Origin of the sequence: Flavobacterium sp. NLM (assembly GCF_002210235.1) — a bacterium.
In the GTDB taxonomy this organism is placed as follows: Bacteria; Bacteroidota; Bacteroidia; order Flavobacteriales; family Flavobacteriaceae; genus Flavobacterium; species Flavobacterium panici.
The window spans coordinates 1-57,671 of record NZ_LIAC01000022.1 but is presented as its reverse complement, the minus strand read 5'-3'; the positions used below and the strand labels follow the sequence as shown (position 1 = coordinate 57,671).

57 protein-coding genes and 1 tRNA gene (1 of these 58 running past the window's edge) are annotated in these 57,671 nt (G+C 33.4%); 30 read left to right on the top strand and 28 right to left on the bottom strand.

Features of this window, described 5'->3' with window-relative positions; translation table 11 throughout:
* A protein-coding gene (locus tag APR43_RS22235; protein ID WP_053474072.1) for a glyceraldehyde-3-phosphate dehydrogenase crosses the window boundary here: on the bottom strand, positions 1–164 show its 5' end (the start). It extends 1,285 nt beyond the left edge of the window; only the first 164 of its 1,449 coding nucleotides appear in the window; the start codon lies at positions 162–164; its stop codon lies beyond the left edge, outside the window.
* Positions 165–374: 210 nt separating this feature from the next.
* Positions 375–1,775, bottom strand: a complete 1,401-nt coding sequence (locus APR43_RS22230) for a trypsin-like peptidase domain-containing protein (RefSeq protein ID WP_053474071.1) — start codon at positions 1,773–1,775, stop codon at positions 375–377.
* A gap of 172 nt (positions 1,776–1,947) precedes the next feature.
* Between APR43_RS22230 and dapF the strand changes: the two genes are divergently transcribed.
* The 5 genes from dapF (at position 1,948) to APR43_RS22205 (ending at position 6,058) form a co-directional block, all read left to right on the top strand.
* On the top strand, positions 1,948–2,730 hold the full coding sequence (gene dapF / locus APR43_RS22225; RefSeq protein ID WP_053474070.1) for a diaminopimelate epimerase: 783 nt from the start codon (positions 1,948–1,950) through the stop codon (positions 2,728–2,730).
* A gap of 79 nt (positions 2,731–2,809) precedes the next feature.
* Positions 2,810–3,343 (top strand): GNAT family N-acetyltransferase, encoded by a 534-nt coding sequence (locus APR43_RS22220; protein ID WP_053474069.1) that lies wholly within the window; start codon positions 2,810–2,812, stop codon positions 3,341–3,343.
* Positions 3,344–3,353: 10 nt separating this feature from the next.
* Positions 3,354–4,394 (top strand): endolytic transglycosylase MltG, encoded by a 1,041-nt coding sequence (gene mltG / locus APR43_RS22215; protein ID WP_053474068.1) that lies wholly within the window; start codon positions 3,354–3,356, stop codon positions 4,392–4,394.
* Between the two features lie 2 nt (positions 4,395–4,396).
* On the top strand, positions 4,397–5,314 hold the full coding sequence (locus APR43_RS22210; protein WP_053474067.1) for a DUF2279 domain-containing protein: 918 nt from the start codon (positions 4,397–4,399) through the stop codon (positions 5,312–5,314).
* 99 nt (positions 5,315–5,413) lie between these two features.
* Positions 5,414–6,058: a hypothetical protein gene (locus APR43_RS22205; protein ID WP_053474066.1), complete on the top strand. Its 645-nt coding sequence runs from the start codon at positions 5,414–5,416 to the stop codon at positions 6,056–6,058.
* Positions 6,059–6,108: 50 nt separating this feature from the next.
* Here the strand turns inward: APR43_RS22205 and scpA are convergent, their stop codons facing one another.
* The 10 genes from scpA to dnaA all read right to left on the bottom strand — a co-directional run bounded on the left by scpA (position 6,109) and on the right by dnaA (position 16,499).
* Complete coding sequence (scpA, locus tag APR43_RS22200) at positions 6,109–8,247, bottom strand: methylmalonyl-CoA mutase (RefSeq protein WP_053474065.1); 2,139 nt, start codon at positions 8,245–8,247, stop codon at positions 6,109–6,111.
* Between the two features lie 222 nt (positions 8,248–8,469).
* Positions 8,470–9,831, bottom strand: a complete 1,362-nt coding sequence (locus tag APR43_RS22190; protein WP_053474063.1) for a methylmalonyl-CoA mutase subunit beta — start codon at positions 9,829–9,831, stop codon at positions 8,470–8,472.
* A gap of 16 nt (positions 9,832–9,847) precedes the next feature.
* Entirely contained in the window at positions 9,848–10,180 is a 333-nt protein-coding gene (locus APR43_RS22185; RefSeq protein ID WP_053474062.1) for an FtsB family cell division protein, read from the bottom strand.
* A 162-nt stretch (positions 10,181–10,342) separates the two neighbouring features.
* The gene (gene udk, locus APR43_RS22180) at positions 10,343–10,951 is read right to left on the bottom strand and encodes a uridine kinase (protein WP_053474061.1); all 609 of its coding nucleotides are present in this window, start codon (positions 10,949–10,951) and stop codon (positions 10,343–10,345) included.
* Between the two features lie 248 nt (positions 10,952–11,199).
* On the bottom strand, positions 11,200–12,081 hold the full coding sequence (locus tag APR43_RS22175) for an SDR family oxidoreductase (protein WP_053474060.1): 882 nt from the start codon (positions 12,079–12,081) through the stop codon (positions 11,200–11,202).
* A gap of 74 nt (positions 12,082–12,155) precedes the next feature.
* The gene (locus tag APR43_RS22170) at positions 12,156–13,283 is read right to left on the bottom strand and encodes a methionine aminotransferase (RefSeq protein ID WP_053474059.1); all 1,128 of its coding nucleotides are present in this window, start codon (positions 13,281–13,283) and stop codon (positions 12,156–12,158) included.
* A 32-nt stretch (positions 13,284–13,315) separates the two neighbouring features.
* A complete protein-coding gene (locus APR43_RS22165) occupies positions 13,316–13,786 on the bottom strand; it encodes an energy transducer TonB (RefSeq protein ID WP_082356481.1) in 471 nt (156 codons plus the stop codon).
* An 18-nt stretch (positions 13,787–13,804) separates the two neighbouring features.
* The gene (locus APR43_RS22160) at positions 13,805–14,518 is read right to left on the bottom strand and encodes an SAM-dependent methyltransferase (RefSeq protein ID WP_053474057.1); all 714 of its coding nucleotides are present in this window, start codon (positions 14,516–14,518) and stop codon (positions 13,805–13,807) included.
* Positions 14,519–14,594: 76 nt separating this feature from the next.
* On the bottom strand, positions 14,595–15,062 hold the full coding sequence (locus tag APR43_RS22155; RefSeq protein WP_053474056.1) for a low molecular weight protein-tyrosine-phosphatase: 468 nt from the start codon (positions 15,060–15,062) through the stop codon (positions 14,595–14,597).
* A 9-nt stretch (positions 15,063–15,071) separates the two neighbouring features.
* The gene (dnaA, locus tag APR43_RS22150) at positions 15,072–16,499 is read right to left on the bottom strand and encodes a chromosomal replication initiator protein DnaA (RefSeq protein WP_011921525.1); all 1,428 of its coding nucleotides are present in this window, start codon (positions 16,497–16,499) and stop codon (positions 15,072–15,074) included.
* Positions 16,500–16,685: 186 nt separating this feature from the next.
* On the opposite strand from dnaA, the gene APR43_RS22145 reads away from it, so the two are divergent.
* Positions 16,686–17,090 (top strand): acyl-CoA thioesterase, encoded by a 405-nt coding sequence (locus APR43_RS22145; RefSeq protein ID WP_053474055.1) that lies wholly within the window; start codon positions 16,686–16,688, stop codon positions 17,088–17,090.
* A gap of 31 nt (positions 17,091–17,121) precedes the next feature.
* Here the strand turns inward: APR43_RS22145 and APR43_RS22140 are convergent, their stop codons facing one another.
* The 3 genes from APR43_RS22140 to ribD all read right to left on the bottom strand — a co-directional run bounded on the left by APR43_RS22140 (position 17,122) and on the right by ribD (position 19,526).
* Positions 17,122–17,754, bottom strand: a complete 633-nt coding sequence (locus tag APR43_RS22140; RefSeq protein ID WP_053474078.1) for an IMPACT family protein — start codon at positions 17,752–17,754, stop codon at positions 17,122–17,124.
* Between the two features lie 127 nt (positions 17,755–17,881).
* A complete protein-coding gene (locus tag APR43_RS22135) occupies positions 17,882–18,484 on the bottom strand; it encodes an HAD-IA family hydrolase (RefSeq protein WP_053474054.1) in 603 nt (200 codons plus the stop codon).
* Positions 18,477–19,526, bottom strand: coding sequence for a bifunctional diaminohydroxyphosphoribosylaminopyrimidine deaminase/5-amino-6-(5-phosphoribosylamino)uracil reductase RibD (gene ribD / locus APR43_RS22130; RefSeq protein ID WP_053474053.1), 1,050 nt, complete (start codon positions 19,524–19,526; stop codon positions 18,477–18,479). Before ribD ends, APR43_RS22135 begins: the two co-directional genes overlap by 8 nt.
* 127 nt (positions 19,527–19,653) lie before the next feature.
* On the opposite strand from ribD, the gene APR43_RS22125 reads away from it, so the two are divergent.
* The 3 genes from APR43_RS22125 to APR43_RS22115 all read left to right on the top strand — a co-directional run bounded on the left by APR43_RS22125 (position 19,654) and on the right by APR43_RS22115 (position 21,637).
* A complete protein-coding gene (locus APR43_RS22125; protein WP_053474052.1) occupies positions 19,654–20,145 on the top strand; it encodes a GNAT family N-acetyltransferase in 492 nt (163 codons plus the stop codon).
* 76 nt (positions 20,146–20,221) lie between these two features.
* Positions 20,222–21,088 carry a peptide chain release factor N(5)-glutamine methyltransferase gene (prmC, locus tag APR43_RS22120; RefSeq protein ID WP_053474051.1) on the top strand — a complete coding sequence of 289 codons (867 nt, stop codon included), beginning with the start codon at positions 20,222–20,224 and terminating at the stop codon, positions 21,086–21,088.
* Between the two features lie 48 nt (positions 21,089–21,136).
* A complete protein-coding gene (locus APR43_RS22115; RefSeq protein ID WP_053474050.1) occupies positions 21,137–21,637 on the top strand; it encodes a hypothetical protein in 501 nt (166 codons plus the stop codon).
* A gap of 68 nt (positions 21,638–21,705) precedes the next feature.
* On the opposite strand, the gene APR43_RS22110 is transcribed toward APR43_RS22115, so the two are convergent.
* A complete protein-coding gene (locus APR43_RS22110) occupies positions 21,706–22,950 on the bottom strand; it encodes an ABC transporter permease (RefSeq protein ID WP_053474049.1) in 1,245 nt (414 codons plus the stop codon).
* 240 nt (positions 22,951–23,190) lie between these two features.
* Between APR43_RS22110 and hisS the strand changes: the two genes are divergently transcribed.
* The 12 genes from hisS (at position 23,191) to APR43_RS22045 (ending at position 34,375) form a co-directional block, all read left to right on the top strand.
* Entirely contained in the window at positions 23,191–24,618 is a 1,428-nt protein-coding gene (gene hisS, locus APR43_RS22100) for a histidine--tRNA ligase (protein ID WP_053474047.1), read from the top strand.
* 343 nt (positions 24,619–24,961) lie between these two features.
* Positions 24,962–25,032, top strand: a tRNA-Trp gene (locus APR43_RS22095).
* Between the two features lie 463 nt (positions 25,033–25,495).
* Positions 25,496–26,074 (top strand): nucleotide exchange factor GrpE, encoded by a 579-nt coding sequence (locus APR43_RS22090; protein ID WP_053474046.1) that lies wholly within the window; start codon positions 25,496–25,498, stop codon positions 26,072–26,074.
* A gap of 77 nt (positions 26,075–26,151) precedes the next feature.
* Entirely contained in the window at positions 26,152–27,261 is a 1,110-nt protein-coding gene (gene dnaJ / locus APR43_RS22085) for a molecular chaperone DnaJ (RefSeq protein ID WP_053474045.1), read from the top strand.
* 163 nt (positions 27,262–27,424) lie between these two features.
* Positions 27,425–28,354, top strand: coding sequence for an ABC transporter ATP-binding protein (locus APR43_RS22080; protein ID WP_053474044.1), 930 nt, complete (start codon positions 27,425–27,427; stop codon positions 28,352–28,354).
* 83 nt (positions 28,355–28,437) lie between these two features.
* A complete protein-coding gene (locus APR43_RS22075; protein ID WP_053474043.1) occupies positions 28,438–29,754 on the top strand; it encodes an ABC transporter permease in 1,317 nt (438 codons plus the stop codon).
* A gap of 82 nt (positions 29,755–29,836) precedes the next feature.
* Positions 29,837–31,000, top strand: coding sequence for a sigma-54-dependent transcriptional regulator (locus APR43_RS22070; protein WP_053474042.1), 1,164 nt, complete (start codon positions 29,837–29,839; stop codon positions 30,998–31,000).
* A gap of 100 nt (positions 31,001–31,100) precedes the next feature.
* Positions 31,101–31,763, top strand: a complete 663-nt coding sequence (locus APR43_RS22065) for a DEAD/DEAH box helicase (protein WP_053474041.1) — start codon at positions 31,101–31,103, stop codon at positions 31,761–31,763.
* Between the two features lie 99 nt (positions 31,764–31,862).
* Positions 31,863–32,678 carry an alpha/beta hydrolase gene (locus APR43_RS22060; RefSeq protein ID WP_053474040.1) on the top strand — a complete coding sequence of 272 codons (816 nt, stop codon included), beginning with the start codon at positions 31,863–31,865 and terminating at the stop codon, positions 32,676–32,678.
* A 26-nt stretch (positions 32,679–32,704) separates the two neighbouring features.
* Complete coding sequence (locus APR43_RS22055) at positions 32,705–32,923, top strand: putative signal transducing protein (protein ID WP_053474039.1); 219 nt, start codon at positions 32,705–32,707, stop codon at positions 32,921–32,923.
* A 113-nt stretch (positions 32,924–33,036) separates the two neighbouring features.
* Entirely contained in the window at positions 33,037–33,840 is an 804-nt protein-coding gene (locus tag APR43_RS22050; RefSeq protein WP_053474038.1) for a Cof-type HAD-IIB family hydrolase, read from the top strand.
* A 7-nt stretch (positions 33,841–33,847) separates the two neighbouring features.
* Positions 33,848–34,375 (top strand): GNAT family N-acetyltransferase, encoded by a 528-nt coding sequence (locus tag APR43_RS22045; protein WP_053474037.1) that lies wholly within the window; start codon positions 33,848–33,850, stop codon positions 34,373–34,375.
* Between the two features lie 86 nt (positions 34,376–34,461).
* Here the strand turns inward: APR43_RS22045 and APR43_RS22040 are convergent, their stop codons facing one another.
* Entirely contained in the window at positions 34,462–34,986 is a 525-nt protein-coding gene (locus tag APR43_RS22040) for a hypothetical protein (protein ID WP_053474077.1), read from the bottom strand.
* A gap of 499 nt (positions 34,987–35,485) precedes the next feature.
* Between APR43_RS22040 and mtaB the strand changes: the two genes are divergently transcribed.
* On the top strand, positions 35,486–36,820 hold the full coding sequence (gene mtaB, locus APR43_RS22035; RefSeq protein ID WP_053474036.1) for a tRNA (N(6)-L-threonylcarbamoyladenosine(37)-C(2))-methylthiotransferase MtaB: 1,335 nt from the start codon (positions 35,486–35,488) through the stop codon (positions 36,818–36,820).
* 220 nt (positions 36,821–37,040) lie between these two features.
* On the opposite strand, the gene APR43_RS22030 is transcribed toward mtaB, so the two are convergent.
* From APR43_RS22030 to APR43_RS21995, 8 genes are all read right to left on the bottom strand, one after another.
* Positions 37,041–37,553 carry a hypothetical protein gene (locus APR43_RS22030; RefSeq protein WP_317044747.1) on the bottom strand — a complete coding sequence of 171 codons (513 nt, stop codon included), beginning with the start codon at positions 37,551–37,553 and terminating at the stop codon, positions 37,041–37,043.
* 88 nt (positions 37,554–37,641) lie between these two features.
* A complete protein-coding gene (locus tag APR43_RS22025; RefSeq protein WP_053474034.1) occupies positions 37,642–38,358 on the bottom strand; it encodes a 3-ketoacyl-ACP reductase in 717 nt (238 codons plus the stop codon).
* Between the two features lie 112 nt (positions 38,359–38,470).
* Positions 38,471–39,058: an LURP-one-related/scramblase family protein gene (locus APR43_RS22020; protein WP_053474033.1), complete on the bottom strand. Its 588-nt coding sequence runs from the start codon at positions 39,056–39,058 to the stop codon at positions 38,471–38,473.
* Between the two features lie 51 nt (positions 39,059–39,109).
* Positions 39,110–41,281: a vWA domain-containing protein gene (locus APR43_RS22015; RefSeq protein ID WP_053474032.1), complete on the bottom strand. Its 2,172-nt coding sequence runs from the start codon at positions 41,279–41,281 to the stop codon at positions 39,110–39,112.
* Positions 41,282–41,360: 79 nt separating this feature from the next.
* On the bottom strand, positions 41,361–42,326 hold the full coding sequence (locus APR43_RS22010) for a hypothetical protein (protein ID WP_053474031.1): 966 nt from the start codon (positions 42,324–42,326) through the stop codon (positions 41,361–41,363).
* A 2-nt stretch (positions 42,327–42,328) separates the two neighbouring features.
* Positions 42,329–42,829, bottom strand: a complete 501-nt coding sequence (locus APR43_RS22005; RefSeq protein WP_053474076.1) for an RNA polymerase sigma factor — start codon at positions 42,827–42,829, stop codon at positions 42,329–42,331.
* Positions 42,830–43,374: 545 nt separating this feature from the next.
* The gene (locus tag APR43_RS22000) at positions 43,375–44,211 is read right to left on the bottom strand and encodes a DUF6929 family protein (protein ID WP_053474030.1); all 837 of its coding nucleotides are present in this window, start codon (positions 44,209–44,211) and stop codon (positions 43,375–43,377) included.
* Positions 44,212–44,219: 8 nt separating this feature from the next.
* On the bottom strand, positions 44,220–44,720 hold the full coding sequence (locus APR43_RS21995) for a hypothetical protein (RefSeq protein ID WP_123924598.1): 501 nt from the start codon (positions 44,718–44,720) through the stop codon (positions 44,220–44,222).
* Positions 44,721–45,036: 316 nt separating this feature from the next.
* Between APR43_RS21995 and APR43_RS21990 the strand changes: the two genes are divergently transcribed.
* From APR43_RS21990 to APR43_RS21980, 3 genes are all read left to right on the top strand, one after another.
* Entirely contained in the window at positions 45,037–45,915 is an 879-nt protein-coding gene (locus APR43_RS21990) for a PPK2 family polyphosphate kinase (protein ID WP_053474028.1), read from the top strand.
* Between the two features lie 293 nt (positions 45,916–46,208).
* The gene (locus tag APR43_RS21985; protein WP_053474027.1) at positions 46,209–47,663 is read left to right on the top strand and encodes a hypothetical protein; all 1,455 of its coding nucleotides are present in this window, start codon (positions 46,209–46,211) and stop codon (positions 47,661–47,663) included.
* Positions 47,664–47,758: 95 nt separating this feature from the next.
* Positions 47,759–49,537: a cytochrome-c peroxidase gene (locus APR43_RS21980; RefSeq protein WP_053474026.1), complete on the top strand. Its 1,779-nt coding sequence runs from the start codon at positions 47,759–47,761 to the stop codon at positions 49,535–49,537.
* Between the two features lie 433 nt (positions 49,538–49,970).
* Here APR43_RS21980 and APR43_RS21975 read toward each other — a convergent pair whose 3' ends face one another.
* Complete coding sequence (locus APR43_RS21975) at positions 49,971–50,495, bottom strand: hypothetical protein (RefSeq protein ID WP_053474025.1); 525 nt, start codon at positions 50,493–50,495, stop codon at positions 49,971–49,973.
* A 190-nt stretch (positions 50,496–50,685) separates the two neighbouring features.
* Between APR43_RS21975 and APR43_RS21970 the strand changes: the two genes are divergently transcribed.
* From APR43_RS21970 to APR43_RS21955, 4 genes are all read left to right on the top strand, one after another.
* Positions 50,686–52,071 (top strand): MATE family efflux transporter, encoded by a 1,386-nt coding sequence (locus tag APR43_RS21970; RefSeq protein ID WP_053474024.1) that lies wholly within the window; start codon positions 50,686–50,688, stop codon positions 52,069–52,071.
* 151 nt (positions 52,072–52,222) lie between these two features.
* Complete coding sequence (locus APR43_RS21965) at positions 52,223–52,450, top strand: hypothetical protein (RefSeq protein ID WP_053474023.1); 228 nt, start codon at positions 52,223–52,225, stop codon at positions 52,448–52,450.
* Positions 52,451–52,708: 258 nt separating this feature from the next.
* Positions 52,709–54,652 (top strand): LTA synthase family protein, encoded by a 1,944-nt coding sequence (locus APR43_RS21960; protein ID WP_053474022.1) that lies wholly within the window; start codon positions 52,709–52,711, stop codon positions 54,650–54,652.
* Between the two features lie 244 nt (positions 54,653–54,896).
* On the top strand, positions 54,897–55,436 hold the full coding sequence (locus APR43_RS21955; protein ID WP_053474021.1) for a hypothetical protein: 540 nt from the start codon (positions 54,897–54,899) through the stop codon (positions 55,434–55,436).
* Positions 55,437–55,464: 28 nt separating this feature from the next.
* Here the strand turns inward: APR43_RS21955 and meaB are convergent, their stop codons facing one another.
* The gene (gene meaB, locus APR43_RS21950) at positions 55,465–56,556 is read right to left on the bottom strand and encodes a methylmalonyl Co-A mutase-associated GTPase MeaB (protein WP_053474020.1); all 1,092 of its coding nucleotides are present in this window, start codon (positions 56,554–56,556) and stop codon (positions 55,465–55,467) included.
* A 434-nt stretch (positions 56,557–56,990) separates the two neighbouring features.
* Between meaB and APR43_RS21945 the strand changes: the two genes are divergently transcribed.
* Entirely contained in the window at positions 56,991–57,308 is a 318-nt protein-coding gene (locus APR43_RS21945) for a GIY-YIG nuclease family protein (protein WP_053474019.1), read from the top strand.
* Positions 57,309–57,351: 43 nt separating this feature from the next.
* On the opposite strand, the gene APR43_RS21940 is transcribed toward APR43_RS21945, so the two are convergent.
* A partial coding sequence (locus APR43_RS21940) for a transposase (protein ID WP_131724167.1) occupies positions 57,352–57,671 on the bottom strand: 320 nt, incomplete at its 5' end.

The window sequence follows — 57,671 nt, the reverse complement described above, 5'->3', positions numbered from 1 at the left end:
ATAATATCGCTGACATTTTTATCCAATAATTGGTTTTTGAATAAAACCATTTCTATGGATTTGTCATACCATAAATCACTTATCACTTTAATTAATTCGACACCAGCTCTTCTTCGGTCGACTTGTAATGATACCTCTTTTTGGTACAAAGAATTTTTGCTCATAATTTATTAAATTGAAATAATAAAACACTCACTTATTTTATAATTTTGCGCAAAAGTATCTATTTCAATCGATTTCGTAAACTATTTTAGGATTTATTTTTCAAAATAAAAAAGCCACCTTAATTTCTTAAGATGGCTTTTTTTAAAGTTTTCAGTCGCAGTCTCAGTTTACAGTTTCAAAGAACTGAATACTGTGACTGTAAACTGAGACTAAATAATAATTCTAAATATTTCTCCATTTTTATTGATCATTTCGATGCGTACACTTTGTCCTTCGTCTTTTTTATTTAAAAGTTTAGAAACAGTTTCAACATTTGTTGCTTTTACGTTATCGATGCTCAAAATAATATTTCCCTGTAATTCATTTTGATACTGCATTAAATTCTCATTGGTGATGTTTTTGATTTTTACACCATAATCAATTTTGAATTTCTTTTTATCAGCAGCATCAATATTTTCTAATTCTATTCCTTTAAATTCAGTGCTAAAAAACTCGTTTTTGCTTAAAGTAACCGGAACAGTTTTAGTTTTTCCATCTTTAATATAAGTTACTTTTACAACGTCATTTGGGCGTTTTGTATTGATGTAACCTGAAAGATCAGCAAAAGTCGAAATGTTTTGCTCGTCCAGTTTTACAATAATATCACCTTTAGTAAGACCTGCTTTTTCGGCACCAGAATTTTTAGAAACTTTATTAATGTAGAAACCTTGCGTTTCAGTAATTCCTAATTCTTTTGAAGCTGTACTGTTTAATTCACCGCCTTCAACGCCCAAAATTCCTCTTTGAACATTTCCGTATTCCATAATATCTTCAATAATTTTTCGAGCGATATTTGATGGAACTGCAAAAGAATATCCAACATACGATCCGGTCATAGATGAAATCATAGTATTGATTCCAATTAATTCACCTCTTGTATTTACTAATGCACCTCCAGAATTTCCTGGGTTTACTGCAGCATCAGTTTGAATAAAAGATTGAATTCCGCTTTGGTCTAAATTTCTGGCTTTCGCCGAAACAATTCCAGCAGTAACTGTCGAAGTCAAATTGTATGGATTACCAACTGCCAAAACCCATTCTCCAATTTTTACCGAATCAGAGTTTGCAAAAGCAGTATAAGGTAATTTTTCATCAGCACTAATTTTTAATAATGCGATGTCCATTTTAGAATCTGTACCAACTAATTTTGCTTTGTACGATTTTTTATTGTTTAGGGTAATTTCAATTTCAGATGCATCTTTAATAACGTGATTGTTTGTTACGATATATCCATCTTCAGAAATAATAACACCAGATCCGGTTCCTACTTGTTCTTGTTGCTGCTGTCCGCCATAACCGTAGAAAAATTCCATCATAGGATTACTGACTGTTCTTCTCGAAACATTTTTTACGTGAACAACCGTGTGAATCGTTTTGTCTGCAGCTTCAGTAAAATCAACTGCTTCACCAGGTAATCCAACGGTTCTTCCGTATGAATTAGGAGCCAGGGTAACAACAGAGTTTCCTTTTCCAAAAAAAGAATCACTGCCGTCAAATAATAACTTATAAGCACCAAGCGTAGTAGCTCCGCTTAGTAGTGAAACTAGAAATAAGGTTGAAAATCTTTTCATATTACATTTATGTTTTTGAGTTATTTAGGGATTTGTTTTTAACATTTATAACGTAAAATTATGCCAAAAAATTATTTGAAAAAATGGTTTAACTCTCTTTAACATTGATTAACATTTCATTAATTAATCTTCATAGATTCTTCGTACTTTTGTATTTCTTAATGAATAAAAAATGCAAGTAGAATTTTATAAATATCAAGGTACAGGCAACGATTTTGTAATGATCGACAACAGATCTAATTTCTTCCCAAAAGAAGATGTAAAGTTGATTGAACGCTTGTGCGACAGACGTTTCGGAATTGGAGCTGACGGCTTAATTCTGTTAGAAAATGATTCTGAAACTGACTTTAGAATGGTTTACTATAATTCAGATGGAAACCAAAGTTCAATGTGCGGAAATGGCGGCCGTTGTCTGGTAGCTTTTGCAAATCAGTTAGGAGTTATCGACGATAAAACTACTTTTATTGCCACAGATGGTTTACACCATGCATCAGTAGGAAATGATGCAATTGTTTCGCTTCAGATGATCGATGTTGATAAAGTGCAAAAAAATGACTCTTATACTTTTTTAGATACCGGATCTCCGCATCACGTGCAGATTGTTGACGATTTAGAACATTATAATGTAAAAGAAAACGGAGCAGCTATTCGTTACGGAGATTTATACGGAGAAAAAGGAAGCAACGTTAATTTTGTAAAAAAAGTAGATGATGATACTTTCTCTCTTCGCACTTACGAAAGAGGAGTGGAAGACGAAACTTTAGCCTGCGGAACTGGAGCAACAGCCGTAGCAATTGCCATGAATGCAATTGGACAAACAGACAAAACTTCAATCAACTTAAATGTTGAAGGAGGAAAATTAGTTGTTTCTTTCGATAAATTAGGAGATCATTTCACCAATGTTTTTCTAACAGGACCAGCAAAATTTGTTTTCAAAGGAACTATAGAAATTTAAAATTCCAAATTTTAAAAAAACAAATTCCAAATCCGAAATTGACAATCAGCAATCAAAAATCTAAAATCTGCAATCTAAAATGATCACACTCAAAGGCAAAACCATTTATCTGCGTGCACTTGAACCTGAAGATTTAGGGTTTGTGCATTCGATGGAAAATGATCAAAGCATTTGGGAAGTCAGCAATACCAATACGCCATATAGTCGGTTTTTGATTCGTCAATATCTTGAAAATGCACAACAGGATATTTATGAAGCCAAACAATTACGCTTGGCAATTTGTCAGGACGAAGATTTTCCGGCGATTGGATTGATCGATTTATTTGAATTTGATCCAAGAAATAACAGGGCAGGAGTTGGTATTGTCATTCAAAAAAATAAAAACAGAAGACAAAATATTGGTTCTGAGGCATTAGAACTTCTAATTAAATATTCTTTTTTTAATTTAAATCTGCATCAGCTTTATGCAAATATTAGTACAAATAATGAAGCAAGTATAGCTCTTTTTACTAAATTTGGTTTTGAGAAAATAGGAATTAAAAAAGACTGGATTTTGCTAAATAACCACTATCAAGACGAAGCAATCTTTCAGTTAATCAATAAAAACATTTAAACTAATAGCTTTGAAATTAAAAAAAATAATCACTCTAGCTGCCGTAGCCGTAATTTCTGTCCTACTGATTTACGGTTTTATTTTAATCAGCCAAATTTTTAGTGCTAATACAAAATTTGAAGAAAAAGAAGTTTACGTTTACGTTCCAACCGGAGCAAATTATACTGATGTAAAAAAAATATTAGAACCATATATCAAAAACTTTGACAATTTTGAACTGGTTGCCAGTAAAAGAAGTTATCCTGAAAATGTAAAATCAGGACGTTTTCTTTTGAAAAAAGACATGAATAACATTGACTTAGTTCGTGCAATGCGTTCAAATGTTCCGGTTAAATTAGCTTTTAACAATCAGGAACGTCTGGAGAATTTTGCAGGAAGAGTTGGTTCTGAAATCGAAGCCGACAGTTTATCTTTATTGAAAGCTTTTAGAGATCCTAAATTTTTATCAGACAACGGATTTAATGAAGAAAATGTTTTTGCTATGTTTATTCCAAATACATACGAAGTATATTGGAACACATCTGCAGAAAAATTCCGTGATAAAATGATCAAGGAATACCATAATTTTTGGACAGATAAAAGAATTGAAGAAGCAAAAAAACAAGGTCTAACTCCGGTTCAGGTTTCTATTTTGGCTTCTATTGTTCACAAAGAATCAGTTAAAAAAGACGAAAGACCTCGTATTGCGGGTGTTTACTTAAACCGTTTACGTTTAGAAATGCCATTGCAGGCAGATCCAACCGTTATTTATGCTTTAAAATTAAGAGACAATAATTTTGATCAGGTTATAAAAAGAGTTTTTTATAATGATTTGGTTATGAGATCTCCATATAATACTTACGTTAATATCGGGCTTCCTCCCGGACCAATTGCTATGGCAGATATTACAGCACTAGAAGCAGTTTTAAATCCAGAGAAAAACGATTACATCTATTTTTGTGCAAGCGTTGATCGTTTTGGTTACCATGAATTTGCTTCAAATTATGTAGAGCACACAAAAAATGCAAAAAAATATTCAGACTGGATTGCTAGTCAAGGCGTAACAAGATAGTTTTGAATTTAAAAGAATACCTTTTATTATCGGTTTTATTTATATTAAGCTTTCAATCTTTTTCTCAAAGTAAGATTGAAAGCTTTTTAACTCCATCGGATACCTTAAATAAAAAAAGACAAAACACAGTAATAGTAACTGAGACTGCTTTGGCTTCGGCTACTTTACTGGGTTTAAATCAAATTTGGTATGCCGATTATCCAAGATCAAAGTTTCATTTTATAAATGATAACAATGAATGGCTTCAAATGGATAAAGTGGGACATATGTATTCTGCTTATCATTTAGGAAGATTTGGTGCTGAAATGCTGAACTGGAGCGGTGCAACTCAAAAAAAACAATTAATTTATGGGGCAGGTTTAGGCTTTGCCTTTTTAACTGCAGTTGAAGTTTTAGACGGATATTCATCAGAATGGGGAGCTTCTCCGGGTGATATTATTGCGAATGCTACCGGAACAGGTTTGTATGTTTCTCAGGAATTATTGTGGAAAGAACAGCGTATTATTCCAAAATTTTCATTTCATACCACGCAATATGCAAGTATGCGCCCGAATCTTTTAGGGAAATCATTAAATGAGCAGTTTTTAAAAGATTATAACGGACAAACTTATTGGCTTTCTGTCAATGTTCATTCTTTTGCAAAAGAGAGCAAAATTCCGAAGTGGCTGAATGTTGCTTTTGGATATGGAGCCGAAGGAATGATTTCCGGAAATGTTCAGGACGATATTCCAATTTCGGTCGAAAATCCAGAAAGATACCGTAAGTTTTTTCTTTCATTTGATGTAAATTTAGCTAAAATTGACACAAAATCGCATTTTTTGAAAACTATTTTTTCTGTTTTTAACACAATAAAAATTCCGGCGCCAACTCTCGAATACTCCGCCAATAAAGGCTTTAAAGCACATGCGCTCTATTTTTAATTTCTGTTAAACTGCTGAATATCAGATTTTTTTGTTTTTCATTACCTTTGCACCGTAGAAATTTCAAAAAGGTGACAGCGTTTTGAAGAAAAACAATTTATGATAAAGAAGTGGTATTTTTATGCGAGTTTAATCGTTATTATTACATTTTTGAGTTTGGGTTTTAAACCCTTTAGTGTCGAAACCAAACCCTGGTTTCTAACAGAAAAAACAGATGGATCAGAATACATTTTTCCATCTTTAGAAAAGGATGATTATCCTAAAGTAAATCTAAACGTCCCATACACTGGAAATCATCTTATCGGTTTTAAAGAAGCAGTAGCTTTCAAAGAATCACAGGGAAAATACCGAATGGTAAATTCACTGGGTTACATGGGAAAATATCAATTTGGTTCAAAAGCATTACGCGCCATTGGAGTCAGAAATGAAAAAGACTTCTTAACAGATCCGGCATTACAAGAAAAAGCTTTTGTTGCGTTATTATCCAAAAACAAATGGATTTTACGTAATGAAATCGAAAAGTACGAAGGAAAAGTGATTAATGGTGTCGAAATTACAGAATCTGGTATTTTAGCAGCTGCGCATCTAGGAGGTGCAGGATCAGTAAAAAACTTTTTTAAACATGGAGGAAACAGGCATTTTAGAGATGCTTTCGGAACTTCTTTAAAAAGCTATATGCGAGATTTTGCCGGCTATGACCTTTCTTTTATTGAAGCAGACAGTAATGCGACAATAAACGATTAAAAACTAAAAAAAATCCCGAATCATAATTCGGGATTTTTTTTTGAATATTTTTAGTCAATTAAGATTTCTAAAATTTTAATAGCCGCTTCACTTATTTTAGTTCCTGGACCAAATACAGCTGCAGCGCCTGCATCAAATAAAAATTGATAGTCCTGAGCAGGAATCACACCGCCCACAATTACCATAATATCTTCGCGATCGTGTTTTTTAAGCTCTTCAATAACTTGAGGAACCAATGTTTTATGTCCTGCAGCAAGTGATGAAACGCCTAAAATATGAACATCATTTTCTACAGCCTGTTTTGCTGCTTCAGCCGGAGTTTGAAATAATGGGCCTATATCAACATCAAAACCTACATCGGCATAACCGGTTGCTACAACTTTTGCACCGCGATCATGACCATCTTGTCCCATTTTGGCAATCATAATTCTTGGGCGTCTTCCTTCTTGTTTTGCAAAAGCATCTGCTAATTGTTTTGCTTTTTCAAAACTCTCGTCGTTCTTTATTGCTGCACTATACACACCGCTAAATGATTTAATTTGCGCTTTAAACCTTCCGAAAATAGTTTCAAGAGCATCACTTATTTCGCCTAGTGTTGCTCTGTTTCTGGCAGCTTCAACAGCGATTTCTAATAAGTTTCCGTCTCCGGTTTTAGCACAATGAATTAATTTTTCCAGTGATTGATTTACTTTTTTAGTATCTCTTTTTGCTTTAATATCTTCAAGCTGCTCTATTTGCTGTTTACGAACCATTTGGTTGTCAACATCTAAAATATGCAGTGGATCTTCTTTTTCTAACCTAAATTTATTTACACCAACAATAATATCCTGTCCGCTGTCAATTCGAGCTTGTTTTCTCGCAGCCGCTTCTTCAATTCGAAGTTTCGGAATTCCGGCTTCAATCGCTTTTGTCATGCCGCCCAGTTCTTCAACCTCTTCAATTAATTTCCAGGTATTTTCTAAAATCTCATTCGTTAAAGATTCTACATAATAACTACCGCCCCATGGATCAACTGTTTTGGTAATTTTAGTTTCTTCCTGTAAATAAATTTGTGTATTTCGTGCAATTCTCGCCGAAAAGTCAGTTGGCAAAGCAATTGCTTCATCGAGTGCGTTGGTGTGCAAAGACTGTGTTCCGCCAAATGCTGCTGCAGTAGCTTCAATACAAGTTCGGGCTACATTATTAAACGGATCTTGTTCTGTTAAACTCCAGCCGCTGGTTTGGCAATGCGTTCTTAAGGCTAATGATTTATCGCTTTTTGGGTTGAATTGCTGTAATAGTTTTGCCCAAATCATTCGGCCAGCTCTCATCTTAGCAATTTCCATAAAATGATTCATTCCAATTGCCCAAAAGAAAGACAAGCGTGGAGCAAATTCATCAATTGTCATTCCAGTCGATAATCCAGTTCGAATATATTCTAAACCATCTGCTAATGTATAAGCCAACTCAATATCAGCTGTTGCTCCGGCTTCCTGCATATGATATCCTGAAATTGAGATAGAATTGAACTTCGGCATTTTTTTGCTCGTAAATTCAAATATATCGGCAATGATTTTCATTGAAGGTGTTGGCGGATAAATATAAGTATTACGCACCATGAATTCCTTCAATATATCATTTTGAATAGTTCCCGAAAGTTTGTTCAATTCAACGCCTTGTTCTTCTGCTGCCACAATATAAAATGCCATAATGGGTAAAACGGCACCGTTCATAGTCATGGAAACCGACATTTCATCAAGCGGAATTTGATCAAATAATACTTTCATATCTTCGACAGAATCAATAGCAACTCCAGCTTTCCCAACATCGCCAACAACTCTTTCATGATCTGAGTCGTAACCGCGATGTGTTGGTAAATCAAAAGCTATTGAAAGTCCTTTTTGACCCGCGGCAAGATTTCTTCTGTAAAAAGCATTACTTTCTTCTGCAGTCGAAAATCCGGCATACTGACGAATCGTCCAAGGACGACGAACGTACATTGTAGCGTAAGGTCCGCGTAAATTGGGCGTAAATCCAGCTCCGAAATCCAGAAACTCTAAATCCTCTATATCTTTTTCAGAATAGCTTTTTTTGAGTTCAATGCCTTCGGCGGTTGTGAAGTTATGAGTTATGGGTTTTGAGTTATGAATTTGTTCATTTAACTCATAACTTTTAACTTCTAACTTTATATGTTTAAGGTCTTTTCTCATTTTAAATTGGATGACTAACGAAGATTTTTAAGTAAATTAATCATATCATTCATTACTATATAATAAGGTAAATAATAAAACAATATTCCTAGCGCCATGGCTGTAATTCCAATAAAAATCTTTTTATAGTTTTTATATGTAATCCCGATTATCAAAAAAATTAAACAAGTAACTATCATAATTAATGATAATATCCAAAAAACAATAAAATAAAATCCCATTTTATTCTTGTTCAAGTCTTTCTTGTTCCAGCTTTTCAGCTAATCTTTTTTCTATAATTGGTGTAATTAATGTTTTTCTTGGTTTGATTTTTACAAAAGGAAACAACTCTAAATCATGTTTCATTCTGTCTTCTTTGTTCGGATATTTATTGGTGCCTAATAAAACTTCTTTTTTAGAATCGAATAATTCCTGTTCTTTAGCGGCACTTTCCTGAATTTTCTTTTTGATCGTTCCGTCGTTCAAAAGTTTCAGAAAACCTCCATCAGCTTCAATATCTTTAAATAAGTTTAAACTTTTTTCTGCCAATTGCATCGTTAAACTTTCAATATAATAACTTCCGTCAGCCGGATTATCGACTTTGTCAAAATAACTTTCGTGTTTTAAAACTAAAAGCTGATTTCTGGCAATTCTATCTCCAAACTCGTTGTCTTTATGATATAAAGCATCGTAAGGTAAATTAGCAACAGCATCGGCTCCGCCTAAAATTGCCGACATACACTCGGTTGTAGTACGAAGCATATTGACATTATAATCGTAAATGGTTTTATTTCGTTTGGTTGGCGTAACTAAAAAATGACAGTCTATATCAGGATTGTATTCCGTAGCTATTAATTTGAAAAGCATTCGCAAGGCACGAAGTTTTGCAATTTCAAAAAAGTAATTAGTTCCAACAGCTATTTCAAAAACGATTGGTTTTGTTGAAGTTGAGAAACGGTTTAAATATTCATTGGCATGCGCTAAACTGTAGGCAATTTGCTGGGTGATATTAGCTCCTGAATTTTGATACAAACCTAAATCTACACTAAGAAATGGAAGTTTGGTTTGGTTTGAAATTTTTTCAAGCGTTTCAAAATTATTTTTATCCGATGTTGTAAACCAGTTTCCGTCGCGGGCTAATTGTCCAATTGGATCTAAATTGCAATAAAATGTTGCGTTTTTTTGAGCAGAAATAGCATCCAGTTTTTTTACGAAATCGATTGAGAGAAAACTCAAATGAAAATAAACAGTTCTATTTTCTAAAGGAAGATTTTCTAATAATTTTTGAATGTCGGTATTTTCGTTCTGGATCGTAAAACGTAAACTTTCGGCACCTCTTTCAATCGTATTTATTGCTCTGCTGATAGATTTTTCAACATCATGAACAAATATGTTTTGACAGATTTTAAATTCTGAAGCCTGAGTGTGAACAGCAGCACTTTTGGTAAATTCGTCGCTGTGATAAAAAGGTTTTACCTGAATATCTTCTGGAGAACTCCAAATTACGGTTTGGTTATAATCGGCTCCATCTAATTCAAACTGAATTTTTTGTTTCCATTGTTTGGATGAAATCGGATTAAAATCGTCGAATAGGTTAGTGGCCATTTAGTGTTTTTTGTGTTTATTCTTTATCTTGAATGGTATCTCCTTCAAACTGGATGATGTAAATATCTTCGCTGTCTTTTTTCATAAAGTACTTTTCGCGAGCATATTTTTCTATTTGTTCAGGATTTTTAAGTTGTTTGATCTGTTCCTGATCTTTCTTTATTTCTTCCTGATAATATTTTTTATTGTCTTGCAATTCATTAATCTGTCCGTCTAAAAAGCGATGATCAAAATAGGAGTAATTGTCTAAAAATAACATCCAGATTACAAAAAACAGCAAAACCCAGACATATTTATTGCCTAGATATTTGAACCACTTTTTGTCTTTATATGGATTTTTTATTTTCATTTTTTATAAACCTGTTATTTCTTTTGAATTCGATTGGTCTTTTTAGCCCCGATAGAGCCGGTATCCTTTTTATGGTTTCGTTTCTTTAACTATACCATAAAAAGATAAAGGCGAAAGCGGGAATCAGCTCCTAATTATTATGGTTTAAATTTACGATAAAAATTATGAAATTCTCTGATTAATTACAGCGCGAACTACATCAATTGCTACAGTATTGTATTTATCATTTGGGATAATAATATCTGCAAATGCTTTTGAAGGCTCGATAAATTGCTCATGCATAGGCTTTAACGTGTTTTGATAACGGTTTAAAACCTCGTCGATATCACGTCCGCGTTCTGAAATATCTCTTTTTAAACGACGAATTAATCTTTCATCAGAATCTGCATGAACGAAAATTTTGATATCAAAAAGTTCACGCAATTCCGGATTTGTCAAAATTAAAATGCCTTCAACAATCATAACTTTTCTTGGATGTGTTGAAACCGTATCGTCGGTTCTGTTATGCTGAATAAAAGAATAAACCGGCTGATCGATAGTTTCTCCCGCTTTTAAAGCTTTAAGATGTCTTACCAATAATTCAAAATCGATTGCACGCGGATGATCAAAATTAATTAAGGCTCTTTCGTCAAATGATAAATTATCGGTTTGTTTATAGTACGAATCCTGAGAAATTACACCTACTTCAGTGTCTGGTAATTCATTCATGATTTGGTGTACTACCGTTGTTTTTCCACTTCCTGTTCCTCCTGCAATTCCAATAATGAGCATAAAATTTTTGTTTGATATTTGTTTGGCAAAAATAATAATTTAACTGAATTGCTAAACATATAATGTAATTTAACCATATAAGTAATGTAAGTAAATTTAAGCAGCAAAATATTTAAGTAAAACAATACTTAACTGAACTTATATCACTTATATGGTGAAAAAATAAAAAATCCCGAAAGTAAACCTTCGGGATTTGGTGCAATCAGTATAGTTTAAAAAAATATTCTGAATTTAGTAAGCACTTGTAATTATTTGTTCTTCTTTGCTTTAATCATCATTTCAAGCTGATCCCAAAGTTCTTCTGGAATTGCTTCTAATAAATTGAATTGTCCTGCGCCTTTTAACCATTCGCCGCCGTCAATCGTAATTACATCACCATTTACATAAGCTGAAAAATCAGACACTAAATATGCTGCTAAATTGGCTAATTCCTGATGATCTCCAACACGTTTCAAAGGCACTTTTTTTGCCATATCAAACTTTTCAGAAAGATCTCCCGGTAATAATCTGTCCCAAGCCCCTTTAGTAGGGAATGGTCCCGGAGCAATCGCATTAGAACGAATTCCGTATTTTGCCCATTCTACAGCAAGACTTCTTGTCATGGCTAAAACTCCAGCTTTTGCAGTCGCACTTGGCACCACATAAGCAGAACCCGTCCAGGCATAAGTTGTTACAATATTTAAAATCGTTGCCGATGTTTGTTTCGTATCAATCCAGTGTTTTCCAAAAGCAAGCGTACAGTTTTTAGAACCTTTAAGTACGATATCTATAACAGTATCAAATGCATTTGCAGATAAACGTTCTGTGGGAGAAATAAAATTTCCGGCTGCATTGTTCAAAAGAACATCTACTTTTCCAAAAACTTTTAAAGTTTCCTGAAGCATATTTTCTACTTCTTCATAATGACGAACGTCACATTGAAGCGGTAAACATTTTCCGCCAGTTTCACTTTCAAGTTCGGCTGCAGTGGTTTTCAGCTTTTCTAAATCTCTTGAAGTTATCGCAACTTGTGCGCCTAATTCAAGAAAATATTTAGTCATTGCTTTTCCTAAACCGCTTCCGCCGCCTGTAACTACAATGACTTTCCCTTTTAAAGCGTCGTCACGTAACATTTTATCTGTATAGCTCATACTTTTCTTTTTTTACAATATTAATTAAAAAAATAGGATGCACGCATAATATTGTTATAAAATTTTGATAAACTTTATATATCACATAGTTTTTTTGCGGCAGATTCTAAAGTCAAATCGTCTTTGGCAAAGCAAAAACGTATTAATTTTTGATCTTTATGATCAGAGTAAAAAGTTGAAATAGGAATTGCAGCAACGCCGTGATTGATGATTAGGTTTTTGCAGAATGTAACATCATCTTCATCTGAAATATTAGCATAAGAAGCAACCTGAAAATAAGTTCCTTCGCATGGTTTTAATTGAAATTTGCTGTTTTTGAGAAGTTTTTGAAAGTAATCTCTTTTTTCCTGATAGAATTTTCCAAGTAAATTTACATCAACAACATCTAAATATTCGCTGATCGCAAATTGTGAAATACTATTGACACTGAAAACTAAAAATTGGTGCACTTTTTTGATTTCCTTCATTAAATATTCGGGAGCAATGGTGTAGCCAATTTTCCAGCCTGTAATATGAAATGATTTCCCGAAAGAAGAAACCACAATACATCGGTCTAAAAGAAAGCTTTTGGTATGTGCCGAAATATGTTTTTCTTCGAAAGTAATGTATTCATAAACTTCATCAGATAAAACTATAAGATCAGGATATTTTGAAAGTATTTTTTCAAGCTGAAGAAAATCAGCTTCATTTAATATTTTTCCTGTTGGATTATGCGGATTATTGATGATAATCATTCTGCTTTTATCCGAACAGGCTTTTTCGATTGTTTCCCAATTGGGCGTGTAATCGTCGTTTAGAGCCACACGAACTGGTTTTGCTTTGCAAAGTAAAACAGGAGATTCGTAAGAATCATAACTTGGATCGAGAATAATTACTTCGTCATTTTCTTTTACCAAAGCTAAAATTGAAGTAAAAATTCCCTGCGTTGCGCCGGCCGTAACCAAAAGTTCTAAATCAGGATTGATTGTTCTTTTATAAGAATCCTGAATCAGCTTTGCAATTTTATTCATCAATGGCGGATAACCTGCCATTGGAGTATATTGGTGTACATTTTCCTTTGATAATCGAGCAACAATATCCGTTAATCTTTCATCAACAGGAAAATTTGGAAATCCCTGTGAAAGATTTATCGCATTATATTCGGCTGCCATTTTTGACATTACCGTAAAAATGCTTGTGGTTACGTTTGGGAGTTTACTCATGTTGAAGTTTGATTTGGGAAAACTTGGAGTAATTATTTTGGAGAACTATTTACATACATAGGTGCAGAATAAAGAACTCTAACGTTTTTATTGTTTTGTTTTCCAGGACTCCATTTAGGAGACATTTTTAAAACACGAATTGCTTCCCTTCCTGTTTCGAAGCCAATATCTCTCAATATTCTAATATCGCTTAATGAACCATCTTTTTCTATGACAAAAGTGACATAAACCTTTCCTTTTAATTCTGGATTACTTGCAGGAATTTTAAAATTCTTCTCAACAAATTTATTGAATTCAATCATTCCTCCCGGGAAATCAGGTTTGATATCTATTCCAGCAGTATTGTAAACGCTATAATCATCATTAGGAACGTCGCCTTCTGGGTAAGCTTTATCAGTAGGTTCGTCAATTGTGAGAATATCGTCAGTTTTTGTTTTTGGAGTTTGAGCAAATGTATTTTGTACAAAACAAATTAAAATTAAAAGAAGAAACTTTTTCATCATGATGGTTTTAAAGTTAGTTTACATTTTATGAATAATAAAAATCGTCGGTCGATTATGTAAATCTACTTTTAATTTTTTCCAATCCGAAATTTTCATTGTTTTAATAAATTCTGTTGGCAGCGTAATATCAGTCGCAATACATAAATGAGTTGACGGATTTACAATTTGCAAAATATCTTCAACTAATTTATTATTTCTATAAGGCGTTTCAATAAAAATCTGTGACTGGTTTTTATCCTGAGATAATTTCTCAAAATGTCTCAATGCCGATTTTTTTTCGTCTTTATCAATTGGTAAATAGCCATTGAAAGTAAAACTCTGACCGTTCATTCCAGAAGCCATCATAGCCAATAGGATAGAAGAAGGGCCGACTAAAGGCACAACCTGAATTCCTTTTTCATGTGCCAATTTTACAATTACAGCGCCGGGATCAGCAACGCCCGGACATCCGGCTTCGCTCATTAATCCCATATTTTTTCCTTCTAACAAAGGTTTTATAAAATCTAAATGTTCGCTTGGTTCTGTTCTTTTATTTAGGGTAAAAAGTAACAATTCAGACTGCTTCTTTTCTGGATAAACTGCTTTTATAGATTTTCTGGCTGTTTTATCATTTTCAACAATATAATGGTCAATAAGTTCTATTGCTCTTCTTACGGTTTGTGGTAAAACATCCATCGGATCGCTTTCGCCCATTGTGGTTGGAATTAGATAAAGTTTTCCTAGAAGTTTCATTTTGAGATATTTTATAAATTAAAACAAAAAATGTATTTCAATTATATATTAAGGTATAATTGAAATACAAATTTAATTATGAATGTTTTTCGATAAGTTTTTGGGCAATTATTTCAGAGACTTCGTCTAGCATTTGATATACATTATCAAATCCGTTAGCGACTCCATAATATGGATCTGGAACATCTACATTTTCGTCTGGAAATAATTCGTTCAGAATAAGACGAACTTTGTTTTTATGTTCAGGAGTTTTAGCAAGATGAAGAACATCACGCAAATTAGAACTGTCCATAACGTAGATATAATCGAATTCGTCAAAATCAGAAGCTTTAAATTGTCTTCCTTTTTGACCGTCAATACATAAACCGTTTTTTTGAGCGACAGCAATCGAACGTTTGTCTGGGGCGTGGCCAATATGCCATGATCCTGTTCCGGCAGAATCAACAATAAATTTGTCTTTAGGTAATTTTGATGCTAAAATTCCTTCTGCTAAAGGAGATCTGCAGATATTTCCTAAACAAACCATTAAAACTTTTACTGGCATGATTCGCGTTTATAGCGTTAGTTTTTTGTTGATGTCTTCGACAAATTTTTTGAATTGTTTGTCTGTTGAAACTAAATTATCAACGGTTTTACAAGCATGTAAAACGGTAGCGTGATCGCGGTCTCCAATTTGTGAACCAATGTTTGCCAAAGATGCTTTTGTGAATTTCTTTGCAAAAAACATAGCCAATTGTCTTGCCTGAACAACGTGTCTTTTTCTGGTTTTAGATTGAAGTGTTTCAATATCCAGCTGAAAATAATCAGACACAATTTTTTGGATATAATCAATAGAGATTTCTCTCTTTACGTTTTTAACAAATTTCTCAACTACACTTTTCGCTAATTCAATCGTAACTTCTTTTTTGTTGAAAGAAGACTGAGCGATTAACGAGATAATAGCACCTTCTAATTCTCTTACGTTAGACTTGATATTCCGTGCAACATATTCTAAAATATCTTCTGGCATATCAACACCATCGCGATATAAAATGTTTTTTAAGATCGAGATACGGGTTTCGTAATCAGGCTGGTGCAATTCTGCAGACAATCCCCATTTGAAACGAGATAACAAACGCTGTTCAATATCCTGCATGTCTACAGGAGCTTTGTCAGATGTTAAAATTACCTGCTTTCCGTTTTGGTGCAAATAGTTAAAAATGTGGAAAAATACGTCCTGAGTTCCTGATTTTCCAGATAAAAACTGAACATCATCAATAATTAAAACGTCGATTAATTGGTAAAAGTGAATGAAATCGTTACGATTATTCTTTTTAACCGAATCAATATATTGTTGTGTGAAAATTTCGGCAGAAATATATAAAACCGTTTTTTCAGGATATTTGTCTTTTACTTCAACACCAATAGCATGCGCTAAGTGTGTTTTTCCTAAACCAACTCCTCCAAAAATCAATAACGGATTAAATGAAGTTCCTCCAGGTTTGTTGGCAACAGCCATACCTGCAGAACGAGCTAAACGGTTTGAATCTCCTTCAAGGAAATTATCAAAACTGTAATTAGGGTTTAACTGAGATTCAATTTTTAAATTTCTGATACCAGGAATTACAAACGGATTCTTAAGTTCAGGATTTAAGTTTTTAAACGGAGCGTCAACTTCTTGCGGTTTCATAGGAACTCTGTTAGAACTTGGCAGCTGCTCGGTAAACGGCTGTTTATTTCCATAAGTGTTCTCCATTTTAATTTTATAGAGTAACTTTGCGTTTTTTCCCAGTTCTTTGGTAAGTGCAACTTTCAATAATTTTACGTAATGCTCTTCGAGCCATTCGTAGAAAAATTTACTTGGTACTTGAATATATAACGCGTTGTCGGTTAGCTCAACTGATTTGATTGGTTCAAACCAAGTTTTGTATGCCTGATCTTGAATATTGTCCTTTATAAAAGACAAACAGTTTTCCCATACCGATTGAGCAGTTTTAGTCATAGATTCAAATAAATTTTTTTATTATTGATAAAGATTCTCCTGTAAAATAGGAGCAAAATTTTTCCGTTTTTCAGGATAACAAATATGTGAACAAATTTCTGTAAAAAAAAATATTTTGGTATCTAATTTTATAAAAAAATGTTGTAAGAGAACTTCAGTAAGTTTAAATTTTTTAATGTATAAATAATGAAAAATCATCAAACGCAAGTGCGTGTTCGTTACTCCGAAACTGACCAAATGGGGGTTGTTTATCACGGAAATTATGTGCCTTATTTTGAAATTGGACGCGTGGAATGGCTTAGAAATAAAGGGATTTCGTATGCAAGTATGGAAGAAAGCGGAATTGGGCTTCCAATTGTTTCGATGCAGATCAACTATAAAAAATCAGCCCGTTATGATGAGCTTTTAACAATTCATACAACATTCAAAAGTCAGTCATCTGTTAAGATCGAATTCGACTGCGAAATCTATAATGAAGCAAATGAGTTATTAACAACCGCAGTGTTTATTTTAGTATTTATTTCGTTAAAAACAGGTCGTCCAACTGCCCCTCCAGATTATATTTTGGAATTGTTTAAAACGCTAACGTAATTGTTAAAACGAAGGATGTTTTTATACTAAATTACACAATTTTAATATCGATTTCAAACATTAAATCAAAAATGTCGAATATAGATTCGGCATTTTTTTTTCGTGTTTTAGTCATTATTTTGCCAATTGGTAGTCCCGAATCTTCATCGATTTCCATTTCCTGAGAAATTATGTCAAGCTTTTTTTCTTTTATAACACGCATTACTTTGTTCATGTTTTTATAATCAAAAGAAATTAAAAACTGAACATCAATTGTTTTTTCAACAATTTCGCAAACTTCTAATGTCATTTGTGCCGTTGTTCGATAAGCAGCGATCAGGCCGCCAACTCCTAATTTTGTACCGCCAAAAATACGAACCACAACTATAAGGATATTGGTTACGCCAAAAGATTGTATTTGTCCATATATAGGTGCACCGGCAGTATTACTTGGTTCTCCATCATCATTAGCCCGATACGAAATTTTTGGAGCCGTCCCCAATTGATAAGCGTAACAATAATGAACAGCATGCGGATGGAGTTTTCTTAAGTCCTCAATAATAGGTTTTACTTCATCCTCATTTTCTATAGGAAATGCATAGCCAAAGAATTTACTCCCTTTTTCCTTAAAAAGAACTTCTTCAGATGCACTGGCAATGGTTTGATACGTATCGTTATATTCCAAATCTAATATTCTAAATTGTTTTTTTAGCCACAGATTAAAAGGATTCACACAGATTTTACCTCAAACAAAGAAATCCTTTTAATCTTTTTAATCTGTGGCAAAATATTTTATAGGACTCCTAAAAATATTATAGTATGTTTTTATCAAACAAATCAACAACATCTTCCTGCCCAACTTGTAAATTCCATACATGAAGACCTAAAGCAGCAGCAGCATCTGTGTTATCTTTTTTATCATCAACAAATAACGTTTGCTCAGGAATTAAATTATGCTCGTCAATTAAATGTTGAAACGACTCCGCATTTGGTTTTCGTTTTCTAATTTCAAAAGAGAAATGAACTTTCTCAAAACAATTGTAGAAATCAGTATAAAAAGGAATACCAACCGTTTTTTCAAAAGTAGCAATATGAATAGCATCCGTATTACTTAATAAAAACAAACGATATTTTTTTGAAAGCTCTTTTAAGAAATCCAATCGATAAGAAGGAAAATCAGCTAAAACCGCATTCCAGGCTTTCAGGATTTCTTCAATAGAAGCATTAGGAAGCTGTTTTTGAAATCCGCCTATAAAATCATCATACGAAACATCTCCCGTTTCATACAATAAATTCAAGCGGTCAAGTTCAGCGTTCCATTCTGTCAAACCTAAATTTTGCAATCCTGAAATCGTTCCTTGTTTGTCTAAATTGATGAAGATATCTCCAAAGTCAAAAATTATCGTATCAATCATTATTTCTTATGTATATTAATTCGTCGTTTTGAATATAAGTTTTAATGGCATTTTTCTTTTGAAGTTTTGGTGCTTTTGTGCCTTTTTCAAAAGTATTTTTTCCAACAAAAATTCTTGCTTCATCCCAAATATTCTGATCTATAAAAGACTGCAAAGTTTGTCTTCCGCCTTCAATAATTATAGATTGAATTTGATGCTGATATAAAACAGATAAAATATTCTCAATCAGGTTTTCATTGAAATCAATCTTTTCAAAAATCGTGTTTTCTGTCGAAACATTCTCCTCCCATTTCGAAAATATAATCGTTTTTACACTCTCATCAAAAACAAAACTATCTTTTGAAATTCGGTTGTTTTGATCTAAAATCACCCGAACCGGATTGTTTCCTGACCAATCACGAACATTTAATTTCGGATTATCATCAACAACCGTCTGTGTCCCGGCTAAAATAGCCTGTTCTTCACTTCGCCATTTATGAACCAATTGTCTGGAATATTTGTTAGTTATCCAAATCGGTTTGCGTTCCTGATCTTCTGCTTTTTCGGGAGCTAAAAATCCGTCCTGACTTTCTGCCCACTTTAATATAATATAAGGTCTCTTTTTTTGATGAAAAGTAAAAAAGCGCTTGTTGAGTTCGTTACATTGGTCTTCTAAAATGCCCATGGTTACATTTACTCCTGCTTCAACGAGTTTTTTAATTCCTCTTCCGGCTACTTTTTCATTTGGATCAACCGTTCCCACAACCACATTCGGGATTTCGTTTGCAATAATTAAATCACAGCAAGGCGGCGTTTTCCCAAAATGAGAGCAAGGTTCTAAACTAACATAAATTGTTGCTTTTTTTAATAGCGATTTATCTTTTACAAATCGAACCGCATTTACTTCGGCGTGTGGTTCTCCGGCTTTTTTGTGCCAGCCTTCACCAATAATTTTATCTTCATAAACAATTACACTGCCTACCATGGGGTTTGGATAAGTTGTTCCAAAACCATTTTTAGCAAGTTCAATGCATCGTTTGATATATTTCTCATGTATTTTCACCCTGCAAAAGTAATTATTTTTGAGTTTTGAGTCTAATATTGCAATTATTGTTGTGAAACAAAACAAAATGTTATGAAACTATCGGAAAAGTATTTTTATTTTTGTAGATACAAGTGAAAAAATAAAAATGAGAAATTGGGTTATCAGAAAAATTAAAAAAGAAGACAATCAGGCAGTTGCGAAATTAATACGATCCGTTTTTGACGAAATGGAGATTCCAAAAGTGGGAACCGCTTATGAAGACCCATATTTAGATTTAATGTTTGAAGAATACAATAAACCGCAATCCGTCTATTTTGTAGTTGAAAGTGAAGGCGAAATTTTAGGCTGTGCCGGAATTGCGCCATTAGAAAATGGAGATTCAAAAATTTGTGAATTGCAAAAAATGTATTTTTTACCAGAAGTCCGCGGATTAGGAATTGGAAGTAAAATGATGGATGAATGTCTAAATGAAGCAAAGAATTTTGGTTTTGAAAAATGTTACATAGAAACAATGCCGTTTATGCACGCGGCACAAAAATTATATAGAAAATCAGGTTTTGAATATTTAGATGCGCCAATGGGGTGTACCGGGCATAATTCTTGCCCAGTATGGATGTTGAAAGATTTGCAGAACTAATTAATAAATTGATTTTGTAAAATACTTATATGAAGAATAATTAGCTTTGGCTGAAAAATAATACGCAATAAACGCAATGAAAATCAAACAATATCGTACTCAGTTTATTAAAGAGTTATCTCCTTTGTACGATGCGTACGAAGCAGAAAGTTTTTTCTATTTAATTCTAGAAGATAAACATAAACTGCGTCAAATAGATTTAGCTTTAAATCACGAATTATTTTTTTCTGAGTCTGATTTTGCTGTTTGGGATTTATTATTAGCACAGCTGAAAAGAGAAGTTCCAATTCAGTATTTATTAGGTAAAACCAGTTTTTACGGTTTAGAATTTGAAGTAAACGAAAATGTTTTGATTCCCAGACCGGAAACGGAAGAATTGGTCGAATGGATTATTAACGAAAATAAACCGCTCGACAAAACGAAAAAACTAAAAATTCTTGATATCGGAACCGGAAGCGGATGCATTGCTATTTCACTGGCTAAAAATCTGCCAAATGCAGATGTATATGCTATTGATGTTTCAAAAAAAGCAATAGAAACGGCAAAACGAAATGCAAACAGAAATAAAGTAGATGTTACTTTTATGTTTCAGGATATTTTAGAAACACAAGAATTGAAATGTCAGTTTGACGTAATTGTTTCAAATCCGCCTTATGTGCGAAATCTTGAAAAAGAAGAAATAAAGAAAAATGTTCTCGATTACGAACCGCATCTGGCATTATTTGTAGATGATAATGATGCGTTGGTTTTTTATAGAAAAATAGCCTCTTTGGCACATAATAATCTCTTGGAAAACGGACAATTGTATTTTGAAATCAATCAATATTTAGGAAAAGAAATGATCGATTTGCTAGGTAAAATGGATTTTATAAACATCGATCTTCGTAAAGATATTTATGATAACGACCGCATGATTTCCTGCAAGGTTTCCAAAACCTTGTAGGTATTTTATTCAATAGAAAAAAAATGAAATTACAAATTAGGAATTTTAATGCACATCAAAGATCTGAAAGATTTGATATCGAAATTCCTTCTGACAATTCTTCAGATTTTAAAGATTTCCTATGTTGATTTTGAGTTTGAAGAAAAACCAGAATATAACATTACTGCAAAAATTTTTCTCAATGAAAATAATTTGAAATTAGACGATTTTAACTTTGTTTATTTCAAAAATGTAAATTTAATTTTCTTCAGATTCATTTATCAATGGGGAATAATTGATTTGAAAAACAGAAGATTGAAAAGAAATATAATTGATTACTCCTTAGATTTTCCTTTTTTTTATTTACATCAAAACTGTATTTTAATTGTAGATGATCTATTTGCTGAAACTACAACATTTGATGGTGAGACAGTAGATAGAATTCCAAATGAGCAGCCTCATGAAATAATTGAGTTCGAGGATTATTTTGATTTTGATATAATAGGAGTTGAAAAAAGAAAACTTATGAAAACTATTTCAGATTCCTGCAAGGTTTCCAAAACCTTGTAGGTTTAAATTATATAGACGATGAAAATAATACCTACAAGGTTTTGGAAACCTTGCAGGAAACGTGAAGATTACTCGTAACGCAAAGCCTCAATTGGATCTAATTTCGAAGCTTTAATTGCAGGATATAAACCGGAAACAATAGCAACAATAAAACTGGTTGCAAAAGCAGCAAATATCGCTTTCCATGGAATTACAAAAGCAAAATCCATTATTCCGGCAAATGCACCGCCAACAACAATTCCTAATATAATCCCAATCAAACCTCCGATTTGACCAATCAATAAAGTTTCAATAAAAAACTGAACTGAAATTGTAACCTTTGTCGCACCCAATGCTTTACGAACGCCAATTTCTCGCGTGCGTTCAGTAACCGAAACAATCATAATATTCATTAAAGCAATTGACGAACCTAGAATAGTGATAACAGAAATAATCCAGGCAGCCCAGCCTAAATATTGTGTAATTCCTAAAATTCTGTTGATCAAGTCATCGCTTCGGCCAATTCCAAAGTTATTATCCCGAACCGGACTTAATTTTCGAACTCTTCGCATCGTACTTGTCGCATTATCAACAGCTTGGTCTAGAAGTTCTTTTTTAGAAACCATAATACTTATCGTGTAGTTAATATTTGGAGCCGTAAATAATGAACGCGCCACCTGAATAGGAATCAAAACGCGTAAATCCTGACTGTTTCCAAATGTTGAACCTTTTTCTTTTAAAACGCCAATGACTTTAAAACGTGCACCGCGAATCGAAATTATTTTATCAATTGGGTTCACATCTTTCAATAAACCTTTTTCAAAATCAGAACCCACAACGCAGGAATACGTATTGTTGTCAATATCAAACTGATTAAAAGAGCGTCCTAAAGTAGTTTCTAAACCGGAGTTTGAAATAAAATGTTCATCAACGCCTACAACTGTAATTTCAGGATCTGTTTTGGTGTCTAAATATTTTACTTCTGCTTTTGAAGTTGCTGTAAATGAAAGAGAAGTTTCGGTAAAAGGATATTTGTATTTGTTTTTAAAAGCAACCGCTTCAGGATAAGAAATAATTGGATTTATGATTTCACGTTCGTTTCCGCCGCGGTTACGAACTGTATTTTCATATTGATTGATGTTAAAAGTATTCGCTCCCATCGAAGCAAAATTGGTCGAAACCGTGTTTTCAAGTGCCGTTACAACAGTTAAAATTCCAACCAAAGCGGTAATTCCGATAGCAATAATTAAAACGGTAAGAATGGTTCGCAGTAATTGAGTTTTGATAGAACCAAAAGCAATTCGGATATTTTCTTTAAATAATTTTAGCATCATGACCAATTTGTCACGAAAATACGGTTTTTGTTACAAGTTTGTTTTCGAACCGCTATTATTTATTTTAAAAAGTAAGATATTTGCAGTCGATTTTAAATTAAATCGAAAGTTGGAAAGCCATAAAGTCGAAAGTGTAAAACCAACAATCAAAAAATCTAAAAATAAAATAATTTTAAAGGTTTAGGTTTTAGATCTCAAAGAAATCTAAAATCTAAAATCAACAATCTAAAATAAAAAAAGATGGCTTCAAAACCAAGCATTCCACAAGGGACAAGAGATTTTTCGCCTGCCGAGGTGTCAAAACGTCAATATATTATTCAAACGATAAAAACTAATTTTGAAAAATTTGGTTTTCAGCCGATAGAAACTCCCTCGTTTGAAAACTCAGATACTTTGATGGGGAAATATGGAGAAGAAGGAGATCGTTTGATTTTTAAAATCCTGAATTCAGGAAACTTTTTCTTCAATAAAAATAAAATTGAATTACCGGAATCTATAGAATCACTGCAAGTTAATTCTGCCGAAACTATTGATTTAAGCCAAAGAATTGAACTGAATAAATTTACAGGAAGAATTTCAGAAAAAGCATTGCGTTACGACTTAACAGTTCCGTTTGCAAGATACGTTGTACAACACCAAAACGAAATTGAATTTCCTTTTAAAAGATACCAGATTCAACCAGTTTGGAGAGCTGACAGACCACAAAGAGGACGCTACAGAGAATTCTATCAATGTGATGCCGATGTTGTGGGGTCAACTTCACTTTGGCAGGAAGTAGAATTGGTTCAGTTGTACGATACTGTTTTTACATCTTTAGGTTTAGAAGGCGTAACAATCAAAATTAATAACAGAAAAATTTTATCTGGAATCGCTGAAGTTATTGGTGCTTCAGATAAATTAATTGATTTTACAGTTGCTCTTGATAAATTAGATAAAATTGGAGAAGACGGTGTAAAGAAAGAAATGATCGAAAAAGGTATTCCTGAAACAGCGTTGGTAAAAGTACAGCCGCTTTTTAGTTTTACTGGAACTTTTGCAGATAAAATTAAGCAGCTTTCAGAATTATTAGCTTCATCAGAAGAAGGAATGAAAGGTGTTGAAGAATTGAAATTTATATGTGACAATGTTGCAGTTTTAGGATTGTCAAGCGCAATTTTAGATCTTGATGTGACTTTGGCACGTGGATTAAATTATTATACCGGAGCTATTTTTGAAGTTGGAGCTCCAAAAACGGTTTCAATGGGTTCTATTGGCGGTGGCGGAAGATACGACGATTTAACGGGTATTTTTGGTTTGAAAAATATGAGCGGTGTCGGAATCTCTTTTGGATTGGACCGAATTTATTTAGTTTTAGAAGAATTACAATTGTTTCCGGAAACTGTTGCAGCGACTTCAAAAGCAATATTTATCAATTACGGAGATAAAGAAGCTTTGTATGCATCAAAAGCCATTCAGAAATTAAGACAAGAAAATATAAAAGTAGAATTGTATCCGGATAATGTAAAAGTTGGGAAACAGTTTCAATATGCAGATAAACGCTTGATTCCGTTTGCAGTAATTGCAGGCGATCAGGAAATTGCATCAAACTCTTACGCCTTAAAGAATTTAGTGACAGGCGAGCAGATTTCAGTTGATTTCGAAGGATTGAAAAAAGCTTTGTTAAGTTAAACTGTCTTAGGGCGGAGTTTTTTTTGCCACAGATTATATAGATTAAAAGGATTTTTTTCACGCAGATTAGGCAGATTTTAGCAGATTTAATTTGATTTTTATATTAAATAATCTGCTTCAATCTGCCTAAATCTTTTTTAAATCTGCGTGAAATAAAATTTTTTAGTAACAAGCAAATAGATTTCAACGAATAGAAAAAAAAACTTTTTTAGTTAACTATTTGGAACGAAGGTTTTTGCCTCAGATTGCCGAGATTTAAAGGATTTTCTTTTTAAATCTCTATGTGAAATAGTTGCTGGTAAAGAAAAAAAACTTTTAATTTGCCGACCTTAAGTTACAAGTTACGGGCGTAGTTCAAGGGTAGAATAGCGGTCTCCAAAACCGTTGATGGGGGTTCGAATCCCTCCGCCCGTGCAATATTTTTTACCGCAAAGAGCACAAAGGTTTTTGCCAAAAATACTTAAAAACATAAAGTTCGCAAAGCTAAATCAATACAAAGCTTTTCGAACTTTGCCTTTTTTAAAAAAGTTTAAGAGTAAAAAAACTTAGCGTTCTTTGCGCTATTTTTCAAGATAAAAAAGCATAAAAAAAAAGCTTCGTCTCTGTAGGCGAAGCTTTTTTTAATATAAGGTAAACTTGAATTAATAATTATTTAGAGGCCTTAGCCAACCCTTAAATTCAATTTTGATAGGTAATAAATTTTTGTTCCCAATTTGGATACCAAAGATACGACAAACTAAATCGTAATAGTCTTAAAATTATAATAAATTTTTATTGCCTATTTTCGGTTTTTAAAACTCTCATAATTAATAAAGTGACAATTTGACATTTTATAAGATTTGGCAGTACTTTTGCAATCCAACAGAAAGAAATAAAAATGAAGTTTAAGAATATTTTTAAAAATAAAAGTAATATGACTACGGAAAATACAGAATTCGATCAGGAATTAGATGATGTAACGTTAGAGAACAATGCCAACGGTGAGCAGTTAATTGTTGAAGAATTAAGTGTTGAAGAGCAATTAGCTCAAGACTTGGCAAAGGAAAAAGATAAGTTTTTGAGATTATTTGCCGAATTTGAAAATTACAAAAAAAGAACTTCAAAAGAGCGCATTGACTTGTTTAAAACTGCAAATCAAGAAGTTTTGTTAGCAATGCTTCCTGTTTTAGATGATTTTGACAGAGCAATGGTAGAAATCAACAAATCTGAAGATGAAAATTTAACTAAAGGTGTTGAATTGATTCATGAAAAACTAAAAAGCACTTTAGTAACTAAAGGTTTAGAGCAAGTTGACGTAAAAGCAGGAGATGCTTTTAATGCTGATTTTGCTGAGGCAATTACCCAAATTCCAGCTCCGTCTGAAAAATTAAAAGGGAAAATTGTTGATGTTATTGAAAAAGGATACAAATTAGGAGACAAAATTATTCGTTTCCCTAAAGTAGTAATCGGAAACTAAAAAATGCAAGTAAAATTCTAAAGCCCAATTTTTAATGTTGGAATTTGGAATTTGTGATTTGGAATTTAAACCTAACTATGAAAAAAGATTTTTACGAAATACTAGGCATTTCAAAAAATGCTGACGCTGCCGAAATAAAAAAAGCATATAGAAAAAGTGCGCTTAAATACCACCCTGATAAAAATCCAGGCGACAAAGAGGCAGAAGAAAACTTTAAATTAGCTGCTGAAGCTTATGAAGTTTTAAGCGATCCACAGAAAAAAGCTAAATATGATCAGTACGGACATCAGGCATTTGATGGTTCTGGCGGATTTGGCGGTGGTCACGGCGGTATGAATATGGATGACATTTTCAGCCAGTTTGGTGACATTTTTGGAGGAGGATTTGGCGGTTTCGGAGGCGGAGGCGGAGGTCCTCGCCGTGCTAAAGGAAGCAATCTTCGAATTAAAGTAAAACTTACTTTAGAAGAAATTGCAAATGGTGTTGAGAAAAAAGTAAAAGTAAAACGTAAAGTTCAGGCAAAAGGTGTAACGTATAAAACTTGTACGACTTGTAACGGTCAAGGTCAGGTAATGCGTGTAACTAATACCATTTTAGGAAGAATGCAGTCAGCATCAACTTGTCCTACTTGTGGTGGTTCTGGTCAAATTTTAGATAAAAGACCTTCTGAGGCAGATGCACAAGGAATGGTTCAGGAAGATGAAACAGTATCAATCAAAATCCCGGCAGGTGTTACTGACGGAATGCAGTTGAAAGTTTCAAACAAAGGAAACGATGCGCCGGGAAATAGTATTCCGGGAGATTTAATTGTTGCCATTGAAGAAGTTGAACACGAATTTTTAAAACGTGAAGGTGAAAATATTCATTTTGATTTATACATCAGTTTCCCGGAAGCAGTTTTAGGAGTTTCAAAAGATATCGAAGCCATCAACGGAAAAGTTCGTATTAAACTGGAAGAAGGAATTCAATCTGGAAAAATCCTAAGATTAAAAGGAAAAGGAATTCCAAGTTTAAACGGTTACGGAAGCGGAGATTTATTGGTTCACGTAAATGTCTGGACACCAAAAACATTAAACAAAGAACAAAAACAATTCTTTGAAAATGCTTTAAACGATGAGCATTTTGCGCCAAGTCCAGAGAAATCAGAAAAATCATTTTTTGAAAAAGTAAAAGATATGTTCTCATAATCTAAACTTTTCTAAAATGTTTAAATAAATTCAAAACCCATTCTAAACATAAATAGAATGGGTTTTTTGCGTATTATTATGCAGATTCGCTAGTAATTATTTACTTTTACAGACTGTTGGTAAAAATAACAAAAGCCAGCGCAAGAAAATCCAAAAAAACAAAATGAGCAACTTACTCGAAGTACATAAAGTCGTAAAACAATATGGCGATTATGTAGCGCTTAACGAAGTTTCATTAAATGTGCCAAAAGGCAGTATATATGGACTTTTAGGTCCTAATGGAGCTGGAAAAACTTCCCTAATCAGAATCATCAATCAAATTACAATGCCAGACAGCGGCGAAGTAATTTTAGATGGAGAAAAACTGCACCCAAAACACGTGCAGACAATTGGTTATCTTCCCGAAGAAAGAGGATTATACAGCTCGATGAAAGTTGGGGAGCAATGTTTGTATCTCGCACAAATGAAAGGACTTTCTAAAGCCGAAGCCAAAAAACAATTGGATTATTGGTTTGATCGTTTAGGAATTCAGGGCTGGTGGAATAAAAAAATTCAGGAGCTTTCTAAAGGAATGGCGCAGAAAATTCAGTTTGTAGTTTGTGTTTTACATAAACCAAAATTGTTAATTTTTGATGAGCCTTTTTCAGGTTTTGATCCCGTAAATGCCAATGTTATAAAAGATGAAATTTTGGCATTAAAAGAGGAGGGAGCAACTATTATTTTTTCGACACACAGAATGGAAAGTGTAGAAGAACTTTGCGACCATATTGCTTTAATTCACAAATCAAATAAACTGATTGAAGGAAAAGTGGGCGATGTAAAACGCCAGTTTAAAACCAACAGTTTTGAAGTGGGAATCCTGACCAATAATGTTGAAGGTTTGATGTACGATATTACACAAAAGTTTACTGTTTCACAGGCGAATTTTAAATCCTTAAACGACGATTTAAAATTAAATATTCAAATAGGAAATGCAGCACCAAACGAATTATTAAATGTCCTGACACAACGCGGACAAGTAACGCATTTCGTAGAAAAAATTCCAAGTGTACATGATATTTTTATTCAAACTGTTACAGAGAATAAAGTTTAGATTTCAGATTTTAGATTTTAGAGTGAAAAACTAAAATCTAAATCGGCAATCTAAAATCAACAATCTAAAATCTAAAATTATAAATGAGCATCATTTCGTTGATTATAAAAAGAGAATTTATTGCCAAAGTCCGCAATAAATCTTTTGTTGTCATGACTTTTTTGAGTCCGCTTTTGTTTGTTGCGATAGCCGTTTTTATAGGTTATTTGAGCACAATGAAAGCCGAAACAAAACGCATCGCTATTCATGACGAAACCGGACTTTTTGCTGCAGATTTTTTAAAGGAAAATAAAAAAGGTGCCGAATTCAAATATCTGAATTTATCTGAAATTGATGTAAAAGCTTTAAAAGACAGTATTACAAAAGAAAATTTCAGCGGATTAATTGTCATTCCAAAAACAAATAAAACAAAAGATTTAGAAAGTAAAATTGAGTTTATTTCGAATAACAGTCCAAGTATTTCTTTTATAGAAGGGACACAGAAAATTATCGGAACAAAAATTACCAAACTAAATCTCGAAAGCGCCAAACTAGATACGCTGGCAATTCAAAAAGCACAATCAGAGGTTAATATTCATTTGGTTAAAGCTTCGGGAGAAGAAAGTTTAAAAGGATTAAATGAAATAAAAATCGCAATAGGCGGTGCATTTGGTTATTTGATTATGATGTTTATTATCATTTACGGAAATATGGTAATGCGAAGCGTAATCGAAGAAAAAACAAACCGAATTATCGAAATTATTATTTCATCTGTAAAACCATTTCAGTTAATGATTGGTAAAATTGTTGGAACATCATTGGCGGGAATTTTACAATTTATAATTTGGGCTTTTATTGGTTTAGGATTAATGTTTGCGGCATCAACATTTTTTGGTGTAAACGTTGGACCAACAGCCAGAATTTCACCAGAATTAATGCAATCTGCACAGCATGAATTTTCAGGAACAGCACAAATGTATATTACCGAATTATGGAATCTGCCAATTGCAAGTATTATAATTGGTTTCGTGATTTATTTTATTGGAGGCTATTTTCTATACAGTTCATTTTACGCCGCAATTGGAGCAGCCGTTGACAATCAAACCGATTCTCAGCAATTTTTACTGCCAATATTAATGCCGTTAATTCTAAGTGTATACATTGGATTTTTTACGGTTGTAAACGATCCACACGGAACCGTTGCCGTTGTATTCTCCATGATTCCGCTTACGTCGCCAATAGTTATGCTAATGCGTATTCCGTTTGGCGTGCCGTGGTGGCAAATCGCAATTTCGGTATCATTATTGTTTGCTACCTTTTTCCTTGTCGTTTGGTTCGCAGCAAAAATTTACCGCGTAGGTATTTTAATGTACGGCAAAAAACCAACTTGGAAGGAATTGTATAAATGGTTAAAGTATTAAATTCCAATTCAAAAAGAATGGGAATAAATCCCAAATTCCAATAATTGGATTTTGGAATTTTTAAAATTGAAAATTACGAAGAATGAGTAGGATACTAATTATCGAAGACGAAGCAGCGATTAGAAGAGTTTTGGTAAAAATATTATCAGAAGAAAATGATACCTATCAGGTTGATGAAGCTGAGGATGGAGCTGCAGGTCTTGAAAAAATAAAGAACAACGATTACGATTTGGTTTTGTGCGATATCAAAATGCCAAAACTGGACGGTGTTGAGGTTTTAGAAGAAGTAAAAAAGATAAAACCGGAAATTCCGATGGTTATGATTTCAGGTCATGGCGATATGGAAACCGCAATTCATACCATGCGTTTGGGTGCTTTTGATTATATCTCAAAACCGCCAGATTTAAATCGTTTATTGAATACCGTTCGTAATGCTTTAGACAAAAAACAATTAGTTGTTGAGAATAAAATTCTAAAGAAAAAAGTCAGCAAAAATTACGAAATGATTGGCGACAGCGAATCTATTAATCATATTAAAGTGATGATTGATAAAGTTGCTCAAACCGAAGCCAGAGTTTTGATTACGGGACCAAACGGAACCGGGAAAGAATTAGTAGCACATCAATTACACGAAAAAAGCGAACGTGCTAATTTTCCTTTAATTGAAGTAAACTGTGCGGCGATTCCGAGTGAATTGATCGAAAGTGAATTATTCGGGCACGTAAAAGGTGCTTTTACATCGGCAGTTAAGGATCGTGCCGGAAAGTTTGAAGCGGCAGATAAAGGAACTATTTTCTTAGATGAAATTGGTGACATGAGTCTTTCGGCGCAAGCCAAAGTTTTACGTGCGCTTCAGGAAAGTATGATTACAAGAGTTGGTGCCGATAAAGACATTAAAGTTGATGTTCGTGTGGTTGCCGCAACAAACAAAGATTTAAAAACAGAAATTGCCGAAGGCCGTTTCCGTGAAGATTTATACCATCGTTTGGCTGTAATTTTAATTAAAGTTCCGCCATTAAATGAAAGACGTGACGATATTCCGGCTTTGATAAGGCATTTTGCAGAGAAAATTGCATCAGAGCAAGGAAATGTGGTTAAGGTATTTTCGGCGCAAGCTATACAATTATTACAGGAATACGATTGGACAGGAAATATTCGTGAACTTCGAAATGTTGTCGAAAGATTAATCATTTTAGGAGGAAACGAAATCTCTGAAGGCGACGTGAAAATGTTCGCAAGCAAATAGGTGCTTCGCGCAATAGGCTTTAAGCTTTAGGCTTTAGGCTTTTTAAAAATAAATTATTTTAGCTTATAGCTTAATGCTTAAAGCTTAAAGCATAAAAAAAATGAAACTAAAAAAAATAAACGAGAAACTACAAGACGGACTAATTGAAAACGGTTTAACAGAAGCAAATGTTTTGCAGCTGGAAACTTTTTCGACTATAAAAAGTGGTGCGGATTGTATTGTTATTTCTCCAGAGAAAAGCGGAAAAACAACTACAATTGTTTTAAATGTGATTCAGCAATTGGCTGGAAAAAATGAGGAATCGCCACGTGCTTTGATTATTGTTGAAGACAAAGCAAAAGTGCTTGAAATGGAAGAGCTTTTTGAGAAATACGGGAAATATACGAATCTCGAAGTATATGGTGTTCATGACAAAGGCGATATGGATTATGACAAAAACTATGTTTCTACGGGAATTGATGTCTTAATTGGAACGCCAAATAAATTGAGCGATATGTTTTCGACAGCGGGTTACAATGTAAACCGTTTGAAAATGTTTATCCTTGATGATGCAGATCCTATTTTGAAATTGCGTCATGAAACTAAAATTATGCGTATTTCGAACAGTATTGCTAAAACGCAGCGTTTAATTTTTGCTGAAACTTTGACAGAACGTATCGAGATTTTGGCAGATAAAATGTTACTTGAGCCTTATTTGTTTGATATGGATGAAGAAGGCGAGGAGGAATTGGATGAAGAAGAAGACGATATTGAGGAAGAGTAAAAAGTCGCAATTTTCAGTCTCAGTCTCAGTCTCAGTTTTCAGTCACAGTTACAAGCTTCACTGAAAACTGAGACTGAGACTGAAAACTAAATAATAAATATGGAAATATTAAAAACGCTTAAATTCTTGTCAATCGTACTTCTGTGCTTTTTTCTGATTATTTATGTTTTGATAATTTCTTATGTTTACTTTAATCAGGTTGAATTAGTTTTTCATAGTTCAAGATTACCAAAAGACTACAAGTTTGATTATCAGCAAAAATTCGAAGAGATAAACATCAAATCATTTGACGGAACTATTCTGAATGGATTATTATTTAAAGCTGAAAATTCAAAAGGACTCATTTTTTATCTTCATGGAAATGCCGGAACACTTGAAACCTGGGGTAAAATTGCAAAAGTTTATACTTCATTAGGATACGATATCTTTATTTTAGATTACAGAAGTTTCGGGAAAAGCGAAGGCGAAATCGAAAATGAAGAACAATTATCAAAAGATATTTCAATTGTGTATCAGTCAATGACAAAAAGATATCCAGAAGATAAAATCATAATTGCGGGATATTCGATAGGTTCCGGGTTTGCGGCTAAATTAGCTTTCGAAAATAAACCAAAATCTTTACTGCTGCAGGCACCGTATTATAATTTTTTAGAATTGTCAAGTAAACGAGTGCCAATGTTTCCAAACTTTATGAAAAAGTTTAGCTTAGAAACCAATGTATATCTCCCGCAGATAAAAGCTCCAATTTATATTTTTCATGGAACGGCAGACCAGTTAATTCCGTTTGATAATTCAGTTCGCTTAAAAAAGCTTTTGAAATCAAATGCTGCTTTTTATCCATTAAAAAATCAGGAACATATAGGAGTAAATGAAAATGAAGATTTTCAAAATCAATTAAAAACAATACTAGAATAGATTAATAATTAATAAAATAAAATGTCATGGGATTAATGAAGGTGTTTTCGGGAAGTGAAGTATTAGCAATTGCTTTGCAGGAAAGATTAGAAGAAGCCGGTGTAGAAACTGTAAAAAAAGATAATATTCAATCCGCTCGTTTAGGAGGTTTTGGCGGTACAGATTTGGCCGTTGAGGTTTTCATTCAGGAAACAGATTTTGCAAAAGCAAATCCGGTTATTGAAGAGTTTAGAATGAGTATTTAAAAAAGTTTTCAGTCGCAGTCTCAGTTTACAGTGCAAAACTGCTTACCGAGACTGAAAACTGAGACTGAAAACTGAGACTGAATACTGCGACTGCAAACTGAAAACTAAAAAAAATGCAATACAAAATGTTAGTTCTCGACATGGATGATACCTTGTTGACAGACGACCACAAAATTTCAGATTTAAATAAAAAAGTTTTATTAGAAGCACAGGCAAAAGGGGTTTATGTTGTTTTGGCTTCGGGAAGGCCAACATCGGCAATGACTGCTTATGCTAAAGAGCTGGAACTGGATTTGAATGATTCTTATATGATTTCTTTTAACGGAGCTATTATCAGCCAGGTAAAAGATGATCTTGTTTTATTTGAACAAAAACTTACTGTAGAACAAATCCACGCTTTATACGATTATAGTGTGAAAATGAAAACGCACATTATAACGTATTTAGATGACGAAATTATAAGTGAAACCGATTCTGAATATATCGAAATCGAAAAAGATATTACCGGAATGGCACACCGTAAAGTTTCGAGTTTTAAAGATTATGTTGACAGACCTGCTGTAAAATGTATTTTGCTTGAAAATCCTGCTTATTTAAAAGAAGTCGAAAAAGATTTATTAGCAGCGATGCCACATTTAAGTGTTTCAATGTCTAAACCTTTTTTCCTTGAAGCAGCGCAAAACGGAATTGATAAAGCAGCAAGTTTAAAGAAATTAGCAGATAAACTCGGAATTCATCAAAGTGAAATAATCGCCGTTGGAAACGCCGGAAATGACTTAACGATGATCGAATATGCCGGTTTAGGTGTTTGGGTTGATAATGTAACGCCAGAATTGCGCGATAAAGCAAATTTAATTGTATCTTCAAATAACAATGACGGCGTTGCCGAAGTAGTACAGAAATATATTTTAAATTAATTTTGAGATGAAAAATCCAATCGAAACAGAACGTTTGATATTACGGGAATTAGAACTTTCTGATGCAGAAGGAATGTTCGAATTGGATTCTAACCCAAATGTGCATTTGTTTTTAGGGAATAATCCCGTAAAACATATTGAAGAAAGTATTGGTTATATCAAATTTGTTCAAAAACAATACAAAGATTTTGGAACAGGCCGCTGGGCAGTAGTTTTAAAAGAAACCAATGAATTTATTGGCTGGTCAGGAATAAAATATATTACGGACGAAATCAATAAGCATAAAAACTTTTACGAGTTAGGATATCGTTTTATCGAAAAACATTGGGGAAAAGGATATGCCTCAGAAGCTGGAAAAGCTTTTGTCGATTATGCTTTTAACGAAATGAAAGTAGAAAAACTTTACGCTTTCGCAGATGCGGGAAATGAAAATTCAAGAAAGATTTTAGAAAAACTAGGTTTCCATTTTGTAAATTCTTTCGAATATGAAGGAGAAATAGAAGTTTGGTACGAACTCAAAAATCCAAACTTATAAGGAATTGTGTTTTAAGAAATGCGTTCCTCCAAATCTTTGAAAACTATAAAAGTCTGCAAAGATTTGGAAAACGTAATTTCTTGGAATTATTTTTTAGCTACAGAAACAAAATATTTATTTCCGTCACCCATTGTAAGTTTTACACGCTCGTCGCAAAGATCAATTGCATAAACGGCACTTTCGTAACAGCTGCAAGTTGTGTTTTTGTCTTTAGACATTTCAGTTTTACAATTGTTATTTTTGAATGTTGCTAATTGTGGAGTATATAAACTTACTAAATCTGTAGAAGCAGTAACTAAAGAGATAATACTCGCAGAATTATTATTAGTAATTCTGTAAACAATTCTATCTGTATAGTTTACTTCATTTACAGTTACTTTACGAATATAAGTGTAAGCTGTAGATTCTGTACTTGGCTCCTTTACTTCAAATTTAAATCCAACCGCACGAATTGCAATATCAAATTGTGACTGAGAGTTTAAACTCGCCCAATTTGTTAAAGTACTAATAGATGGAAATGGGTTTGCATTTGCAGCTGGGGCATTAGTTTGCGCTTGCGAACTAAAAATGGTCAAGAACATCAAGCAGATCGTGGGTAAAAATGCTTTCATAGTGGAGTTTTTAATTTTTAATTTTTGCCTACTCTTTATGGTTTTCGGCGTTCCCATTCGTTTTTTAATAACAAAACAACAACATAACGATTGAAAATCAAAATTGTTTTACATGAATTGTTATAATATTAATATTAACGTTTAAAATCTATAAAAACTCAATATAACACTGAAATTTTCTAAGCAAAGTTAAATGTAAGAAAATTTTAATTTAAAAGACAAAAAAATGTATTTAATCGATAAAATTTGCACTTAATCGATAATTTTGTCATTTTATTCTTATTGAATCCAAAATTATCATCTCCTAAAATACAAAATTTAAGAAATAATTGATTTATTATTTGATTTTTTAATGCGTTTTAAAATTCATGCTTTGTGCAAAATATTGATATATAGTATATTATTGATTTTATTTTCAAGAATATTGTATGTAAATTTGCAAACTCTTTAATAGAGATGTAAATATAATATCTTACTACTATAAATGTAGTGCATTCCTATGGAAAATAGAAAAAAAGTTGCTTTTTATACGCTTGGCTGCAAATTGAATTTCTCAGAAACCTCTACGATTGCCCGAAACTTTAATGATGAAGGTTTTGATCGTGTCGATTTTGAAGAAATTGCAGATATATATGTTATCAATACCTGTTCTGTAACAGAAAATGCAGATAAGCAGTTTAAGCAGGTTGTAAAAAAGGCAATGAAACTTAATGATAAAGCTTTTGTTGCAGCAGTTGGATGTTATGCACAATTAAAACCAGAAGAATTAGCAGCCGTTGACGGTGTTGATTTAGTTCTTGGAGCTACCGAGAAATTTAAAATCACAGACTATATTCATGATTTGAGCAAAAACGATATGGGTGAGGTTCATTCCTGCGAAATTGCCGAAGCTGATTTTTATGTGGGAAGTTACTCTATTGGTGATCGTACGCGTGCCTTTTTGAAAGTTCAGGACGGCTGCGATTATAAATGTACGTACTGCACCATTCCGTTAGCACGTGGAATTTCAAGAAGTGATGCTTTAGAAAATGTTTTAAAAAATGCCAAAGAAATCTCGGCTCAAAATATCAGAGAAATTGTTTTAACCGGAGTAAATATTGGAGATTACGGAAAAGGCGAATTCGGAAATAAAAAACACGAACATACTTTTCTTGATTTAGTTAAAGCTTTAGATGAAGTTGACGGAATTGAACGTCTTCGTATTTCATCTATTGAGCCAAACTTATTGAAAAATGAAACCATAGATTTCGTTTCAAAAAGCCGAACTTTTGTACCGCATTTCCATATTCCGTTACAATCAGGAAGTAACGATATTTTAAAACTAATGAAACGTCGTTATTTACGTGAAGTTTATACAGACCGTGTCAATAAAATTCGTGAAGTTATGCCGCACGCTTGTATTGGCGTTGACGTAATTGTTGGTTTCCCTGGTGAAACAGACGAACATTTCTTAGAAACGTATCATTTCTTAAACGAAATGGATATTTCTTATCTGCACGTTTTCACGTATTCTGAAAGAGACAATACAGAAGCAGCAGATATGCCGGGAGTTGTTCCTGCGAATGTAAGAGCAAAACGAAGCAAAATGTTACGCGGATTATCGGTTAAAAAACGCCGTGCTTTCTACGAAAGTCAAATAGGAACAAACAGAACTGTTTTATTCGAAAGTGAAAATAAAGAAGGTTACATTCACGGTTTTACAGAAAACTATGTAAAAGTAAAAACGCCATGGAACCCTGAATTGATTAATACTTTGCACGAAATCAACTTGACAAAAATTGATGAAGATGGAAGTGTTCGTTTGGAGTTTGTAAATAAATTGGCAGAAGCTTAAAAATACATGTGATTTAACTTTGTCAAAGTTTAAAACTTTGACAAAGTTATCGCGACATCCATATATCCAAAGTATTGTCATTTCGACCGAAGGGAGAAATCGCACTAGTTTGTCGACAAAGATTGGAGATTTTCTTTGCGGAATTACTAGTGCGATTTCTCCCTTCGGTCGAAATAACAAATAAAAAAAGCCTCATAAAAGAGTTTTTTTTATTTTATAACTACTTCTGATTCTCAGGAATCACCAATTTCAAAGAATTAATATAATCGGTATCAAATTCAATAACCCTGATTTTTTCAGGATTAAAAGCTAATTCACCGCCAAATTTACCTTTTGTTTCAAGGAAATCAATTAATAGTTCATCTGGTGTAAGCGAAATCAGTTTACCCAAATAGACCGCTTTTGAAGATTTTTTAGCAATCTGAAAAATGGTATACTTTCTATCAAGAAAATTTACAATAGCATTCAAATCCTGAATAGGAATAATATCTTCTGTATTAATGTTTATTCCTTTTAAGCGAATAACCTTTTCGGTAAAAACGAGGTCTTCATCCCTGTGAATCGCTTCGATATTTTTATTCTTTAAAATAACAAAGCCATCCAAAATATAATCAACAGGATTGTTTCGAAGTAAAATCCAGTCATCAGAATAATCAATAAGAAACCCGGTAAAAATTTCTTTTTTATCCTGAAATTCTATCGCAATTAATTGTCTTAAATATTGTTCCATCATTTTAGTTTTGAAATTCCAATTTTTTTAAACTCCAAATTCCAATTACATTAAGAGTTGGAATTTGGAATTTAAAATTTGGATTTTATTTTTAAGGATTAGTCGACCAAATACTGCTGTTTTTAATAAAAACCCTGCGGTTTAGTTTAAGCTGTGCAATAATCAATTCAGCAACATCTTCAGACTGCATTACTTTTTCCGGATTTCCATCCGTTAATTTTAAGTCAATTGCTAAATCTGTTGCTACTGTGCTTGGCGTTAAGGCAGTAACACGGATATTGTGTTTTCTCATTTCCTGCATTAGAGAATCTGTTAAACCCATAACAGCAAATTTTGAAGCACTATAAGCACTTGTAACAGCATTCCCGTTTAATCCCGCTGTTGAAGAAATATTGATAATATCGCCCGTTTGTCTTTCGATCATTTGCGGAATAACAGCGCGGGTTGTATAATACGTTCCCATTAAATTTACCTGAATAATTCTTTCCCAGTCTGCAGGTTCTAATTCCAGGAATTTTCCAAAAGCACCAATTCCGGCATTATTAATCAGGATATCAATAGTTTTAAATTCGGCTAAAGCTTTTTCAACGGCAGTATTTACAGAATTGATATCAGAAACATCTGCAGATAAAGCTAAAGATTTTACGCCAAATTGATTTACTTCTGCCGCTAATTGATCCACATCGGCCTGCGTTCTGGCAAGAAGAATTACGTTTACACCTTCTTTTGCCAACGCAATGGCGATTGCTTTACCAATTCCTTTACCAGCGCCTGTAATAAGCGCATTTTTATTTTTTAAGTCTGTCATGATTTGTGTTTAGAAATGCAAAAAGCATCATTTTAAGTCTAACAAAAATAAAACTTTTGCCAACTAAAATGATGCTTTTAGGTGTTTTCTTAATCTAAGTTTAACAACTTTGCTATTCTTTCAAAACCATGTCGATACACATAACGGCAGCAAGAATTAATTGTCTAAGCGGACTATCTGATGGTACAGTTTCTTCAATTTGAAGTACATAATTATCTGCACTTGTAAAAAACTCTTTTCCTAATCCGGCCCATTTTTTGCTTACTTGTGCAAGTTGTTTATTTTCGTGAGAAAATTTAAAATCCCATCCTGTCCATTTCCCTTGTAACGTTGCAGCAGGTTTGTCATTTTTATCTAAGATTTCAAATCTTCCTCCAAATGAGAAAAATTTCTGTTTGAAAGTTCCAATTAACCTGTCTTTTTCGTCAAAAACTTCAACTGTCGAACGGAAGATTGCAATTCCTCTTTTTACCGAAATTAATTTTTCGCCCGAAGCAGTTGTGATTTCAACATTAAAAGGCGTTGCTCTTTTATAATCTGTAAAACGAAACACTTTAGTAAAGAAACCAAGATTATTTTCTCGGCAGTTCATAATTATTTGATTCGTTTCCGGGTCGTAAATGTCGTAGTTGTTAGCAGCTTTAAACATTCCGATATGTTCTTTAACTAAAAATAGATTTTGGCTTAAAATTGGATTCATAGGTTTTAAAATTAATGATTCGATTAAAAACCAAATGTAAAGAAATATTTATTAATTATATTGTTCAGAAGTTTCAATAAGACGAATAAATTCAGTTTTATAACCTCCTTTGTCGAATGACATTCCTTGTTGTGCTAATTCTGCAATAGCTTCAGATGATTTATCAGAAATTAATTTTGAATCTCTTAGTTTTAATCCAAACCAAGCCACAGCTGTACTAAATTTAAAATCATCACTAGCTCTGTCTAAACTAACCGATTTGTTGTTGATTACCTGAACCATTTCAATACTTTTATCGCCGTCGGGTTTTTTGTAACGAAATTTTATTGTCGCCAGTTCACCGCTGTAATTGTTTGAACTTGTTTCGGTTTGAGTGTATTTTAAATCATCAGGCTGAACATTTAAATAATCGCTTTTTACACCAGCCGGAATAATTTCATACAAAGCCGTAACGGTATGATTACTTCCTAATTCTCCGGCATCAATTGCATCATTTTTAAAATCTTCAGGACGAAGTTTTCTGTTTTCATAACCAATCAATCGATATGCCTGAACTTGTTTTGGATTGAATTCAATCTGGATTTTTACATCTTTTGCAATCGCGAACATCGAATCTTTAAACTCTTTTCCTAAAAAACGATTTGCTTCCTGAATATTATCGATATAGGCATAATTTCCGTTTCCTTTATCAGCAAGGATTTCCATTTTGCTGTCTTTGTAATTTCCCATTCCGTAACCCAGACACGTTAAGAAAACGCCTGTTTTTCTTTTTTCTTCGATTAATGTTTCCATATCAGAATTTGAAGAACTTCCCACATTAAAATCGCCATCAGTTGCCAGAATTACACGATTGTTGCCGCTTTTAATGAAATTTTCTGTAGCAATTTTATACGCCAGTTCAATTCCTGCGCCTCCGGCCGTACTTCCTCCGGCTTCTAATTTATCCAGCGCTTTAATTATTGTTTTTTTCTCGTTTCCAGAAGTTGGAGGCAAAACCATTCCTGCCGCTCCCGCATAAACCACAATAGCTACTTTGTCATTTGGTCGTAATTCATTTACCAATATTTTCATGGATTGTTTTAGCAAAGGCAGTTTATTCATTTCGCTCATTGAACCCGAAACATCAATTAAAAAAACAAGATTTGAAGAAGGTAAATCTTCAATTGGAATGTTTTTTCCCTGTAAACCAATTTTAAGGATTTTATTTTGTGAGTTCCAAGGCGAATCGCTTACTTCTGTATTGATAGAAAACGGATGTTCATTTTTTGGCTGCGGATAATTGTATTTAAAAAAGTTCACCATTTCTTCTACACGTACAGCATCTTTTGGAACTTTTTGTCCGCTATTCAAAAAACGTCTGATATTGGTATAAGAAGCATTATCTACATCAATAGAAAAAGTAGAAAGCGGAGCCGTTTTTGGACTTTCAAAAGCATTTTCTGTAAAAGCATCATAATCTTCCTGCGTTGGTTCAACAGGACGAATAGGAGTGATCTGATTTAGTTTTTTATCTAATTCTTTTTCAGAAAGATTTTTGTAAAGTTCATTTTTGGTCGAAATTACAACGACACCATTTGAAGCTTTACTGCCATAAACAGAAGTTGCCGCCACATCTTTTAAAACAGATACATTGTCAATATCATTCGGATTAATTTTTGCCATTTGATCGGCTTTTATTGCTACTCCGTCAACAATATACATTGGTTCATTTTTTGGAGAAACAGAGACTGCTCCGCATATGGCAATACTTGGACTTGGACTAGCCATATATCCTACATTGCTTTGGACCTGAACCCCGGCGACTTTTCCTTTAAGTGCCTGAGAAATATCTTTTTTCTCTTTTCTTTTTTCGGCACGTGCATAACTTCGACTTTCATATTCAGAATCATTTGAGCCATAACCCACAACTACAACTTCACTTAAGGTTTGAGTATCCGAAAAAAGCTGTATATTAATTGTATTTAAATTTTCAACTCTTTGTCTTTGCGTTTTATATCCAATGAAGCTGAAAATAAGCATATTTCCTTTTTTTGCCTGAATACTGTATTTTCCATCAAAACTGGTTATGTAATTTGCTTTTGAATTTTGATTGATAATAGTAGCACCGGGAACTGGCATAGAAGTTTCATCTGTAACAATTCCTGTAATCGTTCTTTCCTGCGCCATTGACACGAAACATATAAGCATAGCAATGGCTGATGAAATAAGTTTTAGACTTTTCATGATAGTAAGTTTTAAATTAATGTTCGGATTTTTTCTTAGTCAAAGTTTAAAACTTTGACTAAGATTTGGTGAGTTTTGGCTATTTCTTTAAAGCTGGTTTTCCTGTTTTTGTAGTTATGATAACAACTCCTTTTTTTCCTTTTTCGCCATATTTTGATGTGGCTTCAAGATCTTGTAAAATGGTTATTGTTTTAATGTCTTGTTTGTCTAAAGGCGCATAAGGACTTGTGGGATTATTTCCAAATAAATCATTTTCAGAATAGTAGATTCCATCAATAATATACAAAGGTTCATCTAATACAACAAGGGATTCTACGTTTTCAGGCTCTAGATTTGTAATTTCAGCCTGTATCATTTTGTCTTTTTTTACCTCGTCGCTGTGAGCCATTGCGTTTCCGTTCAGGATAACTAAAGGCGCACTTTTTTTAGCTCTTTGAGATTGCATTTCTGCAGCAGAGGCTTTAAAAGTTTCTTTCTCCATTTTTCTTGAATATCCGGAACTTACATCTATTTTATCTTTGGCTTTTGAGACTACGGTTTCTTCTTCTGAGTATGCGGATTCTGTAACGGCAGGAGCAGGCGCACTAAGTACAGGCATTGCATCATAATTTGGTGCTGCAGCTACATTAGCGGCACTTGGAACTTCATGTATTGCAACTGGTTCTTGTTGTTTTTGTTTTTCCAGAATTTTAGCAGCTTCTTCTTTTGAAACTAATTGTGAATCTGCAACAACTACGGCTTTATTTTTATCTAAAGCTGAATTATCAATTGTTTCTTTTTCAGATTCATTAACCACAACCTTATCAGATGTTTGAATAATGGCTGTTTTGTCTGTTTTTAAAAACTGATATCCCAAAGAGATTACTAATAAGAGAGAAGCGGCAACAGCGATTTTTTTCCAAAGTGCAATACTTTTTTTATCTTCTTTTCTGTCCAGTTTGTCTTCAAGTCGTGACCAGACTTTTTCCATTCCCGGAAAATCTTTTGGTTCTGCATTATCTGCAGCTTCCTTAAATCTGTTGAATATTTTATCTTGATTGTCCATGACTATTTTGCTTTTTGATAATATAATTTATTTACTAATTCCTTTAGCTTGGTTTTCGCGGCATTCAATTGTGATTTTGAAGTGCCTTCAGAAATGTTGAGCATTGCTGCAATTTCTTTATGTCCGAAACCTTCTATAACAAAAAGGTTAAAAACAGTTTTACAGCCATCCGGAATATGGTTTAATAAATTAAGTAAGTCTTCTTCTTCTAAGGAGTTCATTTCTTCTGTAAATGGCTGTGCAAGCATTTTTACATCATCAAGATACATATTGAAATTGGTATTTTTCTTGATGGAAGCCAAACAGTAATTAACGGCAATTTTTCTAGCCCAGGCTTCAAAGGCTTTTTCTTCCTTAAGCTGATCTAGTTTTGTAAATATGGTATAGAAAGCGTCGGCCAAGGCTTCTTCGATTTCTTCTTCCTTTTTGAGGTATCGTTTGCAAACGCGATACAATTTTGGAGCCATGTGCTCATAAACCTGACGCTGCGCATCGCGGTTCATTTTTTTGCAGTTAGAAATTAGCGTTTCGTTTATCACAATATTGGTCTTTAATTATAAAGAGAGCGAAAAAGATAAAAAGGTTGGGACGAGGTTGAAAAAAAGTTTTTTTTTAGGTTCAAAGGTTCATAGTTTCAAAGTTACAAAGGTTTTATGTAGAGACGCATAGTATCATCTAACGTTTTGTAAATTCGCAATTTTTATCATTCAGCATTTTTATATTCTTTGCGGAGACGCACTGCTGTGCGCCTCTACGTTATTATTGTAATCGAAATTCTTTGTGTGTCTTTGTTTTTATGATTTTCTTTTAAAGGATGTGAATATTTTAAGAATGGTTTTATTGTAGAGACGCACAGCAGTGCGTCTAACGTCTCGTAAATCCACAATTTTTATCATTCAGCATTTTTATATTCTTTGCGGAGACGCACTGCTGTGCGCCTCTACGTTATTATTGTAATCAAAATACTTTGTGTCTCTTTGCGTAATTTTCTTTGCGAATCTTTGCGGTAAAATTATAACACAAAGCTTCACAAAGATTCTCACAGAGCTTATTTAATAGGCAAAGTCAATTTAAAAACCTTAGTTTCTAAAAGATCCGTATCATTATCTTCGCAAAGTAAAAATTCAATTTTGTTATTTTCTTTTTTATAGAAAGTCAAACCTTCAAATTTATTCGTTGAAGTTATTTTTTGAGTAAAATCGATTTTCATGGTTTTAAGGTCAATTCTTCCAATGAAGCTTCCCAGTATTTCCCCATCATCGTAAGTTGATTTTGTGTCTTCGGCAGTAGAAAGGAAATAGATTTTGTCTTCCACTAAAATAGCATCGGTAAAACTAGAGCGAACGCCTTTTATTTTTGGCAGTTTATAATTAGTCGCAACCAAAGCAAATTCGTCACCCAGACTTTTGGCATGAATGGTGAAAATGGTGTTTTTGTTTGAAATTCCGTTTCCGCGGTTGAATAAATACCAGTTCTCGCCATCAAAAATGGCTCCTTCCAGATTGAAATCTTCTGGTTTTATAGAACCAAAATTTTGCATTACGGTATATAAATCGACTAAATTATTTTTTTGTAAAACGGTTTTCGATTTAATATCAAACTCAATCATTTTGTTTCGATTTTCGGTAGAACCGGAACCAAAAACATAAAGAGTATCATTATGATGCGTTAAAGATTCAAAATCAGGTTTTAGGTTTTTCGGAATGTTTTGTGTTGGATTATCAATTAAAGGATGCTGGTTTAACTGCTGGTTCTGCATATTGTATTCGTATAAGAATCCGCTGTTGTCGCCAATAATATAAAGCGCATCATTGTTATAAAATAATCCTGATGCCGAACCGATTCCGATAATTTGAAATAATATTTCTAATGTGAATTTTTCCATGAATGTTGTTATTCTATTTTTTTTGCTTTTATTGATTTAGAGTTATTAATTAACTCCATTGTTGCTTTATTTACTGCTTCACTTATTTTTATCAAAGAATGTGAAACAATACATTCTGCAATACTTACATAAATTAAATTATCGTCATCTGTCAAAATTTGATTATCCCAATCGGCTTGGCTTGAACTGTTCATTCCGTAAATTAAATATACTGGAGTTCCGTCGTTATATAATCTAACAGCTATTTCTACAGCTCTTTTTATAATTACATTTTCAATATCCTTTTCTTTTTCAACATATGCAACTCTTGAAACACATTGGTATAACGAACAAAATTTTACATTTTTCTTTTCAGGAATAATATTTATTGTTGCTTCAATTGGGTTTAAATCTTTATAGCATTTCTCAAATACTTCGACTATAGCTTTTTCTGGATTTGTATTGTTTTTATCCTGGCAAAAAGCTTGGTTTATGAAAAATAGGAATAGCAATAGATTTTTTTTAGTCATTATAAATTTTGAATGTTGTAATTCTTCTTTTGAAAACCAATGCCTAGCCCTGATAGTAATGAAAATACTTTGAAAAGAAATTGAATTTTTTCCTGACAGAACAAAGCGACCAGCGGAAGCTCTTGTTATGGCTTTGGAAAAAAGCAATTTATTGAAAAAGTATTGCAATGAATAGCAGGAATATGCTTCGTAAAATTACTATATTTATGATACAAAATTTGAAAATATGAAATCGCTGTTTTGAAAAAGTCATTTAAGAATGCATAAATGAAAAGCGATAACATATTTTACCACTTAAAAATGAAAATCAAAAAATATGAAATCAATAGACCCGAAAGATTTTAAAGTCACAGATAAAATTAAATTAAGTAAACTTCCAACTTTATTAAATATTGATGCAAGCGATGATGAAAAAGAAGAGAAGCTGGATAAAGTTCAGGCAAAATTAAGCGATTTTCAGGATGTGATGTATGCGCACAATAAATATGGCGTTTTGATTTGCCTTCAGGGAATGGACACTTCGGGAAAAGACAGTTTGATTAGGGAAGTTTTTAAAGAATTTAATCCGCGTGGGGTTGTGGTACATAGTTTTAAAACACCAAATTCGACTGAACTGGAACACGATTATTTATGGCGTCATTATATTGCTTTGCCTGAGAAAGGAAAATTTGCGATTTTTAACCGAACGCATTATGAAAATGTTTTGGTAACGAGAGTGCATCCTGAATTTATTCTGGCAGAGAATTTACCGGGAATTAATTCGGTTGACGACATTAAACCTAAATTCTGGAAAAACAGAATCGAACAGATCAATAACTTCGAAAAACACGTCACTGAAAACGGAACTGTGATTATGAAGTTTTTTCTGCATTTGAGTAAAGACGAACAAAAGAATCGTTTATTACGCCGTTTAGAAGAAGGAAAGCACAACTGGAAATTTTCTCCGGGCGATTTAAAAGAACGTGAACATTGGGATGAATATCAGCAATATTATGAAGAAGCAATAAACGAGACTTCGACAGAAAATGCGCCTTGGTATGTAATTCCTGCTGATGATAAAGATATGGCGCGTTATATTGTAGCGAAGATTATTTGGGAAGAAATGAAACAATACACGGATATTCAGGTTCCGGAATTGCCTAAAGAGATTAAAGACAATTTTGAGACTTACAAGAAGACTTTGGAGAAAAGTTAGAAATTAGATAATGTGTCAATTTGATCATTAGATAATTTTTCAACATATATGCAAACCCGACAGATTTTAAACCTGTCGGGGTTTATTTTTGGGAGTCATAAAGTAAGACTCTTTTTTCGGTTTTATGTTACTGCAAGTTTAAGTGTATTTTGTATTACTAAATTAATGTTAATTTTTTTGCTCTCGTAAGGTGTTTTTGCCAAAAGCCTTATTTTTTTGATAATGTCTAAGTCATTTTTAGTTAAAGAGTAGGGATTTACTTTGTAAAAAAATAAAAACCAATATTTAGCTAAATGAAACGAATTATTTTACCTCTACTTATTTTAGGTTCGGTGTTTACATCTTGTAACGACAACGACTCTAAAGACGAAACAGAAACAACAAGTGTTGTGTTAAAAGATCAATCTGTAACGCCAAGTTTATTAAAGGAACAGGCAGGTTTTGAAAACCTGAAGATTTATTCTCTTTTTAGTTCAGATGACGTTTTTCCTGATAGTCCAAAATATATTTTTGGAGGTTCTGCAGATGGTTCTGGTTTATTAAAAAATACAGACGGAACTTTTACTTTTTTGGTAAATAACGAAGACAACTTTTCGGTTTCAAGAATTACACTTGACAAAACATTCAAACCTACTAAAGGAGAATATTTGTTAAATTCTAGCGGAGGAACCTGGAGATTGTGCGGTGCAACTATGGCTACACAGGCAGAACATGGTTTTGGACCTGTTTATTTAACTTGTGGAGAATCTGGAGAAGAATCTCGCACACATGCATTAGATCCTTACGGAAGCGCAGGTTCGGCATCTGTATCTAAAGAGTTAGCAAGTTTTGGACGTTTAAGTGCAGAAAATGCTTTACCATTACGTTCTTCTGCTTACAAAGGCAAAACAGTTGTTGTAATTGGTGATGACGATTCTGGTACTTACGGAGGTCAGGTTTTTATGTATGTAGCAAATACTATGGGTGATTTAACTAATGGTTCTTTGTATATGCTAAAAAGAAATGATGATAACCAGAGAGAAAAAGATATGGAGACTGGTAAAACTTACCCGGTTTCTTTTGTGAAAATTGAGGATCATAAAACACTTACAGGTGCGCAGATTAATGCGGCTGTAAATACTTTGAAAGCGGTTAAATTTGGTCGTGTAGAAGATTTAGATTACCGTAAAGGCGGGGATAATGCAGATCGTGAATTGTATTTTAACGTAACGGGGCAAGATGTTACAACAACTAATGCTGACGGTTCAAGAACTAAATACGGCAGGGTTTACAGATTAAATCTTGATGCTGCCGATCCATTAAAAGGAACTCTTGAAGTAATTCTTGACGGAGATAACCGCAGCGGAATTGCTGGTAAATTCCAAAATCCGGATAACATTTGTGTGACCAAAAACTACGTTTACGTTGAGGAAGATGCAAACGGATACGGGGATGAAACTCACGATGCTTATATCTATCAATACAATATTGCTACAAAAGTTTTGAAAGTTGTAGTAGAATTAGATCACCGTCGTACAGCGGCTGATGCTGCTAAATACAACATTGGCGGAACTTCTAAATTTGGAAGCTGGGAGTATGGAGCTTTGATTGACGTGTCTGAACAACTTGGTATCGAAGATACTTTTATGTTAAGTGTACAACCGCATACCTGGACAGGAGCAAAATATAAAAATCCTGATGGAGGAGCAAACCGCCCGAGTGAGCAGCAAGCAAGTCAAATTGTAGTTATACAAGGTTTGGCAAGATAAATTGTTAAGTAATAATAAAACAGTTATCCACTATTTCAATTTGAGGTAGTGGTTTCTGTTTTTCTGCATATTCCTCTTTTAATTGTCATTACACCATGAAAAAAATATATTGTTTGTTATTCCTGCTTGTGTTTGCTGCTTGTCAGAAAAAAGACAAACATCAAAAAATAAATACATTGTTTCAAAAAGACATTTCTTTATTAATCGAAAAAGTTAATGAACTGAAACATTCAGTAGAATCTGATGCTGCAGAAGCGCAAATTCAGAAACAATTTCTCGAAGCACATAAAAGTTATAAAAAAGTCGAATTGCTAAGTGAGTATTATTCGCCGGCAGTTTCTAAATCGATTAATGGACCAGCAATACCGGAGTTTGAAGACAATGATAATATAACCGTTCCGCCCGAAGGATTTCAGGTTGTTGAAGAATTAGTTTTTCCTAAATACGATAAAAACAATAAAAAAGAACTGCTTCAGGAATTAGGCGTTTTATCGGCAAATTTAATTCGGTTAGAAAAAGTTTCCAATTCAAATGAATTGACAGATGCTCATGTTTTTGATGCCATGCGATTAGAAGTTTATAGAATTATAACTTTAGGAATTACCGGATTTGATTCTCCCGTTGTGCTAAACTCACTTACGGAAGCTTCAGTAGCTTTGGAAACAATCGAAAAATATTACCGTGTTTATCTGGAAAATAAAGAAGTTTCAAATTCCAATCAAGTACTTGAAATTTTAGAAAAAGGAAAAAAGTATTTGCAGACAAATAACAATTTTGATGCGTTTGATCGTGCTTATTTTATCAAAGAAATTTTAAATCCTTTAAGTAAAGGACTTTTTAAAACACAGACAGAATTGGGAATTCCGTTAATGAAAGAACAAAGAGGTTTAAAGCCAACAGCCCAAACGCTATTTGAGAAAGATGCTTTTGATCCCGAAGCCTTTTCAGGTTTTCCTGATTATCAAACAACGCCTGAAAAAATTGCCCTTGGTAAAAAGTTATTCAATGATCCCATTTTATCCGGAAACAATACACGTTCCTGCGCTTCATGTCACCATGCTGATAAAGCTTTTACAGACGGATTAGAAAGAGCCGTTACATTAGACGGAAAATCAATGATTCAGCGTAATACACCAACGCTTACTAATATTGCTTTTCAGCGTGTGTTTTTTACAGATTCACGAGTAAGTTATCTCGAAGATCAGGCAGTTGCAGTAATTAAAAATGAAAACGAAATGCATGGATCTTTAGAGAAATCAGCTTTGGCGATTCAAAAAAATGCGGACTATGTAAAAGAGTTCAAAAAAGCTTTTCCGAAAGGCGAAATAAACGAATTTGCTATCAAAAATACTTTGGCATCTTATATTCGCTCTTTAAGTCATTATGATTCAAAATTTGATAATTATATGCAGAATAAAACAACTTTTACAGCAGATGAAAAAGCAGGTTTTAATTTATTTGCCGGAAAAGGTAAATGTGCAACTTGTCATTTTATTCCGCTAACAAACGGAACTGTTCCGCCAAATTTTGACCGATCTGAAAGTGAAATTCTTGGTGTTCCTGATAAAAGTAAAAAACTAGATGGTGATTTAGGGAAGTTTGTAATTACGCAGGCTGCTATTCACAAAAATTCGTTTAAAACACCAACGATACGAAATATAGAACTCACAGCTCCTTATATGCATAACGGTGTTTATAAAACGCTGGAAGAAGTGATAGATTTTTATGATCAGGGCGGAGGATTAGGTTTAGGATTTGATGTGCCAAATCAAACATTGCCCGAAGACAAATTGAATTTATCGGATAAAGAAAAAAAGCAGCTGATTGCTTTTATGAAAACGTTGACGGATAAAAAGTTCTTGAATGAGAATTAGATAATGTGTCAATTTGATAATTAGATAATTGGTTTAACTTTAAAATTTATACGCACCTATCTTTTTCAAAGTTTTAAACTTTGAAAAAGATTTCTCAATCAAAATCTTACCACGATCAAACCCGACAGGTTTTTAAAACCTGTCGGGTTTGTTGTTGGAAAGCAGAAACCTGTATTGTGTTATTTTTGCCACAGATTAAAGGATTTTCACTGATTGTTTTTTTAGAATAGACTTTGCAAAAAATCTTTTTAATCTTTTTAATCTGTGGCAGAAAAATAAACGGAACAGTAATAAACTATTTGGTCTATGATAATTGAATGGAAATTTTTATAAAGTATTTTTTTCGATACTTTAATAAAATACAAAACCCGGAAGACTATGAAAACTTCCGGGTTTGTTACCAAAAACAAAAAAATAAAATAAACCTTTCTTTTTATAGATCAAAACCATACGCTAAACGAAGCGCAATTTGATTGGTGTTGAACTTGTCGTAGTCCTCATAACGGACACTCACGTCAATGTATTTGTTGGCATACCCAATTCCTGGAGCCCATAAAAATGTGGTGTCGTTATACCCGTTTGTTACTGCAAAACCGGCACCTACTTCACCCAGAACATAAAATTGGTCTTCCCAGAAAAAAGCTTTAAAACCAGCTTTTGCAGGAATAAATCCTAAATCTTTTATGTTGTTTCCTAATTCATCTTTACCCCCCACAAACAAGTTTGTAAAACCTGTAGTTAATGTCAAAGATGTTCTTTTAGATAAGTCATATTGTAAACGAACGTCTCCACCAAGTGAAAAATCATAATCGTCAGTATCAGTTGGGATACCTCCGTTTAAACCAATTCCTAATCTAAAACCCTGATCGTAATTTGTTGCTGCATTATCTTGAGCAAAACTGGCATTAGAATATAAAAATGCGAATGCAGCGAGGCATATAAACTGTAACTTTTTCATGGCATATATCTTTGAATTATTAATAATGTAAAAGTAAAATAGAGGTCTTTTGGAGTTGTTATATAATTTTTAGAAATCGTTATATAATATTACGATATGCTAATTTTAGCCTTAAAATTGGCTTATCTTTTTATTAATAGGATAGAATTCGAAGCTTCTGATTATCTTTGACCCCAAAAAAAGCAGTAAAGTGAGTTTAAAGCAGTACACCAAAGAGTTTTCGTATAATTTCAGACTGGCATATCCTATTATATTAGGTATGGTTGGGCATACCTTAATAGGTATTGTTGACAATATAATGGTAGGGAAATTAGGAAGTACTGAATTGGCGGCAGTTTCACTTGGAAACAGTATGATTTTTATTGCCATGTCATTAGGAATTGGTTTTTCGACTGCTATTACGCCTATTGTAGCCGAAGGCGATGCTGAAAAAAACGATGGCAAAATTCGATCTGCATTTCATCACGGTTTATTTTTATGCGCTATTATTGGGTTATTACTTTTTACTTTAATTGTTTTGGCAAAACCATTAATGGAATTATTAGAACAGCCTAAAGAAGTAATTGTACTGGCAAAACCATATTTAGACTGGGTTGCTTTCTCGCTGATTCCGTTAGTAATGTATCAGGGTTACAAACAATTTGCCGACGGAAAATCGATGACTAAATATTCGATGTACGCCATGATTATGGCAAACGTACTTCACGTAGGAATCAATTATGTGTTGATTTACGGCATTTGGATTTTTCCTAAAATGGGAATTATTGGTGCCGCGCTTGGAACCGTGATTTCGAGAATATTTCTGGTAATGTTCATGCACATTATGCTGTCAAGAAGAAATGACTTAAAACACTTTTTCAAAAATTTCAGTTTCAGCGAAATCAAAAGCGCAACGCTTAAAAAAATAATAAACTTAGGATTTCCGTCTGCTATGCAAATGCTTTTTGAAGTCGTATTGTTTACCGCTTCCATCTGGCTTTGCGGTAATATTGGTAAAACGAGTCAGGCGGCCAATCAAATTGCGTTGAGTTTATCGTCGCTTACTTTTATGTTTGCGATGGGATTAAGCGTAACATCGATGATTAGAGTAAGTAACCAGAGAGGATTGCAGGATTATAAAAACCTCGTTGTTGTGGCGCGTTCTATATTTTTGCTTGCCATTGTAATCGAAACATTTTTTGCGTTTCTGTTTGTCGTTTTCCATGATTTTTTTCCGCATATCTTTTTAAATATGGAGAACAGCGGACAAATTTTAGACAATACCGAAGTAATCGAAATCGCTTCAAAATTATTATTGATCGCGGCTATTTTCCAAATTTCCGATGGAGTTCAGGTTGTCGTTCTGGGTGCGTTACGTGGTTTGCAGGATGTCAAAATTCCCATGTATATCACTTTTGTAGCCTATTGGGTTGTTGGTTTTCCTATTTCGTATTATTTAGGAGAATATACAGACTGGAAGGCGCAGGGTGTTTGGATAGGGCTTTTGGCAGGATTAACCACAGCGGCAATTTTCCTGTACATGCGCTTTCATTATCTCACAAAGAAATTAATCTCAAATTCATTTGCAAATAACTAAATTTGAGGTTTAAAAATATAGCCCACAGATTACACAGATGAAACAGATTCTATTTTGTTTGAATAAAAATCCTTTTAATCCGTGTAATCTGTGGCAAAAAAAACAGCCTGCTTAACAGGCAATTGTAAAACATAAAATAAACATATATAAAATGGAATTACCTAAATTTTTACTTGGCGATAATACTGATTTTCCAGATGATATTTTCATCATTCACCTTGATTACCCAAGATTTATAATCAACTTAAAAGATGATGAGGTTGAATTTATGGAAGAAGCCGAAGATCTTGATGAAGCAGAATTAAATGCCGAAATGGAAGGCCTTATCGTTAAAGCCAATGAATTTTACGACAGAGAAATAAACCGTTACGAAGAGTAAAAACGCACATGTAGAGACGCACTGCAGTGCGTCTCCTATGTTTCCAAGTTTTTTTTAAAGTCTTTTATTCAGCAACGAAAATTGCTCGCAAAGTCGCAGAGACGCAAAGTTTATTTAAAGACTTAAAAAACAAAAACTTCGCGACTCTGCGACTTTGCGAGATTAAAAAATAAACTTTGCGAGATAAAATAAACTTTGCGAGATAAAATAAACTTTGCAACTTCATAATCTCAACCAAAAACTAATATAAATCATCTAATGAAAAAATTAAGTTATTTAAAACCTATTTTCAATTTTATATTAATCGGATTACTGATTACAACCTTAAGCCGAATATTTTTATTTTTCCTTTTTAAAGAAAGGGTAGAGCAGACGCCAGATTTCTGGTATATTTTCCCAATCGGTCTGCGAATGGACTTGATTTTACTTTGTTATTTATCGTTTCTGCCGGCCGTTTTAATTACTTTTCTGCCAAATAAATGGTTGAAATTCACCAATAGGTTTTTGGTAATTTACAGTTTCTTATTGCTGTTTCTGATTCTTTTTGTAGAATTAGCTTCGCCGGACTTTGTAAAACAATACGACACACGTCCGAATAAAATTTTCTTAGATTATCTGATTTATCCTAAAGAAGTAGTTGGAATGCTTTTAAAAAGTTATCTGACTTCCATCATTGTAACTTTCCTGATTTTGGGAGTTGTGATTTATTTCGCCTTCAAAAAAGGAAAAAAATATTTTTATACAACGAGTACCGAATATAAATTCAAACTAATAGCATTTCCGTTAGTAGCATTTTTATTGTTTTTCGGAGCACGTTCAAGTCTTACTTCAAAGCGTCCTATTAATGCCAGTAACGCTGTTTTCTCAACAGATCAATTGACAAATACTTTAGGGTTAAATTCATTTTATACCGTTGCATTTGCTGCTTATTCTATTAAGAATGAAGGAAACACAAAAATGTATGGTAAAATGGATGAAGCCGAAGCCATTGCCCGTGTAAAAAAATACATGATTGCCGGACCAACAGATTTTACAGATGCCGAAATTCCGTTTCTGCATGTACAGCAGCCGGATTCTGTTAAGAAAAAACCATACAATTTGGTGATTTTTCTACAGGAAAGTTTAGGCGCAGAATATGTTGGAATTTTAGGTGGAAAACCATTAACGCCGGAATTTGATAAATTATCAAAAGAAGGATTATTGTTTACCAATTTATACTGCACAGGAACCAGAAGTGTTCGCGGAATTGAAGCCGTTGTAACGGGATTTTTACCTTCACCGTCTGAAAGTGTAGTGAAACTTGGAAACTCACAACAAGGATTTTTTACGCTTGCCGATGCTTTAAAACAAAAAGGTTATGATACGAGTTTCATTTATGGCGGAATGGCGAATTTTGATAATATGGCTTCGTTTTTCAACGGAAACGGTTTCAGTGATATTGTAGATCAGGAAGATTTTGAATCAGATGGAAATAAATACGCTTTCAAAGGAACCTGGGGTTATTCTGATGAAGATTTAGTAACCAAAGCCAATAATTATTTCAAATCAAAAGGAGATAAACCATTTTTCTCTTTAATGTTTTCGACTTCAAATCACGAACCGTTTGAATATCCTGCGGGAAGAATAAAACAATTTGATAAAAAAGCGGCAACGGTAAACAACGCCATGAAATATGCCGATTTCTCGATTGGGAAATTCTTCGAAATGGCTAAAAAAGAACCGTATTTTAAAAATACTATTTTCATCGTAATCGCAGATCATAACACGAGAACGTACGGAAAAAATTTAGTGCCAATAAATAAATTCCACATTCCGGCCTTTATTATGGGACCTGGAGTTCCAAAAGGAGCAGTTTATGACAGACTGGCAAGTCAAATCGATATTCCGCCAACGTTATTAAGTTATTTAGGACTTCCGTTTGAAACACCAATGGTTGGTAGAAACCTGAGTAAATTAGATCCAAAAGTGCAGGGGAGATCGATTATGCAATTCAACGATATCAACGCATTTAGAGTTGAAAATCAAGTTGTTATTATGCAGCCGAATTTGAAACCGCTTCAATTCGAAATCAAAAACGATACGACTTTAATTCCCGTTAAATTAAACGAAGAATTAGCAAAAGATGCCTTAGCGCACGTTATAACTGCAGGTAATTTATACAAGGAAAATAAATATAAGCTTAGAGGAAAAGGTTCTAAGTAGCTAAGATTATAAGTTGCTGAGTTTTTGAATAACAATATTTAGAAACCTTAGCAACTTAGAACCTCAGTAACTTAGTAACTTTAAAAAGGCTGTTAGGTATGTAATTTCATACTTAGCAGCTTTTTTTTGTGTTAAAATTCAAACAAAAAGGGTAACAAAAAATAAATTTAATTGATCTATACTAAACCAAAGGCGTAACCTGAAAAGCCAACAATAGAGTAGGGATCAATTAAATTAATTTATTATGAAAAGTTTACAACAAAAAAAGATTAAAAAATCTGAAGTATTAAAAGTGATGTTAGTTTTTGTTTTTGCAGTTTTTTTTATAAGCTGTAACAACGATTCAAGCGAAGATCAAAATGCTGAATCATCAAAAACAGAACAGCAAAATCAGTTAACTTCCAGAAGAATCTATGATGACATTGGAATTCTTGTGCGAAATTGGGGATCACATAATGTTGACTGCAGCCAGCCAGGTGGCTTTTGTTCTCATGTTTATACCATTGGCTGGCACGGTTTTCTTATACCAAATACTGACGGAACACCAGTACGTGTTACAAATGAAAAAGGAAATTTTGTTATGGAAATTCAAAAAAGTGCTTTGACTGAAGAACATCAAAAAGAATTATTACGAAATGGAGAATTTTATGTAATACCTGAAGGACAGATTATACAACCGGAATTAGTTAAATCTTTTAAGTTCAATTCAGATATTTTAGTTCCTGGTAAATACCCTATTCAGGAAAGTGAAGAGACTTATACAATTTCAATTAATGTAAAATAAATGAAATAGTAAAAAAAGCTTTAAGAAATTAGAAGCTCTTTTTATATTGATTTAATAAAAGCTGAGCGGCTGCAAAAGGTGATATTTCATTGTTTTGCACCGCTTTTTTATTTTGTTCCAATAATGAAATAATTTCAGGCTGATTGTAGAAATTTTGTTTCAGTTGTTCGTTGATAGTTTCCATCATCCAAAACTGATTTTGTTCGTTTCTTTTTTCCTGAAAGAAACCAGTTTCTTTCGTCAGTTCAAAATAATCAGAAATTGTGTTCCAGATTTCAGAAATTCCCTCTTTAGTAATGGCACTGCAAGTCGTAACTTTTGGCTGCCAGTTTGATTTTTTTGGAGGAAATAAATGCAAAGCCCGGTTAAATTCCAGTTTTGCCTGATTGGCTTTTTTGATATTATCTCCGTCGGCTTTGTTGATGACAATTGCGTGTGCCATTTCCATAATACCACGTTTGATGCCTTGAAGTTCATCGCCTGCGCCGGAAATTTTTAATAAAAGAAAAAAGTCAACCATACTGTGAACAGCAGTTTCACTTTGTCCCACGCCAACCGTTTCTATAATTATCGTGTCAAAACCTGCGGCTTCGCATAAAATAATCGTTTCGCGGGTTTTACGGGCAACACCGCCCAGATTTTCTCCAGAAGCACTCGGACGGATAAAAGCATTTTCATCTTTTACCAATTCTTCCATTCGGGTTTTATCGCCCAGAATACTTCCGTGCGAAATCGAACTGCTGGGATCAACAGCCAGAACAGCCACTTTTTTTCCTGCCTGAGTCAAATAAGTTCCAAATGCCTCAATAAAAGTACTTTTTCCAACACCGGGAACACCCGTGATTCCTATGCGGATTGATTTATTAGCATGCAGAAGACAGCCTTTTATAATTTCATCTGCTTTTGCGGCATGATCAGGATTGGTGCTTTCGATAAGCGTAATGGCACGGCTCAGCGCCGTTATATTTCCGGAAAGAATTCCAGAGATTAATTCAGAAGCAGAAGGCTGCTGCCTGCGTTTGTTTTTAATTTGATTGATAGCCGAAACATTGGTGATTTCAGGAGATGAAATCCCAGCTTTTTCAGTTAAACTGCCCGACTGTTTTTTTAAACTTGACAAAATACTTTTTTAATATTGTAAAAGTACAGAAAACAAAAACAGTTTCAAAAAAAGGATTTCTTTGAAATCGTGGGTTGTTAGGTTTGCCACAACCCGAGCGATAGCGAACAGGCGAAGCAATTATACGAATTTGCACGAATTTTTATGTCATCCTGACGGAGGAAGGATCGCACTAGAAACTCTGCAAAGAGTAGTTTGTCATCCTGAGGAACGAAGGATCACACTCGCTGATCGACAAAGATTGGCGATATACTTTGTGGAATTACTTTGTGGAGTTTCTTGTGTGATCCTTCCTCTGTCAGGATGACAAAGAATGCGTGGAGTTTCTTTGAAGAGTTTCTTGTGTGATCCTTCCTTCCTCAGGATGACAAACTAAAGTTTTATGGTATTACACTTGTTAAATTATAAGATAAAGATTACATTTGTCTAAAAAAATGTTAATTCCTCAAATAGGTTTTCATAGTTATTATGTTTACATCATTACCAATCAATTTCGATCAACTTTTTATATTGGTGTTACTAATAACCTGAAAGGCAGGCTTAATCAACATGCTCAAAATATTGAAACCAATACAAAGACCTTTGCGTCCAGGTATAATATTCAATTCTTAGTGTATTATGAAAAATTCAATTGGATTCAAGAGGCAATTTCTAGGGAAAAAGAATTAAAGGGTTGGAAGAGGGATAGAAAAATTCAATTAATAAAAGATTTTAATCCAAATTTCGATTTTCTCAATTCTCATTTTGAGTGAATTGTTTTTAGGATGAAAAGAGCACCGTTTGTCATCCTGATTTCTATGATAAAACCAAATCTTTTTGATAATGGATTTGGTTTTTTATTACCGCAAAAACCCGATGTATTATTTTGTTTCTCACAGCGTTTAAAACGCTCATTTTATTCTTTCCTTCATCAACTTTTCTGATGTAGTATTTTCTTAAATCATTGTCTAATCGAACAGCGCTCATTGCGGCCAGATGCAGAATAGTTTTTAAATTTTTATCAGCAAGCATTGATACTCCAGGCCTTCTTTTTAATGATGTTCCGGATTGAAAATCAAAAGGTACAACTCCACTATAGCATGCCATTTTTCTTGGATCGGTTATAATTGTAAATC

What these genes read in the sequence shown, in the direction of transcription:
- APR43_RS22230 (WP_053474071.1), bottom strand. Translation starts at nt 1,775, where the DNA reads ATGAAAAGATTTTCAACCTTATTTCTAGTTTCACTACTAAGCGGAGCT.
- dapF (WP_053474070.1), top strand. Translation starts at nt 1,948, where the DNA reads ATGCAAGTAGAATTTTATAAATATCAAGGTACAGGCAACGATTTTGTA.
- APR43_RS22220 (WP_053474069.1), top strand. Translation starts at nt 2,810, where the DNA reads ATGATCACACTCAAAGGCAAAACCATTTATCTGCGTGCACTTGAACCT.
- APR43_RS22205 (WP_053474066.1), top strand. Translation starts at nt 5,414, where the DNA reads ATGATAAAGAAGTGGTATTTTTATGCGAGTTTAATCGTTATTATTACA.
- scpA (WP_053474065.1), bottom strand. Translation starts at nt 8,247, where the DNA reads ATGAGAAAAGACCTTAAACATATAAAGTTAGAAGTTAAAAGTTATGAG.
- APR43_RS22190 (WP_053474063.1), bottom strand. Translation starts at nt 9,831, where the DNA reads ATGGCCACTAACCTATTCGACGATTTTAATCCGATTTCATCCAAACAA.
- APR43_RS22185 (WP_053474062.1), bottom strand. Translation starts at nt 10,180, where the DNA reads ATGAAAATAAAAAATCCATATAAAGACAAAAAGTGGTTCAAATATCTA.
- udk (WP_053474061.1), bottom strand. Translation starts at nt 10,951, where the DNA reads ATGCTCATTATTGGAATTGCAGGAGGAACAGGAAGTGGAAAAACAACG.
- APR43_RS22175 (WP_053474060.1), bottom strand. Translation starts at nt 12,081, where the DNA reads ATGAGCTATACAGATAAAATGTTACGTGACGACGCTTTAAAAGGGAAA.
- APR43_RS22170 (WP_053474059.1), bottom strand. Translation starts at nt 13,283, where the DNA reads ATGAGTAAACTCCCAAACGTAACCACAAGCATTTTTACGGTAATGTCA.
- APR43_RS22165 (WP_082356481.1), bottom strand. Translation starts at nt 13,786, where the DNA reads ATGATGAAAAAGTTTCTTCTTTTAATTTTAATTTGTTTTGTACAAAAT.
- APR43_RS22160 (WP_053474057.1), bottom strand. Translation starts at nt 14,518, where the DNA reads ATGAAACTTCTAGGAAAACTTTATCTAATTCCAACCACAATGGGCGAA.
- APR43_RS22155 (WP_053474056.1), bottom strand. Translation starts at nt 15,062, where the DNA reads ATGCCAGTAAAAGTTTTAATGGTTTGTTTAGGAAATATCTGCAGATCT.
- dnaA (WP_011921525.1), bottom strand. Translation starts at nt 16,499, where the DNA reads ATGACTAAAACTGCTCAATCGGTATGGGAAAACTGTTTGTCTTTTATA.
- APR43_RS22145 (WP_053474055.1), top strand. Translation starts at nt 16,686, where the DNA reads ATGAAAAATCATCAAACGCAAGTGCGTGTTCGTTACTCCGAAACTGAC.
- APR43_RS22135 (WP_053474054.1), bottom strand. Translation starts at nt 18,484, where the DNA reads ATGATTGATACGATAATTTTTGACTTTGGAGATATCTTCATCAATTTA.
- APR43_RS22125 (WP_053474052.1), top strand. Translation starts at nt 19,654, where the DNA reads ATGAGAAATTGGGTTATCAGAAAAATTAAAAAAGAAGACAATCAGGCA.
- prmC (WP_053474051.1), top strand. Translation starts at nt 20,222, where the DNA reads ATGAAAATCAAACAATATCGTACTCAGTTTATTAAAGAGTTATCTCCT.
- APR43_RS22115 (WP_053474050.1), top strand. Translation starts at nt 21,137, where the DNA reads ATGCACATCAAAGATCTGAAAGATTTGATATCGAAATTCCTTCTGACA.
- APR43_RS22110 (WP_053474049.1), bottom strand. Translation starts at nt 22,950, where the DNA reads ATGATGCTAAAATTATTTAAAGAAAATATCCGAATTGCTTTTGGTTCT.
- hisS (WP_053474047.1), top strand. Translation starts at nt 23,191, where the DNA reads ATGGCTTCAAAACCAAGCATTCCACAAGGGACAAGAGATTTTTCGCCT.
- APR43_RS22090 (WP_053474046.1), top strand. Translation starts at nt 25,496, where the DNA reads ATGAAGTTTAAGAATATTTTTAAAAATAAAAGTAATATGACTACGGAA.
- dnaJ (WP_053474045.1), top strand. Translation starts at nt 26,152, where the DNA reads ATGAAAAAAGATTTTTACGAAATACTAGGCATTTCAAAAAATGCTGAC.
- APR43_RS22080 (WP_053474044.1), top strand. Translation starts at nt 27,425, where the DNA reads ATGAGCAACTTACTCGAAGTACATAAAGTCGTAAAACAATATGGCGAT.
- APR43_RS22075 (WP_053474043.1), top strand. Translation starts at nt 28,438, where the DNA reads ATGAGCATCATTTCGTTGATTATAAAAAGAGAATTTATTGCCAAAGTC.
- APR43_RS22070 (WP_053474042.1), top strand. Translation starts at nt 29,837, where the DNA reads ATGAGTAGGATACTAATTATCGAAGACGAAGCAGCGATTAGAAGAGTT.
- APR43_RS22065 (WP_053474041.1), top strand. Translation starts at nt 31,101, where the DNA reads ATGAAACTAAAAAAAATAAACGAGAAACTACAAGACGGACTAATTGAA.
- APR43_RS22060 (WP_053474040.1), top strand. Translation starts at nt 31,863, where the DNA reads ATGGAAATATTAAAAACGCTTAAATTCTTGTCAATCGTACTTCTGTGC.
- APR43_RS22055 (WP_053474039.1), top strand. Translation starts at nt 32,705, where the DNA reads ATGGGATTAATGAAGGTGTTTTCGGGAAGTGAAGTATTAGCAATTGCT.
- APR43_RS22050 (WP_053474038.1), top strand. Translation starts at nt 33,037, where the DNA reads ATGCAATACAAAATGTTAGTTCTCGACATGGATGATACCTTGTTGACA.
- APR43_RS22045 (WP_053474037.1), top strand. Translation starts at nt 33,848, where the DNA reads ATGAAAAATCCAATCGAAACAGAACGTTTGATATTACGGGAATTAGAA.
- APR43_RS22040 (WP_053474077.1), bottom strand. Translation starts at nt 34,986, where the DNA reads ATGAAAGCATTTTTACCCACGATCTGCTTGATGTTCTTGACCATTTTT.
- mtaB (WP_053474036.1), top strand. Translation starts at nt 35,486, where the DNA reads ATGGAAAATAGAAAAAAAGTTGCTTTTTATACGCTTGGCTGCAAATTG.
- APR43_RS22030 (WP_317044747.1), bottom strand. Translation starts at nt 37,553, where the DNA reads ATGATGGAACAATATTTAAGACAATTAATTGCGATAGAATTTCAGGAT.
- APR43_RS22025 (WP_053474034.1), bottom strand. Translation starts at nt 38,358, where the DNA reads ATGACAGACTTAAAAAATAAAAATGCGCTTATTACAGGCGCTGGTAAA.
- APR43_RS22020 (WP_053474033.1), bottom strand. Translation starts at nt 39,058, where the DNA reads ATGAATCCAATTTTAAGCCAAAATCTATTTTTAGTTAAAGAACATATC.
- APR43_RS22015 (WP_053474032.1), bottom strand. Translation starts at nt 41,281, where the DNA reads ATGAAAAGTCTAAAACTTATTTCATCAGCCATTGCTATGCTTATATGT.
- APR43_RS22010 (WP_053474031.1), bottom strand. Translation starts at nt 42,326, where the DNA reads ATGGACAATCAAGATAAAATATTCAACAGATTTAAGGAAGCTGCAGAT.
- APR43_RS22005 (WP_053474076.1), bottom strand. Translation starts at nt 42,829, where the DNA reads ATGAACCGCGATGCGCAGCGTCAGGTTTATGAGCACATGGCTCCAAAA.
- APR43_RS22000 (WP_053474030.1), bottom strand. Translation starts at nt 44,211, where the DNA reads ATGGAAAAATTCACATTAGAAATATTATTTCAAATTATCGGAATCGGT.
- APR43_RS21995 (WP_123924598.1), bottom strand. Translation starts at nt 44,720, where the DNA reads ATGACTAAAAAAAATCTATTGCTATTCCTATTTTTCATAAACCAAGCT.
- APR43_RS21990 (WP_053474028.1), top strand. Translation starts at nt 45,037, where the DNA reads ATGAAATCAATAGACCCGAAAGATTTTAAAGTCACAGATAAAATTAAA.
- APR43_RS21985 (WP_053474027.1), top strand. Translation starts at nt 46,209, where the DNA reads ATGAAACGAATTATTTTACCTCTACTTATTTTAGGTTCGGTGTTTACA.
- APR43_RS21980 (WP_053474026.1), top strand. Translation starts at nt 47,759, where the DNA reads ATGAAAAAAATATATTGTTTGTTATTCCTGCTTGTGTTTGCTGCTTGT.
- APR43_RS21975 (WP_053474025.1), bottom strand. Translation starts at nt 50,495, where the DNA reads ATGAAAAAGTTACAGTTTATATGCCTCGCTGCATTCGCATTTTTATAT.
- APR43_RS21965 (WP_053474023.1), top strand. Translation starts at nt 52,223, where the DNA reads ATGGAATTACCTAAATTTTTACTTGGCGATAATACTGATTTTCCAGAT.
- APR43_RS21960 (WP_053474022.1), top strand. Translation starts at nt 52,709, where the DNA reads ATGAAAAAATTAAGTTATTTAAAACCTATTTTCAATTTTATATTAATC.
- APR43_RS21955 (WP_053474021.1), top strand. Translation starts at nt 54,897, where the DNA reads ATGAAAAGTTTACAACAAAAAAAGATTAAAAAATCTGAAGTATTAAAA.
- APR43_RS21945 (WP_053474019.1), top strand. Translation starts at nt 56,991, where the DNA reads ATGTTAATTCCTCAAATAGGTTTTCATAGTTATTATGTTTACATCATT.